53 protein-coding genes (1 of these 53 running past the window's edge) are annotated in these 56,906 nt (G+C 75.6%); 31 read left to right on the top strand and 22 right to left on the bottom strand.

What is annotated here, in order from left to right; translation table 11 throughout:
• Window positions 1-986, top strand: the 3' portion of a protein-coding gene (locus tag FN207_RS09130) for an alpha-amylase family protein (RefSeq protein WP_142458218.1). Its footprint begins 688 nt before the window's first position; 986 of the gene's 1,674 nt are visible here — the last part of the coding sequence; its start codon lies beyond the left edge, outside the window; the stop codon is at window positions 984-986.
• 134 nt (window positions 987-1,120) lie between these two features.
• Complete coding sequence (locus FN207_RS26220) at window positions 1,121-1,765, top strand: hypothetical protein (RefSeq protein ID WP_185938264.1); 645 nt, start codon at window positions 1,121-1,123, stop codon at window positions 1,763-1,765.
• 21 nt (window positions 1,766-1,786) lie between these two features.
• Here FN207_RS26220 and FN207_RS09120 read toward each other — a convergent pair whose 3' ends face one another.
• The 4 genes from FN207_RS09120 to FN207_RS09105 form a co-directional block, all read right to left on the bottom strand.
• The gene (locus FN207_RS09120; RefSeq protein WP_142458217.1) at window positions 1,787-2,527 is read right to left on the bottom strand and encodes a hypothetical protein; all 741 of its coding nucleotides are present in this window, start codon (window positions 2,525-2,527) and stop codon (window positions 1,787-1,789) included.
• 80 nt (window positions 2,528-2,607) lie between these two features.
• Complete coding sequence (locus tag FN207_RS09115; protein WP_142458216.1) at window positions 2,608-3,372, bottom strand: sulfite exporter TauE/SafE family protein; 765 nt, start codon at window positions 3,370-3,372, stop codon at window positions 2,608-2,610.
• Complete coding sequence (locus FN207_RS09110; protein ID WP_142458215.1) at window positions 3,369-4,142, bottom strand: sulfite exporter TauE/SafE family protein; 774 nt, start codon at window positions 4,140-4,142, stop codon at window positions 3,369-3,371. The genes FN207_RS09115 and FN207_RS09110 overlap by 4 nt, the downstream gene beginning before the upstream one ends.
• Window positions 4,139-6,721: a DEAD/DEAH box helicase gene (locus tag FN207_RS09105; RefSeq protein WP_142458214.1), complete on the bottom strand. Its 2,583-nt coding sequence runs from the start codon at window positions 6,719-6,721 to the stop codon at window positions 4,139-4,141. The genes FN207_RS09110 and FN207_RS09105 overlap by 4 nt, the downstream gene beginning before the upstream one ends.
• A gap of 134 nt (window positions 6,722-6,855) precedes the next feature.
• Here FN207_RS09105 and FN207_RS26215 point away from each other — a divergent pair, with 134 nt between their 5' ends.
• Both FN207_RS26215 and FN207_RS09100 read left to right on the top strand, forming a co-directional pair.
• Complete coding sequence (locus FN207_RS26215) at window positions 6,856-6,993, top strand: hypothetical protein (RefSeq protein ID WP_185938263.1); 138 nt, start codon at window positions 6,856-6,858, stop codon at window positions 6,991-6,993.
• A 121-nt stretch (window positions 6,994-7,114) separates the two neighbouring features.
• Window positions 7,115-7,972 (top strand): SDR family oxidoreductase, encoded by an 858-nt coding sequence (locus tag FN207_RS09100; RefSeq protein WP_246065921.1) that lies wholly within the window; start codon window positions 7,115-7,117, stop codon window positions 7,970-7,972.
• A gap of 77 nt (window positions 7,973-8,049) precedes the next feature.
• Here the strand turns inward: FN207_RS09100 and mmuM are convergent, their stop codons facing one another.
• The 3 genes from mmuM to FN207_RS09085 are packed head-to-tail and all read right to left on the bottom strand — an operon-like array spanning window position 8,050 to window position 10,049.
• On the bottom strand, window positions 8,050-8,952 hold the full coding sequence (gene mmuM, locus FN207_RS09095) for a homocysteine S-methyltransferase (protein ID WP_142458213.1): 903 nt from the start codon (window positions 8,950-8,952) through the stop codon (window positions 8,050-8,052).
• Between the two features lie 13 nt (window positions 8,953-8,965).
• On the bottom strand, window positions 8,966-9,427 hold the full coding sequence (locus FN207_RS09090; RefSeq protein WP_142458212.1) for a group II truncated hemoglobin: 462 nt from the start codon (window positions 9,425-9,427) through the stop codon (window positions 8,966-8,968).
• Window positions 9,428-9,467: 40 nt separating this feature from the next.
• Window positions 9,468-10,049 carry a dihydrofolate reductase family protein gene (locus FN207_RS09085; protein ID WP_142458211.1) on the bottom strand — a complete coding sequence of 194 codons (582 nt, stop codon included), beginning with the start codon at window positions 10,047-10,049 and terminating at the stop codon, window positions 9,468-9,470.
• An 80-nt stretch (window positions 10,050-10,129) separates the two neighbouring features.
• On the opposite strand from FN207_RS09085, the gene FN207_RS09080 reads away from it, so the two are divergent.
• Window positions 10,130-10,795: a winged helix-turn-helix transcriptional regulator gene (locus FN207_RS09080; protein ID WP_142458210.1), complete on the top strand. Its 666-nt coding sequence runs from the start codon at window positions 10,130-10,132 to the stop codon at window positions 10,793-10,795.
• A gap of 59 nt (window positions 10,796-10,854) precedes the next feature.
• On the opposite strand, the gene FN207_RS09075 is transcribed toward FN207_RS09080, so the two are convergent.
• Complete coding sequence (locus FN207_RS09075) at window positions 10,855-13,119, bottom strand: immune inhibitor A domain-containing protein (RefSeq protein WP_246065919.1); 2,265 nt, start codon at window positions 13,117-13,119, stop codon at window positions 10,855-10,857.
• 280 nt (window positions 13,120-13,399) lie between these two features.
• Here FN207_RS09075 and arfB point away from each other — a divergent pair, with 280 nt between their 5' ends.
• The gene (gene arfB, locus FN207_RS09070; RefSeq protein WP_142458209.1) at window positions 13,400-13,840 is read left to right on the top strand and encodes an alternative ribosome rescue aminoacyl-tRNA hydrolase ArfB; all 441 of its coding nucleotides are present in this window, start codon (window positions 13,400-13,402) and stop codon (window positions 13,838-13,840) included.
• A gap of 8 nt (window positions 13,841-13,848) precedes the next feature.
• Here arfB and FN207_RS09065 read toward each other — a convergent pair whose 3' ends face one another.
• The 4 genes from FN207_RS09065 to FN207_RS09050 form a co-directional block, all read right to left on the bottom strand.
• On the bottom strand, window positions 13,849-14,496 hold the full coding sequence (locus tag FN207_RS09065; RefSeq protein ID WP_142458208.1) for an N-acetyltransferase: 648 nt from the start codon (window positions 14,494-14,496) through the stop codon (window positions 13,849-13,851).
• Window positions 14,497-14,590: 94 nt separating this feature from the next.
• Window positions 14,591-15,226: a hypothetical protein gene (locus FN207_RS09060; RefSeq protein WP_142458207.1), complete on the bottom strand. Its 636-nt coding sequence runs from the start codon at window positions 15,224-15,226 to the stop codon at window positions 14,591-14,593.
• A gap of 66 nt (window positions 15,227-15,292) precedes the next feature.
• Window positions 15,293-16,309 carry a DUF2382 domain-containing protein gene (locus tag FN207_RS09055; protein ID WP_142458206.1) on the bottom strand — a complete coding sequence of 339 codons (1,017 nt, stop codon included), beginning with the start codon at window positions 16,307-16,309 and terminating at the stop codon, window positions 15,293-15,295.
• Between the two features lie 117 nt (window positions 16,310-16,426).
• The gene (locus FN207_RS09050) at window positions 16,427-17,215 is read right to left on the bottom strand and encodes a TetR/AcrR family transcriptional regulator C-terminal domain-containing protein (protein WP_246065918.1); all 789 of its coding nucleotides are present in this window, start codon (window positions 17,213-17,215) and stop codon (window positions 16,427-16,429) included.
• 134 nt (window positions 17,216-17,349) lie between these two features.
• On the opposite strand from FN207_RS09050, the gene FN207_RS09045 reads away from it, so the two are divergent.
• The 3 genes from FN207_RS09045 to FN207_RS09035 are packed head-to-tail and all read left to right on the top strand — an operon-like array spanning window position 17,350 to window position 22,888.
• The gene (locus FN207_RS09045) at window positions 17,350-19,950 is read left to right on the top strand and encodes a molybdopterin oxidoreductase family protein (RefSeq protein ID WP_246065917.1); all 2,601 of its coding nucleotides are present in this window, start codon (window positions 17,350-17,352) and stop codon (window positions 19,948-19,950) included.
• Window positions 19,950-22,481 carry a nitrite reductase large subunit NirB gene (gene nirB / locus FN207_RS09040; RefSeq protein WP_246065916.1) on the top strand — a complete coding sequence of 844 codons (2,532 nt, stop codon included), beginning with the start codon at window positions 19,950-19,952 and terminating at the stop codon, window positions 22,479-22,481. The genes FN207_RS09045 and nirB overlap by 1 nt, the downstream gene beginning before the upstream one ends.
• Window positions 22,478-22,888, top strand: coding sequence for a Rieske (2Fe-2S) protein (locus FN207_RS09035; protein WP_142458205.1), 411 nt, complete (start codon window positions 22,478-22,480; stop codon window positions 22,886-22,888). The genes nirB and FN207_RS09035 overlap by 4 nt, the downstream gene beginning before the upstream one ends.
• A 51-nt stretch (window positions 22,889-22,939) precedes the next feature.
• Here FN207_RS09035 and arr read toward each other — a convergent pair whose 3' ends face one another.
• Window positions 22,940-23,398: an NAD(+)--rifampin ADP-ribosyltransferase gene (arr, locus tag FN207_RS09030; protein WP_142458204.1), complete on the bottom strand. Its 459-nt coding sequence runs from the start codon at window positions 23,396-23,398 to the stop codon at window positions 22,940-22,942.
• Between the two features lie 91 nt (window positions 23,399-23,489).
• The gene (locus FN207_RS09025) at window positions 23,490-23,939 is read right to left on the bottom strand and encodes a DUF2000 domain-containing protein (RefSeq protein WP_142458203.1); all 450 of its coding nucleotides are present in this window, start codon (window positions 23,937-23,939) and stop codon (window positions 23,490-23,492) included.
• Between the two features lie 50 nt (window positions 23,940-23,989).
• Here FN207_RS09025 and FN207_RS09020 point away from each other — a divergent pair, with 50 nt between their 5' ends.
• Together FN207_RS09020 and FN207_RS09015 are read left to right on the top strand one after the other, a co-directional pair.
• Entirely contained in the window at window positions 23,990-24,778 is a 789-nt protein-coding gene (locus tag FN207_RS09020) for an AraC family transcriptional regulator (protein ID WP_221888124.1), read from the top strand.
• Between the two features lie 73 nt (window positions 24,779-24,851).
• Window positions 24,852-26,366, top strand: coding sequence for an HAL/PAL/TAL family ammonia-lyase (locus FN207_RS09015; RefSeq protein ID WP_142458201.1), 1,515 nt, complete (start codon window positions 24,852-24,854; stop codon window positions 26,364-26,366).
• Window positions 26,367-26,378: 12 nt separating this feature from the next.
• Here the strand turns inward: FN207_RS09015 and FN207_RS09010 are convergent, their stop codons facing one another.
• The gene (locus FN207_RS09010) at window positions 26,379-27,170 is read right to left on the bottom strand and encodes a hypothetical protein (RefSeq protein ID WP_246065915.1); all 792 of its coding nucleotides are present in this window, start codon (window positions 27,168-27,170) and stop codon (window positions 26,379-26,381) included.
• A 148-nt stretch (window positions 27,171-27,318) separates the two neighbouring features.
• On the opposite strand from FN207_RS09010, the gene FN207_RS09005 reads away from it, so the two are divergent.
• Window positions 27,319-28,707: a nitrate/nitrite transporter gene (locus tag FN207_RS09005; RefSeq protein WP_142458199.1), complete on the top strand. Its 1,389-nt coding sequence runs from the start codon at window positions 27,319-27,321 to the stop codon at window positions 28,705-28,707.
• 51 nt (window positions 28,708-28,758) lie between these two features.
• On the opposite strand, the gene FN207_RS09000 is transcribed toward FN207_RS09005, so the two are convergent.
• From FN207_RS09000 to FN207_RS08985, 4 genes are all read right to left on the bottom strand, one after another.
• A complete protein-coding gene (locus tag FN207_RS09000; RefSeq protein WP_142458198.1) occupies window positions 28,759-29,889 on the bottom strand; it encodes a uroporphyrinogen-III synthase in 1,131 nt (376 codons plus the stop codon).
• A gap of 83 nt (window positions 29,890-29,972) precedes the next feature.
• Window positions 29,973-31,418, bottom strand: a complete 1,446-nt coding sequence (locus FN207_RS08995) for a PP2C family protein-serine/threonine phosphatase (RefSeq protein ID WP_246065914.1) — start codon at window positions 31,416-31,418, stop codon at window positions 29,973-29,975.
• Window positions 31,419-31,423: 5 nt separating this feature from the next.
• Window positions 31,424-32,161 carry a GAF and ANTAR domain-containing protein gene (locus FN207_RS08990; RefSeq protein ID WP_142458196.1) on the bottom strand — a complete coding sequence of 246 codons (738 nt, stop codon included), beginning with the start codon at window positions 32,159-32,161 and terminating at the stop codon, window positions 31,424-31,426.
• 78 nt (window positions 32,162-32,239) lie between these two features.
• Complete coding sequence (locus FN207_RS08985) at window positions 32,240-33,304, bottom strand: MBL fold metallo-hydrolase (RefSeq protein WP_221888123.1); 1,065 nt, start codon at window positions 33,302-33,304, stop codon at window positions 32,240-32,242.
• A 34-nt stretch (window positions 33,305-33,338) separates the two neighbouring features.
• Between FN207_RS08985 and FN207_RS08980 the strand changes: the two genes are divergently transcribed.
• The 6 genes from FN207_RS08980 to FN207_RS08955 all read left to right on the top strand — a co-directional run bounded on the left by FN207_RS08980 (window position 33,339) and on the right by FN207_RS08955 (window position 37,096).
• On the top strand, window positions 33,339-33,839 hold the full coding sequence (locus FN207_RS08980; protein WP_142458194.1) for a PH domain-containing protein: 501 nt from the start codon (window positions 33,339-33,341) through the stop codon (window positions 33,837-33,839).
• A 441-nt stretch (window positions 33,840-34,280) separates the two neighbouring features.
• Window positions 34,281-34,811: a translation initiation factor IF-3 gene (gene infC, locus FN207_RS08975; protein WP_246065912.1), complete on the top strand. Its 531-nt coding sequence runs from the start codon at window positions 34,281-34,283 to the stop codon at window positions 34,809-34,811.
• A 110-nt stretch (window positions 34,812-34,921) separates the two neighbouring features.
• On the top strand, window positions 34,922-35,116 hold the full coding sequence (gene rpmI, locus FN207_RS08970; RefSeq protein ID WP_110007835.1) for a 50S ribosomal protein L35: 195 nt from the start codon (window positions 34,922-34,924) through the stop codon (window positions 35,114-35,116).
• A 34-nt stretch (window positions 35,117-35,150) separates the two neighbouring features.
• A complete protein-coding gene (gene rplT / locus FN207_RS08965; RefSeq protein ID WP_093579784.1) occupies window positions 35,151-35,537 on the top strand; it encodes a 50S ribosomal protein L20 in 387 nt (128 codons plus the stop codon).
• A gap of 154 nt (window positions 35,538-35,691) precedes the next feature.
• A complete protein-coding gene (locus FN207_RS08960) occupies window positions 35,692-36,483 on the top strand; it encodes a TrmH family RNA methyltransferase (protein ID WP_142458192.1) in 792 nt (263 codons plus the stop codon).
• A 28-nt stretch (window positions 36,484-36,511) separates the two neighbouring features.
• Complete coding sequence (locus FN207_RS08955; protein WP_142458191.1) at window positions 36,512-37,096, top strand: DinB family protein; 585 nt, start codon at window positions 36,512-36,514, stop codon at window positions 37,094-37,096.
• A 31-nt stretch (window positions 37,097-37,127) separates the two neighbouring features.
• Here FN207_RS08955 and FN207_RS08950 read toward each other — a convergent pair whose 3' ends face one another.
• Together FN207_RS08950 and FN207_RS08945 are read right to left on the bottom strand one after the other, a co-directional pair.
• Window positions 37,128-39,449 (bottom strand): diguanylate cyclase, encoded by a 2,322-nt coding sequence (locus tag FN207_RS08950; protein WP_142458190.1) that lies wholly within the window; start codon window positions 39,447-39,449, stop codon window positions 37,128-37,130.
• A gap of 144 nt (window positions 39,450-39,593) precedes the next feature.
• Window positions 39,594-40,436, bottom strand: a complete 843-nt coding sequence (locus tag FN207_RS08945) for an EamA family transporter (protein WP_142458189.1) — start codon at window positions 40,434-40,436, stop codon at window positions 39,594-39,596.
• Window positions 40,437-40,638: 202 nt separating this feature from the next.
• Here FN207_RS08945 and pheS point away from each other — a divergent pair, with 202 nt between their 5' ends.
• The 3 genes from pheS to FN207_RS08930 are packed head-to-tail and all read left to right on the top strand — an operon-like array spanning window position 40,639 to window position 44,975.
• Window positions 40,639-41,706, top strand: a complete 1,068-nt coding sequence (gene pheS, locus FN207_RS08940; RefSeq protein WP_142458188.1) for a phenylalanine--tRNA ligase subunit alpha — start codon at window positions 40,639-40,641, stop codon at window positions 41,704-41,706.
• Window positions 41,707-44,169: a phenylalanine--tRNA ligase subunit beta gene (gene pheT / locus FN207_RS08935; RefSeq protein ID WP_142458187.1), complete on the top strand. Its 2,463-nt coding sequence runs from the start codon at window positions 41,707-41,709 to the stop codon at window positions 44,167-44,169.
• Window positions 44,169-44,975, top strand: coding sequence for an SDR family NAD(P)-dependent oxidoreductase (locus tag FN207_RS08930; protein ID WP_142458186.1), 807 nt, complete (start codon window positions 44,169-44,171; stop codon window positions 44,973-44,975). Before pheT ends, FN207_RS08930 begins: the two co-directional genes overlap by 1 nt.
• Before the next feature lie 46 nt (window positions 44,976-45,021).
• Here FN207_RS08930 and FN207_RS08925 read toward each other — a convergent pair whose 3' ends face one another.
• Complete coding sequence (locus FN207_RS08925; protein WP_142458185.1) at window positions 45,022-46,263, bottom strand: vanadium-dependent haloperoxidase; 1,242 nt, start codon at window positions 46,261-46,263, stop codon at window positions 45,022-45,024.
• Window positions 46,264-46,388: 125 nt separating this feature from the next.
• Between FN207_RS08925 and FN207_RS08920 the strand changes: the two genes are divergently transcribed.
• From FN207_RS08920 to tyrS, 10 genes are all read left to right on the top strand, one after another.
• On the top strand, window positions 46,389-47,075 hold the full coding sequence (locus tag FN207_RS08920) for a winged helix-turn-helix transcriptional regulator (protein ID WP_142458184.1): 687 nt from the start codon (window positions 46,389-46,391) through the stop codon (window positions 47,073-47,075).
• Between the two features lie 153 nt (window positions 47,076-47,228).
• Window positions 47,229-48,269: an N-acetyl-gamma-glutamyl-phosphate reductase gene (argC, locus tag FN207_RS08915; protein WP_221888122.1), complete on the top strand. Its 1,041-nt coding sequence runs from the start codon at window positions 47,229-47,231 to the stop codon at window positions 48,267-48,269.
• Window positions 48,266-49,417 (top strand): bifunctional glutamate N-acetyltransferase/amino-acid acetyltransferase ArgJ, encoded by a 1,152-nt coding sequence (gene argJ, locus FN207_RS08910; protein ID WP_142458182.1) that lies wholly within the window; start codon window positions 48,266-48,268, stop codon window positions 49,415-49,417. Before argC ends, argJ begins: the two co-directional genes overlap by 4 nt.
• Window positions 49,414-50,433 carry an acetylglutamate kinase gene (gene argB / locus FN207_RS08905; RefSeq protein WP_221888121.1) on the top strand — a complete coding sequence of 340 codons (1,020 nt, stop codon included), beginning with the start codon at window positions 49,414-49,416 and terminating at the stop codon, window positions 50,431-50,433. The genes argJ and argB overlap by 4 nt, the downstream gene beginning before the upstream one ends.
• The gene (locus tag FN207_RS08900) at window positions 50,430-51,617 is read left to right on the top strand and encodes an acetylornithine transaminase (RefSeq protein WP_142458181.1); all 1,188 of its coding nucleotides are present in this window, start codon (window positions 50,430-50,432) and stop codon (window positions 51,615-51,617) included. Before argB ends, FN207_RS08900 begins: the two co-directional genes overlap by 4 nt.
• Complete coding sequence (argF, locus tag FN207_RS08895; protein ID WP_142458180.1) at window positions 51,614-52,561, top strand: ornithine carbamoyltransferase; 948 nt, start codon at window positions 51,614-51,616, stop codon at window positions 52,559-52,561. Before FN207_RS08900 ends, argF begins: the two co-directional genes overlap by 4 nt.
• Window positions 52,558-53,124: an arginine repressor gene (locus FN207_RS08890; RefSeq protein ID WP_142458179.1), complete on the top strand. Its 567-nt coding sequence runs from the start codon at window positions 52,558-52,560 to the stop codon at window positions 53,122-53,124. Before argF ends, FN207_RS08890 begins: the two co-directional genes overlap by 4 nt.
• Entirely contained in the window at window positions 53,121-54,566 is a 1,446-nt protein-coding gene (argH, locus tag FN207_RS08885; RefSeq protein ID WP_142458178.1) for an argininosuccinate lyase, read from the top strand. Before FN207_RS08890 ends, argH begins: the two co-directional genes overlap by 4 nt.
• The gene (locus FN207_RS08880) at window positions 54,530-55,210 is read left to right on the top strand and encodes a DNA-3-methyladenine glycosylase (RefSeq protein ID WP_281282137.1); all 681 of its coding nucleotides are present in this window, start codon (window positions 54,530-54,532) and stop codon (window positions 55,208-55,210) included. Before argH ends, FN207_RS08880 begins: the two co-directional genes overlap by 37 nt.
• Window positions 55,207-56,496 (top strand): tyrosine--tRNA ligase, encoded by a 1,290-nt coding sequence (gene tyrS / locus FN207_RS08875; RefSeq protein ID WP_142458177.1) that lies wholly within the window; start codon window positions 55,207-55,209, stop codon window positions 56,494-56,496. The genes FN207_RS08880 and tyrS overlap by 4 nt, the downstream gene beginning before the upstream one ends.
• Window positions 56,497-56,906: the final 410 nt, after the last annotated feature.

Here is a 56,906-nt window from a genome sequence, read left to right as displayed (position 1 = left end):
GCGCGCTGCGGTCCTTCCTCGGCCGGCGCACCGGCAGCGGCGTCCTGCTCGGCGAGGTCAACCTGCCGCACGACCAGCAGCGCGACTTCTTCGGCGGCGACGACGGCGACGAGCTGACCATGCTCTTCGACTTCGTCGGCATGCAGGCCATGTACCTGTCGCTGGCCCGCAACGACGCCGCCCCGCTGGTCAAGGCGCTCACCGAGCGGCCGTTCGTCGACCCCGACAGCCAGTGGGCGACCTTCGTCCGCAACCACGACGAGCTCACCCTCGACAAGCTCTCCGAGGACGAGCGCAAGGAGGTCTTCGCCGCCTTCGGTCCCGAGGAGCGCATGCAGGTCTACGGCCGCGGCCTGCGCCGGCGGCTGCCACCGATGCTCGACGGCGACCCGCGTCGGGTGCGCATGGTCTACAGCCTGCTGTTCTCGCTGCCCGGCACGCCGGTGCTCTTCTACGGCGAGGAGATCGGGATGGGCGAGGACCTCTCCGCCGAGGGCCGGCTGGCCGTGCGCACCCCGATGCAGTGGACCTCGGGCGTCAACGGCGGCTTCTCCACCGCCGACGCCGACCGGCTGCCCGGCCCGGTGGTCAGCGGCGGCTTCGCGCCGGAGTTCGTCAACGTCGCCGACCAGCGCCGCGACGAGGACTCGATTCTGTCGTTCGTGAAGCTGCTCGTCCGCCGCTACCGGGAGTCGCCGGAGCTCGGGTGGGGATCGTTCCGGGTGGTCGACCAGCCGCACGCGGAGGTCCTGGCGCACGTGTGCGAGTGGGACGACGGCACGCTGCTCGCGGTCCACAACCTGGGCCCCGAGCCGCGCACCGTGCCGCTGAGCCTGGACGGCTGCGACGCCTCGCACCGGCTGGAGGACCTGCTGGTCACCCAGTCGACGGCGATCGGGGAGGACGGCGCGGTGGAGCTCACCCTCGACGGCTACGGGTACCGGTGGCTGCGGGTCGTGTCGGAGGACAGCCGCCGGCTGCTCTGACCACGACGCGCGGTCACGCCCGTTCGACGGGCCGTGGCCGCGCGCCGCGGCGGCCCGGGGCGTCGCCGCGGGGTCCCGCCGCGCCCGGCCGACCTGCCGGAGCCTGTCGGGGGTTCGTCCTAGCGTCGCGGGTGATGACCGAGCCCGCCGTCCCCGCACCCGTCCCCACGCACACCGCCCCGCCGAACACCCCGCCCACCGCCCCGGCTCCCGCCGCGGGGGTGTCCACCGCGCCGCCGACCGCCCCCGTGACGGTCCCGGGCAGCGGTCCGGGCGGAGCCGGTGCCACGGCCACCGGCGCGGGCCCGGCGTCCCCCGGTACCGCCGCCCCTGCCCCCGGCGGCTCCCCGGGCACGCCGTCCGCGGCCGTCGTCGAGAGCGGCCAGCACCCGACCGGACCCGTGGCCGGGCGGCCGCCGGTGGTGCGCCCGCGCCGGACCGACCCGCTGACCCGCATGGGCCCGTGGGCGCCGGTCGCCGGTGCGGTCGTGGGTCTGGTGGCCGGGCTGGTCGCCCTGTTCCTGCTGCGGAGCCGGGCCGACGCGTTCGCCGAGGGCCTCGCGCTGGTGTTCCTCGTCGTCGGGCTGACCATGCTCGGCGCGGCGGGGGCGCTGCTGGCCGACGAGGTCCGCCTGGTCCGCCGCGGCGCGCGGGAGGCCGCCGTCCGCCCCGCCTGGGTGGAGGCCACCGCGGGGCTGATCAACGGGCTCACCCCGGCGCGGCTGCTGCTCGGCTCGAGCGCCTTCGTGCTGTTCCTCGCCGCCTACGTCTCCCGCTGAGTCACCTCTGACCGCTTCGGCTCAGCGGTTGCTCTCGTCGCGCAGCTCGGCGGGGTCCAGCCGGCCCTCGACGATGTCCTCGGCGACGTCGTCGACCACGCGGCCGGTGGCGAAGGCGTGCGCGCGCAGCACGGTGAGCGTGTCGACGACGTCGAGGCCGAGCGCCACCGTGGCCTGGCCCGTCGCCTGCCACACCCGGCTGCGGCGGCGGGCGGCGGGGGAGTCCCACCACCGGGCGCCGCCCTCGTCCGCGGACGCGCCGCCCGAGGTGCGCACCAGCTCCTCGGTCAGGCACAGGACGACCGCCTCGACGTCGTCGCGCGGGACCTTCGTGAGCGTGTCGAGGTCCCGCGCGTAGAGGTCGACGATGACCGTGGGCCCCAGCGGCGGGGCCAGGGGCACCGAGAACACCGCCCGGAAGGGCGTCTCGCCGAGCAGCGCGGTGTGCAGGTCGGGCCAGTTGCGCTCGATGTCCTCGAGGTCGAAGACGATCGCGCTGCCGGTGTCGTGGGCGCGCAGGCAGGGACCGTCACCGGTGGTGAACTGCAGCTGCTCGGCGTGCGAGGTGGTGTGGTCGCTGGCGCCGATCGGCGTCCGCAGCCCCGCCCCCTCGTGGATGCTCAGCGCCGCGCCGTCGACACCGACCGCCTCCGCGGCCGCGCGGGCCAGCCGGGAGGGCACCATCTCCAGGCCGCCCTCGTCCGGCTCTGCCGGCTCGCTCAGTGCCTGCAGGAACCGCCCTGCCGCGTCCGTCTCCGCCACCGTCTGCCTCCTGTCGTCCCGATCGCCCGCACAGCCTGCCCGCAACGGGGACCCGGGAACCACCCCGGGTCCTCCAGGTCTCACCGGTAGGCGTCGACCGCCAGCACGACGGCCAGGCCCAGCCCCGCCAGCCCGATCAGCCGGCGCAGCGCGGCCTGCGGCGCGCGGCGCACCACCCGGGGGCCGAGCCGGCCGCCGACCAGACACCCGAGCGCGAGCGGGAGGGCGGCGCTCCAGGCCACCGGCGACAGCACGACGAACCCGACGGCGGCCGTGGCGTTGGCCGCGCCCAGGACGACGTTCTTCACCGCGTTGCTGCGCGGCAGGCCCTCGCCGGTGCCCAGCAGCACCAGGGCGAGCAGCAGGACGCCGGCCGCGGCGCCGAAGTACCCGCCGTAGACGGCGACCGCGGCGGTGCCGGCGACCAGCCACCACGGGTCGCGCTCGCCGTGCACCCGCCGTCCCTCCTCGGCCAGCTCCCGCGGCGGGCGCTGCAGCAGGATCGCCAGCGCCGCGGCGGCGATGAGCACCGGCACCAGCCGCTCGAACGCCTCCGGCGGGGTGAGCAGCAGCAGCGCGGCGCCCGCCGTCCCGCCGACGACTCCCGCGACGGCCAGCGGCACCAGCCGGCGGCCCTGCCCGGCCAGCTCGGGCCGCGACGCGCTCACCGACCCCACGCTGGTGAGCACCAGCGCGACGGTGTTGGTGACGTTGGCGGTCACCGGCGGCAGCCCGGTCGCCAGCAGCGCCGGGTAGCTCACCAGGGAGGCCAGCCCGGCGATGCTGCCGCACAGGCCCGCGCCGACCCCGGCGAGCACCAGCAGCAGCGCCTCGACGACGTTCACCGGGCCACCAGCACGCCGATGGCCACGCAGCCCAGCACGACGATCGCCGTCCGCAGGACCGCCGCGGGCAGCCGCCGGCCGTAGCGGGCGCCCACGACGCCGCCCACCACCGAGCCGCCGGCGACCAGCCCGGCGGCGGCCCAGTCGACCCGGTGGGTGGCGACGACGACGTAGGCCAGCGCCGCGACGGCGTTCACCACGGCGCTGAGCACGTTCTTGAGCGCGTTGAGGCGCTGCAGCGGCTCGGCGAGCAGCAGGCCGAACACCCCGATCTGCAGCACGCCCTGGCTGGCGGCGAAGTAGCCGCCGTAGCTGCCGGTGGCGTACGCGCCGGCGACCAGCCCGGTCAGCCGCCAGCCGTGCGGGGTCGTCCCCGGCTCGGCGTGCCGGGCGGCCAGCCGCCGGGTCAGCAGCGGCTGGGTGGCCACCAGCACGACCGCCAGCCCCACCAGGACGGGGACCACCGCCTCGAAGGCCGCGGCGGGCAGGTGCAGGAGCAGGAAGGCGCCGGTCAGCGCACCCAGCGCCGAGGCCGGCAGCAGCCGCAGCACCAGGCCGCGCTGCCCGGCCAGCTCCCGGCGGTAGCCGACCGCCCCGCTGACGTTGCCCGGGACCAGGCCCAGGGTGTTCGACACGCTCGCCGTCACCGGGGGCAGCCCGGTGGCCAGCAGCACCGGGAAGGTCACCAGCGTCCCCGATCCGACGACGGCGTTGATCGCGCCCGCCGCGCACCCGGCCACGAGCACGGCGAGCGCCTCGGCGACACTCACGCGTCCTTGCGGCCGGCGTCGACGACGCGCAGCACCAGCTCGCCGGCCTCGTCGGAGGCGGCCAGGTCGACCTCGGCGTCGATGCCCCAGTCGTGGTCGCCGGCGGGGTCGTCGAGGATCTGCCGCACCCGCCACACGCCGGGCGTCTCCCGGTCCCACACCAGCAGTGCCGGGCCGCGGGCGTCGGCGCCGGTGCGCACCTCGTCGTGCTCGGCGAAGTAGCCGCGGACCACCTCGCCCCACCGCTCGGCGTCCCACCCGGAGCCGGCGTCGAGCTCGCCGAGGTCGTACCAGCGCCGCCGCGCCCACAGCTGCACGCGGGCGAACAGCGCGTTGCGCACCATCGCGGTGAACGCCCGCTCGTTGCCGGTGAGCGGCCGGGCCCGGGCCGGGACGGCGACCGGCGCCTCCAGCGGTGAGTCCGGGCTGGTCAGCTGCTCCCACTCGTCGAGCAGGCTGGAGTCGACCTGCCGCACCAGCTCGCCCAGCCACTCGACGACGTCGGTGACCTCCTCGGTGCGCGCCGCCGCCGGCACCCCCGACCGCAGCGCCTTGACCGCGTCGGACAGGTAGCGCAGCACCGCGCCCTCCGCCCGGGTCAGGCCGTAGGTGTTGACCAGCTCCTTGAACGTGAAGGCCCGCTCCCACGTCTCGCGGACCACGGACTTGGGCGAGGGGTGCGCGTCGGCGGCCCAGGGGTTGCTGCGCACGTAGACCTCGAAGGCGTGCTCGAGCAGCTCCTCCAGCGGCTTGGGGTAGGTGACGTCGTCGAGCAGCTCGATGCGCTCGTCGTACTCGATGCCCTCGGCCTTCATCTGCGCCACGGCCTCACCGCGCGCCCTGTTCAGCTGCGCGGCCAGGATCTGCCGGGGGTCGTCGAGGGTGGCCTCGACGACGCTGACGACGTCCATGGCGAACTGATACGGATTCTGGGCGGACGACGCCGGGTCGAGCAGCTCGATCGCGGCCAGCGCGAAGGTCGACAGCGGCTGGTTGAGGGCGAAGTCCGGCGGCAGGTCGACCGTCAGCCGGTACCGGCGGCCGTCGGGATCGGGCTCCGGCAGCCGCTCGAGCACCCCGGCCTGCAGCAGCGAGCGCGCGATGCCGATCGCGTCGCGGATGAGCCGCAGCTGCCGCCGGCGCGGCTCGTGGTTGTCGGTGAGCAGGTGCCGCAGCGCTGCGACCGGGTCGCCGGGCCGGTCGACGACGTCGAGCAGCATCGCCGTCGTCACCCGCATGTGGCTCGACAGCGGCTCGGGCTCGGCGGCCACCAGGCGGTCCATGGTCGCCTGCGACCACGGCACCATCCCCTCGGGCGCCTTCCTGCGCACCAGCTTGCGGCGCTTCTTCGGGTCGTCGGCGACCTTGGCGAACTGCCGGAGGTTCTCCACCTCGTGCTCGGGCGCCTGGACGACGACGGTGCCGGCCGTGTCGTAACCCGCGCGCCCGGCCCGCCCGGCGATCTGGTGGAACTCGCGGGCGTTGAGCAGCCGGGTGCGGGTGCCGTCGTACTTGCTCAGCGCAGAGAACACCACGGTGCGGATCGGCACGTTGATGCCGACGCCGAGGGTGTCGGTCCCGCAGATGACCTTGAGCAGGCCGGCCTGGGCCAGCTGCTCGACCAGCCGCCGGTACTTGGGCAGCATCCCGGCGTGGTGGACGCCGATGCCGTGGCGCACCAGCCGCGACAGCGTCGACCCGAAGGCCGAGGTGAACCGGAACCCGCCGATGGCCTCGGCGATCGCGGCCTTCTCCTCCTTGCTGCACACGTTGACGCTCATCAGCGCCTGCGCCCGCTCCAGCGCCTGGGCCTGGGTGAAGTGGACGACGTAGACCGGCGCCTGCCGGGTGTCGAGCAGCTCCTGGATCGTCTCGTGCGCCGGCGTCGTCGCGTAGTAGTGGTGCAGCGGGACCGGGCGCTCGGCGCCGGCCACCAGCGCCGTCGGACGGCCGGTGCGGCGGGTGAGGTCCTCGCGCAGCCGGTCGGTGTTGCCGAGGGTGGCGCTCATCAGCAGGAACTGCGCCCGGGGGAGCTCCAGCAGCGGCACCTGCCAGGCCCAGCCGCGGTCGGGGTCGCCGTAGAAGTGGAACTCGTCCATGACGACCAGGCCGACGTCGGCGTCGGCGCCCTCGCGCAGCGCCACGTTGGCGAGGATCTCGGCGGTGCAGGCGATGACCGGCGCGCCGGCGTTGACGCTCGCGTCGCCGGTGAGCATGCCGACGTTGGCCGCGCCGAAGACCCCGCACAGCGCGAAGAACTTCTCGCTCACCAGCGCCTTGATCGGCGCCGTGTAGTAGCTGCGCCGCCCGGCCGCCAGCGCGGCGTACTGCGCACCGGTGGCAACCAGTGACTTGCCGGAGCCGGTCGGCGTCGCGAGGACGACGTTCGCCCCGCTGACCAGCTCGATCAGCGCCTCCTCCTGGTGCGCGTACAGCGGCGTGCCGCTCTCCTCGGCCCAGGCGGCGAAGGCGGTGAACAGCTCGTCGGGGTCGCTGCCGCGTGCCCGCAGGGCGGAGAGGTCGCCGGGGTCGTCGAGCAGGGGGAGGGGCGCGGTCCCCGCCGTCGTGGAGGTCGTCATCGTGCACACCAGCGTGCCCGACGGCGCCGCGCTTCCCGCGGACGCCCGCCCGGGTCACGGAACGGCAACGACTCGTACATCCCCGCATGCCCGGCGCCGATCAGGTAAGAAGGTGAACAACAGGTGAACGAGAGGTGGATGAGAGCATGCGCGTGGAGGAACGACCGTTGGTCCGCTGGGTCCCCGTCGTCGGCCGGGACGGCCGCCGGCACATGGAGATGCGCTGGGAGATGGCTCCCGGGACGCCGCTGCAGGCGGTCCGCGCGGCCTGAGGCCGCCGCCCCGTCCGGGCGGGTTCGGACGCGGGCGCGCGGGTAGGCGGGACGGCGGCGCGACGTGGGGGAGACGACCCCGCCGTCGCGCGCCGTCCGCCCCGCGCACCGAGGAGACCCCGTGTCGTCACCCCGTCCCGAGTCCCAGCCCGAGCAGCAGCAGACCCCGCCCGGGACGCTGGGCGAGATGGACCCCAAGCCCGACCACGGCGAGGAGAGCTACCAGGGGTCGGGCAGGCTCACCGGCAAGGCCGCCGTCATCACCGGCGGTGACAGCGGCATCGGCCGCGCGGTCGCGATCGCCTTCGCCCGCGAGGGTGCCGACGTCCTGATCTCCTACCTCGACGAGCACGAGGACGCCGAGGACACCGCGAAGTACGTACGTGAGGCCGGCCGCACGTGCGTGCTCGTGCCCGGCGACATCTCCGACCGCGCGCACGCCAGGACGATTGTCCCGAAGGCCGTGGAGGAGTTCGGCCGAGTCGACGTCCTGGTGAACAACGCCGCGTTCCAGATGACCCACGAGTCGCTGGAGGAGATCCCGGACGACGAGTGGGACCACACCCTCGCCACCAACCTCACCGCGATGTTCGTCCTCTGCAAGGACGCCATCCCGCACATGCAGCCCGGCGCGTCGATCATCAACTCGTCGTCGGTGAACTCCGACATGCCGAGCCCCACGCTGGCGCCCTACGCGATGACCAAGGCGGCCATCGCCAACTTCACCGCCAGCCTCGCCCAGCTGTACGCGGAGAAGGGCATCCGGGCCAACAGCGTCGCCCCCGGGCCGGTGTGGACGCCGCTGATCCCCTCGACGATGCCCGAGGAGAAGGTGGCCAGCTTCGGCCAGCAGGTGCCGCTGGGCCGCGCCGCGCAGCCCGCCGAGCTCGCGCCGGTGTACGTGCTGCTCGCCAGCGACGAGGCGTCCTACGTGTCGGGCGCCCGGGTCGCGGTGACCGGCGGCAACCCCATCCTCTGACCGGCCTCGCGCCGTGGTGCCCGACCTCACCCTGCAGCGCGAGGTCGGGCACCACGCGGCGCGGTTGGACGTGACCCTCAGCCGCCGAGGGGCGTCGCCAGCGCGGCGATGCCGGCCGGGCCGACCCGGCAGCAGCCGCCCACCAGCCGGGCGCCGGCGAGCACCCATGCGGCGGCGTCGTCGGCGGGGACCTGCCCGGTGCCGGTCCAGCGGCGGGCGGCGGCGTCCCAGCCCTCGCCGCTGTTCGGATAGGCCACCAGCGGCACGCCCGCGGCGGTCGCGGCCTCCAGCGCCGGCAGCACCCCGGCCGGGTCGGTGCAGTTGACGCCGACCGCGACCACCTCGGGCACGCCGCGCGCCATCGCGAACACCTCTGCCGCCGGCTCGCCCCGCCGCGTGCGCGCCACACCGCCGGCGTCCACGACGGTGGTCAGCGACAGCCACACCGGCACGCCGAGCGACGTCGCCTCGGCCAGCACCGCCTCGACCTCGGCGGCGGCCGGCAGCGTCTCGCAGGCCAGCACGTCGGCGCCGGCGTCGGCCAGCGCCGCCATCCGCGGCCGGTGGAAGGCGCGCAGCGCGTCGACGCCGACCTCGGCCACGTAGGCGCCGGTGTACTCCGACCCGTCGGCCAGCGCGGCGCCGTAGGGCCCGACCGACCCGGCGACCCACGCGCCCGGCGCGCCCTCGCGGGCCAGGTGAACCGAGCGGGCCACGAGCGCCAGCGCCTCGTCCCGCTCCACGCCCACGGCGGCGAAGCCCTCGACGGTCGCCTGGTAGCTGGCCGTCGTCGCCACCTGCGCACCCGCGGCGGCGTAGGCCGCGTGCGCGGCGACGACGGCGCCCGGGTCGTCGCGCAGCAGCCGCGCCGACCACAGCACCGAGGTGACGTCGTGCCCGCGGGCCTCCAGCTCGGTGGACAGGCCGCCGTCGAGCACGACGGGGCCGGTGGCGAGCGCGGCGGGCAGCGGGGAGGTCACCGCCCCATCGTCCTCAGCCCGGCTGGTAGGGCGGCGCCACGCCCCAGCCCCACCGCGGCACGGGGGCGTGCTCGGCGACGGCGGCGTCCGGCTGGGAGTTGGCCAGCGCCAGGCGGGTGCCCCACTCGACGTAGCCGACGAAGGCCGCGCGGAACTCGGGGTCGTCGGGCAGGCCGGCGTCGTCGGCGGCGCGGCTCATGAGCGTGGCGAAGCGGAAGCGCTGCTCGGGCACCAACCCCAGCCGGCGGTGGTGGGCCAGCATCCGCTCGTAGCCGCCGAGCTCCTCGGTGTAGCCCGCCGGCCCGCCGAACACCTCGCACCACCACAGCGTCACGTGCGCGCGGTGCGCCTCGTGCACCCCGCCGGGGAACAGCGGGCCGAGCAGGTCGTCGCGCTCGACCCGGTCGTAGAAGGCGTCGATCAGGCGCCGGAAGGCCGGAGCGCCGCCGGCCCACTCGTACAGCGTGGGGGGCATGCGGGCCACCGCACCACGGTCCTCGCCGGCGGGGAAGGGTTCAGCGCGCGAGCCGGTAGTGGGTGAGGACCACGCCGGTGGTCGTGGGCACCGACTCGACGAGCTCCCAGCGCAGCTGCGCGCCGGCGGGGAACAGGGTCCGGCCGACGCCGAGGACGACCGGCGCGACGGCGAGCCACGCGTCGTCGACCAGGCCCGCCGGGAGCAGGGTGGCCAGCAGGTCCGGGCTGCCGAGCACGGTGAGGTCGACGTCGACCGAGCCCTTGAGGTCGGCGACGGTCGTGGCGGCGTCCCCGGCGAGCACCGTGGTGTTCGCCCAGGTGGGTGAGAAGCCGGCGTCCCGGGTGACGACGTACTTCTGCTTGGCGTCGAGCACCGGGCCGAACGGGTTGTCGGTGGTGCCGGCCCACGCCGACTGCATCGACTCGAAGGTCCGCCGGCCGAAGAGCATCGCGCCCTCGGCGGCCATCCCACGGCCCATCACCTGGCCGAGGACCTCGTCGGGATAGGGGGCGAACCAGCCGCCCTGGCTGAACCCGCCGCGGGTGTCCTCGTCGGGCGACCCCGGCGCCTGCGCGACGCCGTCCAGGCTGACGTTCTCGACGATCGTGATGCTGCCCATCGCTCCTCCTCGGCCCGACTGCTACGGAAGTAGTAGTAGTCGCTAGCAGGAACGTAGCGCAAGCGGGTACCGTCGTCGCCGTGCCCGACCGCCGCAGCTACGACGACCCGTGCGGGGTCGCGCGCGCCCTCGACGCCGTGGGGGAGCGGTGGGCGCTGCTGGTCGTGCGCGAGCTCCTGCTCGGGCCCAAGCGCTACACCGACCTCGCCCGCGGCCTGACCGGCAGCAGCCCCACCGTGCTCAGCCAGCGGCTGCGCGACCTGGAGGCCGCCGGGATCGTCACCCGCTCGGTGGCCGGGCCGCCGGTGGGCGGTCGCGTCTACGCGCTCACGCCGCGCGGCCGGGAGCTCGAGGACGTGCTGGTCGCTCTCGGCCGCTGGGGCTCGCGCACCGTGCAGACCTCGACCGGCGACCTGACGACCGACGCCTTCGTCCTGGCGCTGCGCACGGTCGCCGACCCCGGCCGGCTGGCCGGCTGGTCGGCGCGGGTGGAACTGCTCGTCGAGGACCCCGGCACCCCGGACCGGGTGACCCTCACCGTCGCCGGCGGGCGGCTGGCCGCCGTCCGCGGCGCCGACGGGCGGCCCGACGCCGTGCTCGCCGGCCCGCCGGCGGTGCTGCGCCCGGTCGCCTTCGGCCGCCGGCCGCTCGACGACGCCCTGGCCGCCGGGGACCTGCGCGTGGAGGGCGACGCCGACGTCGTGCGCCGGCTGCTGGGCGTCCTCGTCCCGCCCGTCCCCGCCTGAGCCCGGACGCAGAACGGCCCCCCGGCGGGTGCCGGGGGGCCGTCCTTGCGCGCTGCGGGTCAGTTCACCCGCACCTGCATGAAGGTGTCCTGCGCGCTGCTGCTGACCACGGTGATCCGGGTGCCCGTGTTCGGCACCTGGACGCCGGTCCAGCCGTTGGCGTCCGGCAGCTCACCGGGGGCCACGTACCAGTCCTGCGTGTCGTCGAAGGTCGGCACGGCGGGCAGGCCGCCGAAGGTGCCGGCCACGCCGGTGTCCGGGTCGTGCAGCGTGATCCGGTCCGTCGCCTGCCGCCCGAAGGTGGAGTCGTAGGACTGGACCCGCGGCCGCCAGCTCTCGCCGTCGGTGCGGTCGGTGCCCTCGTCGTCCGTGGGCTCGTAGAGCAGCCCGGGGTGGGCGTCGACCGGCAGGATCAGGCCCGCGCCGGGGTGGGCGCCGACGTTGTTGTCGGTGTACTGCTCGTTCCAGTAGCTGATGAGCAGGCCGTCCTGGTAGGGCAGCCGCTCGGCCCAGTCCGGACGGGCCGGGTCGCCGAAGTTGTACGGGCCGGTGCGCAGACCGGCGTCGTACCCGGTGTAGGCCCGGTTCTCGGCGATGTAGGCGTTGAAGAACGACTCCGTCGCCGTGCCCGGGGTGACGGTGAACCCGTCGAGCGTCCAGGCCGTCGCCGGGGCGCCTCCGAGCTTCACGTCGTCCACCAGCAGGCCGGGCTCGCTGGCGGCACCGTCGGTCCAGTACCGGAAGCCCACCTGGGCACCGTCCGGGACGGCGCTGAGGTCGGCGGTCAGGTCGACCCACTCGCCACCGGTCGTGCCGGTGATCCCGTTGCCGAAGTTCTGGCCGTTGGGGTCGGTGGTCGTCGACCGGTTGGTCGGCAGCGGCGTGAAGCTGCCGTCCGCCGCCACGTAGCCGGCGTAGGCGTAGTCCCAGTCCTGCTCGATCTGGTAGCTCACCTTGGCCGTCAGCGTGGTCGCGCCGGCCGGCTTGGCGGTCAGCATCGTGTGGTCGAGGTCGTCACCCGAGCCCGAGTACCAGAAGTCCGGACCCTCGAACGGCGTGCCGACGGTCGTGGTCACCTCGCGGTCGGGCAGGAGGACGACGAGCGCCTGGGCCTGCCTGGTGTTCGCCGACGCCGGGCCGAGCCGGGTGTTGGCGCGGGCACCGGGCTGGACCACCTCGTAGTTCAGCCAGCCCAGCTGCAGCTTCTCCCACGCGCCCATGTGGGTCGGCCGGGTGCCTATGCCGTCGGCGGGCTCGCCGCTGTTGCCGTAGGAGCCCGACGACATGAGCGACCAGAAGGCGGTGCTGTTCTCCGCGCCGCCGCTGTTGCCGGAGGTGTCGTAGAGGTCGGGCAGGCCGAGGTCGTGCCCGAACTCGTGGGCGAAGACGCCGACGCCGCCGTTCTCCGGCTCGACGGTGTAGTCGCCGATCCAGTACCGCGAGCCGCCGACCCGCGTACCGCCGAGCGGGTTGACCGTGCCGTCGCCGAGGGTCGGGCCGCCGGCGCCGATGCGGGTCTGCTGGTTGTACCAGCGGTGGCTCCAGATGGCGTCCTCGCCGAGGACGCCGCCGCCGACCTCCTCGCCCATGCCGGAGTGCACGGCCTGGAAGTGGTCGATGTAGCCGTCGGCCTCGTCGAAGTTCCCGTCGCCGTCGTGGTCGTAGCGGTCCCAGACGTCGAACTGCGAGAGGTACTGGTCGATCTCCGCCGGGGTCTTGCCGGCCGCCAGCTGCTTCACGTACCAGGTGTCGACGGTGTCGTTCACGAACGCCCACGGGCGCTGGCCGTCGTCGCCCTCGCCGTAGGACGCGCCCGCGCCGGGGACCTGCACCCAGTCCTCGACCTCGCCGGTGACGGTGTAGCGGCCCGAGGAGAGCTCCTCGTAGAAGTTGGCGACCGAGTTGACCCCGTCGGCCGACGAGTAGAGCAGCTGGTCGAAGTAGGGCTGGGAGAAGTCCTCGGCCCAGATGGTGGTGTTGTCCACCGTCCGGTCCGGCTGCTCGATCTGGTTGTGCGGCAGGTCGCTGAACTCGCCGAGGACGGTCCAGATCGCGTCGCTGTCCTCCTGGGCCAACTCGACGTACTGACCCCGCGCCACCTCGACGACCCGGTTGGCCCCCTGCGGTGTCGACTCACCCTGCAGGACCTGCTCGAGGGCCTGCTGGCGCAGCTCGCGCTGCTTGTCGCCGAGCGGGTTGGGCAGGTCGTGCGCCCGCGCCGGGGCCGCGGCGGCGTCCTCCGGGGGTGGTGCCGCGTTCGCCGTCGCGGGCACCGCCATCACCAGCGCAGCGCCCACGACGAGGGGAAGAGCTCTCTTCTTCAAGGATCGTCTCCCGGTTGTCGGACCAGGACCGCCGGCCACGGTGGGGGATCCACCGGGGTCACTCTGAGGCAGCCCGGGCTGACGTTAGGTAGCCGAAGTAACGACGTCCAGCCTCGATCCCGGAGCTCTCGGAGAAACGATACGGGCCGGTCCACGTTGTCCCAGGTCACACGCCGGGTGGGCGTCCGGCGGCGTCCCGGATCGCTCGGCGTGTCGACACGCCGACGGGCGCTGTCGACCCGTGACTGCGGCGGCCGTGCCGGTCGGCGAGACTGCACCGGTGCCCGCCAGTGACGACGCCTCCGGTGACCTCCCGGTCACCGGCTCCCTCGTCGTCCCGTCCGCGGCGCTGTCGTGGCGGTTCTCCCGGTCGTCGGGCCCGGGGGGACAGGGCGTCAACACCGCCGACTCCCGCGTGGAGCTGTCGCTGGCGCCGCTGGAGCTGCGCGGGCTCACCGACGTCCAGCGGCAGCGGCTGGCCGAGCGGCTCGCCGGGCGGCTGGTCGACGGCGTCCTGACCGTCACGGCCAGTGAGCACCGCCAGCAGCTGCGCAACCGGGGTGCCGCCCGCGAGCGGATGGCCGCGGTCCTGCGCGCGGCGCTGGCCGCCCCGCCCGCGGCCCGGCGGCGCACGAAGCCGACCCGCGGCTCGCAGGAGCGGCGGATCGCGGAGAAGAAGCGGCGCGGGGAGATCAAGCGCCGCCGCGGCAGCTGGGACTGACGGCCGGGCTACAGCTCCGGCATCGGCACGCCGGGCGGCCGGACGGCGACCCAGAGCGGCAGCTGCCCGTCGGCCGAGCGGGTCGCCTCGGTCACCTCGAAGCCCAGGCCGCGGGCGAAGCGCACGATCGCCCAGGCGGGGGCGACCAGCGCGGCGGGGACGCCCTCGGCGTCGCAGCGGGCCAGCGCCGGCGCGAGCACCGCCCCGCCCAGCCCGCGGCGGCGGGACCGCGGCCGGGTGCCCAGCGCCCGCAGCCGCCAGTGCGGTCCCTGGGGGAGTGCGGCGGCGAGCGCGGCCTCGGTCCGGGCGACGGCGTCGGCGCGGTCGGCGTGCAGCCGCGGGACCTCGCGGTCGAGCGCGGCGCGGACGTCGGCGGGCACGGGCGTCGCCGCACCCGCGGGCGCGTCCCAGGAGGCGACGGCGTCGACGTCCTCGCTGACCCACGTGGTCCCGGTGGTGACGCCGCGGTGCCCGGCGTCGAGCTCGGCGAGGCGGGTGAGCCGCTGCGTGCGCCCGTCGAGCGGCAGCGCCCAGCGCACCCACCGCGACTCGGCCAGCGCCACGGTCAGGGTGGCGGCGATCCGCGGCACGTCACGCGCCTCGGCCTGGCGGATCAGCGGGACGCCGATGTGCACCGTCCGGCCGGGTTCGCTCATGCCGCCATGACACCACGGCCGCCGGGGACGGGCCCGGACACGGCAGCGGGGCCGGCCCCCGGTGGGGGACCGGCCCCGCGGGGGCCGTGCCGGCTCAGACGTCGAAGCCGGCGCGGTCGACCTTGCGGTGGTACCGGGTGCCCAGCGTGCCGCCCAGGACGGCGTCGAGCAGCGTGACCAGCAGCGCGGCGATGCCGGCGATGATCCCGGCCGTCGTCAGGGTGTCCCCGCTGATCGGGATGCTGGGCAGGTTCAACTGCGAGAGCACGTTGTACTCGTGGCCGAGCACCGCGCCGAGCACGGCCAGGACGACGACGACCAGCAGGCCGATCACCCACACGGCCACGCCCTGGCGGACCCCGTCGAAGCGGGCCATGCGCCCGGCGACGTAGCCGCCGGCGAGGTAGGCCAGGAAGAGCACGACCAGCAGTGCGATGCCGCCGGCGACGCCGATGGTGTCGGCCTGGGCGGTCGCCTGGTCGGCGGCCTGGCCGACGCTGGAGACCTGCGTGAGGCCGAGGGCGACGCCGGCGGCGGAGAGCAGGGCCAGCAGGATGACGGCCAGGCCGTTGGCGGAGAGCCAGCCGAAGAAGGCCGCCCCCCACTTGATGCCGCCGAAGCGCTCGTGCTGGGCGTCGACCGCGTCGCGCGCCCTGCCGCGGGTCGCCGACGCCCCGACCGAGCCGGAGCCGGCGTCGGAGCCGGGCGGGCCACCGAGTGAGGAGCTCATGGTGCCTTCCTGAGGGGAGGAGAGGGGTGCGGACCGGCCGGCGGGGCCGACCGGTCCGCGGCGGGGTCAGCGACGACGGGTGCTCGGGTCGTCGTCGACCTCGATCTGCTCCTTGCGGACCTGGTCGGAGACCTGCTGCTGCTCGGTCACCGTCTGCGTGTCGAGGCGGACGCGCTCGACCGGCGTGGCCTCCTTGGACACCACGGGCTGCTCGGCGTGCAGGACGACCTCGTGCTCCTCCTCGGAGATGGCCGGCCCGTCCATGGCGTTGCCCACGTTGGCGTCGGTGATCGGCTCGCGCTCGACCCGGACCTCCTCGCGGGAGACCGGCACGGTCTCGGTCACGTTCTCCGAGACGACGTACTTGCGCAGCCGCGCCCGGCCGGCCTCGACCCGCTGCGTGCCCACGTTGAGGTGCTCCTCGGAGCGGGTCATCGCGTTGTCGGTCGTCGGGCCGGAGGTGTCGTGGCCGACGGCGCCGCGGGTCTCGAGGTCGTCACGTACGCCGTCACGGTCGCGGTCTGTGTGGCCCGCGGTGCCCGTGGTCCCAGCGGTGCCGGCGCCGGCCGTCGTCAGGTCCTGGTCGGTCCGCGTCCGGTCGGACGCGTAGGTGCCCGCCTGACCGGTGTCGGTCGTACCCGTCGCCTGACCCGTGGCGTAGTTCCCCGTCTGCCGGGTGTCGGTCGCCTCCGACGACTGACCCGTGCCGTAGTTCTCCATCCGACCGGTGTCGGTCGTCCCCGTCGTCTGGCCGGCGGTCCCCCCGGAGCCGTGACCGAGGCCGTAATACCGGTAGAGCTCCTGCTCCTCCTGCGGCGACAGGTGGCCGGTGGAGACGTCGACGTGCGGGGCACCCTTGACCTTCGCCTTGTCGTAGGGCAGGCGCAGCTCGCCGCCGGAGACGGTGGCGTCGGCCAGCGGCACGAAGGCCTCCTTGGTGCCGAACAGGCCGGTGCGGACGGTCGCCCACTCGGGACGGCCGGTCTCGTCGTCGAGGAAGACCTCGCCGACGCTGCCGTGCTTGCCGTCGGGGCCGACGGCGGTGCTGCCGATGACGTCGTTGATCTGCTGGTCGGTGATCATCGTGTTCTCCTCGCGGAGGGTTCGGGGTTCGGCCCGCTCCCGCACGCGGCGGAGTGCCGGGGGTCAGCGGGCCACTCCGGGGGTGCCCCGTCGTTTACGTCGTAAACCCACACCGCCCTACTCGCCGGGGACGCGGCCCTCCCGACGGACGGTCTCCAGCCGGCCCAGCAGGTTCTCCAGGGCCTCCTCGAACTCGGCGGCCGACTCGTCGCGGGACAGCAGCTCCTCCAGCTCGACCACGAGCGGGTACTGCGACAGGTCGGTGCCGGTGTCGGGCACGCCCTCCGGAGCGTCCTCGGGGCTGATCTGCACGCCCTTCTGCGACACCTCGAGCAGCAGGTGGCCGAGCAGGAAGCTCGAGTAGGCGCGGTAGGCCGCGACCGCCGCCTCGGCGGTGAAGCCGCTGTCCACGAGCGCGGTGAGCAGGGACTCCACCCAGCGCAGACTGCGCAGCGGCGGGCGGACCCAGGGGGCCGCGGGCGGCCGGGTGGCCACCAGCGGGAAGACCTCGGGGTGGGCCAGGGCGATCCGCCGCACGCCGTGGGCCAGCCGCTGCAGGAAGTCCTGCCAGCCACCGGCGGCGCGCAGGTGCACGTCGGGATCGCCGTAGAGCTCGTCGACGACGGTCTCGACCACGCCGTCGAGGAGCTGCTCGCGGCCGGGCACGTAGCGGTAGAGGGCCATCGCCTCCACTCCGAGGGAGGCGCCGAGCCGGCGCATCGTCAGGGCGGCCAGGCCGTTGCGGTCGATGAACTCCACGGCCGCCCCGAGGATGCGGCGGCGGTCCAGCGGTGCCCGGCCCGTCCCGGGCGGCCCCGCCGGCAGCACGGCGGCCGAGCTCCCCCGTGCCTCGGGGGAGTCGGGGTCGGGACGGCGCATGGGGACGGTGTCCTCGTTCCTGACCACGTGCCCTCCCTCGTCCTCGCCGATCCTGCCTCCCCGCGCCGCACGGGACGCTCCCGCGGGTCGTGAGGTCCCCGGAACGCAGCCTTGACGTCGTCGTGGCCGCGGGGAAACCGCCGCCCCCGACGCTCGTGGCCGTGCCCGCAACCCTCGTCCCCGGTGCTGCTGCGCCGGCCGGACCCCGCACGCGGACCACCGAGACCCACTGCCCGTACTGCTCGCTGCAGTGCGGCATGGCGGTCACCGCGGGGGACCGTCCTGCGACCCTGGTACCCCTCGACTTCCCGACCAACCGGGGCGGCCTGTGCTCGAAGGGCTGGTCGGCCGCGGAACTGCTCGACCACCCCGAGCGGCTGACCCGCCCGCTGGTGCGCGCGGTGCCCGGCGACCGGACCAGCCCGCTGGTCGAGTCGACCTGGGACGAGGCGCTGGGCCGGGTGGTCGCGGCGATCGGGCGGACGCAGGCCGAGCACGGCCGCGACGCCGTCGGCTGCTTCGGCGGCGGGTCGCTGACCAACGAGCAGGCCTACCAGTTCGGGAAGTTCGCCCGGGTCGCGCTGCGCACCAGCGCCATCGACTACAACGGCCGCTTCTGCATGTCCTCGGCGGTCGGGGCCGCGATCCGCGCGTTCGGCATCGACCGCGGGCTGCCGTTCCCGCTGGCCGACGTCGCCGAGGCCGACGTCGTGGTGCTGGTGGGCAGCAACCCGGCCGACACCATGCCGCCGGCGATGCAGTACCTCGACGCCGGCCGGGCGCGCGGCGCGCTGCACGTCGTCGTCGACCCCCGGAGGACGGCGACGGCGCGCAACGCCGGGCTGCACCTGCAGCCGCTGCCGGGCACCGATCTCGCGCTGGCCAACGGGCTGCTGCACATCGCGATCACCGAGGGGCTGGTCGACGAGGCCTACGTCGCCGCGCGGACCACCGGCTTCGAGGCCGTCCGCGACGCGGTGCGCAGCTACTGGACCGACCGCGTCGAGCGGATCACCGGGGTGCCGGTCGAGCAGCAGCGGCGCGCCGTGTTCGCCCTCGCCCACGCCCGGAACGCCATGGTGCTGACCGCCCGCGGCGCCGAGCAGCACAGCTCGGGCACCGACACCGCCACCGCGTGGCTCAACCTGGCGCTCGCCCTCGGCCTGCCCGGCCGGCCCGGCAGCGGCTGGGGCACGCTCACCGGGCAGGGCAACGGGCAGGGCGGGCGCGAGCACGGACAGAAGGCCGACCAGCTGCCCGGCTACCGGAAGCTCGCCGACCCGGCCGACCGCGCGCACGTCGCGGCCGTCTGGGGCGTGGACCCCGACGACCTGCCCCAACCCGGCCGCAGCGCCTTCGAGCTGCTGGACGCGCTCGGTACCGACGGCGGCGTCCGCACGCTGCTGGTGCTCGCGTCCAACGTCGCCGTCTCCGCACCCGACGCCCGGCGGGTGATCAGCCGGCTCGGCGACCTCGACTTCCTCGCCGTCAGCGACTTCTTCCTCTCCGAGACCGCGGCGCTGGCCGACGTCGTGCTGCCCAGCGCGATGTGGGCCGAGGAGTCCGGGACGATGACCAACCTCGAGGGCCGGGTGATCCGCCGGCGCCGCGCGATGGACCCGCCCGAAGGCGTCCGCGACGACCTCGCGCTGCTCGCCGAGCTGGCCGGCCGGCTCGGGACCGGGCACCTGTTCTCCGCCGACCCCGAGACCGTCTTCGCCGAGCTCGGCCGGGCCAGCGCCGGGGGCGCGGCCGACTACTCCGGCATCACCTACGCGCGCATCGACGACGAGCAGGGCGTCTTCTGGCCCTGCCCTGCCGCTGAGGACGGGGCTCCGGGCCACCCCGGCACGCCGCGGCTGTTCGCCGACCGGTTCGCCACCGCCGACGGCCGCGCGCGGTTCGTACCCGTCCAGCACGCCGGCGCGCACGAGCAGCCCGACGACGAGTACCCGTACGTGCTCACCACCGGCCGGGTGCTCGCCCAGTACCAGTCGGGTACGCAGACCCGCCGGTCGAGGAGCCTGCAGATGGTCGCGCCGGTGCCGCGCGCGGAGCTGCACCCCGACCTCGCCGCGCGGCTCGGCATCACCCACGACGACGTCGTCGAGCTGGCCACCCGCCGCGGCCGGGCGCGCTTCGCCGCCCAGGTCACCGACACCATCCGCCCCGACACGGTCTTCGTGCCCTTCCACTGGGGCGGCGGGTCCAGCGCCAACGCGCTCACCGACCCCGCGCTCGACCCGGTCAGCCGGATGCCGGCCTTCAAGGTCTGCGCCGTCGCGGTCACCCGCGTCGGCGGCCCCGAGGAGCGCGTCCCCCCGCCCGAGGCCGCCGGCCAGCCCGCGCCGCGACCGCACGCCCTCGCCGCACCGCCCGCACCACGCCCCCCGACCCGGAGGAGGACCTCCCGCGTGAAGAGCACCCCGAAGTTCCTGCAAGGCGTCTTCCCGCTGACCGGGGAGGGACTGGCCAAGCCGGGCCCTGTCGACCCGGCGCTGCGCTACCAGGTGCCGGCCGGCGCCACCGCCCAGGCGCTGTACTTCCGCGGCGGCAACTCCACCGGCGAGCTGGTCTACGTCCTCCTGCTGCGCGACGGCGAGCCGATGCGGTGGTTCCCCATCGGCGCGAAGGGCGACGTGCACGTGCCGCTGCGGGTGGTCGAGGACCTGCCCGGCGGCTGCGTGGTCGAGCTGCACGCCGCCGCGCCCGAGGGCGTCAGCGGCGAGCTCGTCGTCGACCTGGGTCTGGTGGAGGTGTGATGACGGCCGTGCTGGGCGGTCGGCCCGAGGGGCTGACCACGATCGCGATGGACGACGACGACCTCGACACCCGCGGGCGGCTCGTCGTCGTGGGCAACGGCATGGCCGGCGCCCGCCTCGTCGAGGAGGTCCTCGAGCGCGGGGGCGGCGAGCAGTTCCGGATCACCGTGTTCGGCGACGAGCCGCACGGCAACTACAACCGGATCATGCTCAGCCCCGTCCTGGCCGGGGAGACGTCCGAGGACGACATCGTCCTCAACAGCCACGACTGGTACGCCGACAACGGGATCACCCTGCGCGCCGGCGTCCGGGTGGAGCGGATCGACACCGCGGCCAAGGTCGTGTACGGCTCCGACGGGACGTCCACCGCCTACGACCACCTGGTGCTCGCCACCGGCAGCTACAGCTTCATCCCGCCGATGACCGGCGTCCGCCGCGACGACGGCAGCCTGCTGCCGGGCGTGTACGGCTTCCGCACCATCGACGAGACCCGCGACCTGCTCGCCGCCACCACGCGCTGCACCCGGGCCGTCGTCATGGGCGGCGGGCTGCTGGGCCTGGAGGCCGCCCGCGCGCTGCAGGGCCACGGGATGCAGGTCGACCTGGTGCACGCCATGCCGCACCTGATGAACGCCCAGCTCGACGCCGAGGCCGGCGCCATCCTCGAGCGCAGCGTCGAGGCGCTCGGCATCACCGTGCACCTCGACGTGCTGGCCACCGAGGTCCTCGGCGACGGGCACGTCGAGGGCGTGCTGCTCAAGGACGGGCGGCGGCTGGACTGCGACCTGCTCGTCGTCGCCGCCGGGGTGCGGCCGCACACCGACGTCGCCGTCCGCTCGGGGCTGGAGGTGGAGCGCGGGATCGTCGTCGACGACCAGCTGCGCACCGACGACCCCGACGTCTACGCCATCGGCGAGTGCGCCCAGCACCGCGGCTCGGTGTACGGCCTGGTCGCGCCGGCGTGGGAGCACGCGCGGGTGCTCGCCGACGTCCTCACCGGCACCGACCCGACGGCCGAGTACCACGGCAGCCGGACGGCGACGAAGCTCAAGGTCGCCGGGGTCGACGTCGCCACGATGGGCGTGAGCACCCCCGAGCGGGACTCCGACGAGTTCCTCGTCATCTCCGAGCCGCGGCGCGGCGTGCACCTGTCGGTGGTGATCCGCGACGACCGGCTGGTGGGCGCCACGCTGCTCGGCGACACCCGCAAGGTCGCCGCGCTCACCCAGGCGTTCGACCGCGGCAGCGCGCTGCCCGAGGAGCGCATCCGGCTGCTGGTCGACCTCACCGACGGGAAGGAGGAGGTTGGCGTCGCCGAGATGCCGGCCGACTCGCAGGTCTGCAACTGCAACGGCGTCACCAAGGGCGCGCTCTGCGGCGCGGTCGCCGACGGCTGCGGCAGCGTGGGCGCCGTCATGGACCGCACCCGCGCCGGCAAGGGCTGCGGCTCCTGCAAGTCGCTGGTCAAGCAGATCGTGGAGTGGGCCGCCGACGGCGACGTGACCGAGGACCCGGCCGCCTCGTACTACGTGCCGGGCGTCCCGCTGGCCAAGCCCGCGCTGATCGCGGCGATCCGCGAGCGGGACCTGCGCAGCGTGTCGGCCGTGTTCGCCGCGCTCGCCCCCGGCGGCAAGGAGGACGCCCGCTCGAAGATGGGCCTGACCTCGCTGCTCAAGACGGTCTGGGGCACCGAGTTCGTCCGGGAGAAGGACGCCGAGTTCGTCAACGACCGGGTGCACGCCAACATCCAGCGCGACGGGACCTTCTCCGTCGTCCCCCAGATGAAGGGCGGGGTGACGACGCCGGCCCAGCTGCGGCGGATCGCCGACGTCGCCGAGAAGTACGAGGTGCCGATGGTCAAGGTGACCGGCGGCCAGCGGATCGACCTGCTCGGCGTCCGCAAGGAGGACCTGCCCGCGATGTGGGAGGACCTCGGGATGCCCTCGGGCTACGCCTACGGCAAGAGCATGCGCACCGTGAAGACCTGCGTGGGCAGCGACTTCTGCCGCTTCGGCCTCGGCGACTCCACCCAGCTCGGCATCGACCTGGAGACCCGCTTCCAGGGCATCGAGAGCCCGGCGAAGATCAAGATGGCCGTCGTCGGCTGCCCGCGGAACTGCGCCGAGGCCTACGTGAAGGACGTCGGCGTGGTGGCGGTGGGCAACGGGCGCTGGGAGGTCCACGTCGGCGGCGCGGCCGGGGCCACGGTGCGCAAGGGCGACCTGCTGGCCACCGTCGACTCCCCGGAGGCGGTGATCGCGCTGGCCGGCCGGTTCGTGCAGTACTACCGCGAGAACGCCAACTGGCTGGAGCGGACCTACGACTTCGTGCCGCGCGTGGGCCTCGAGCACCTGCAGCGCGTGGTGGTCGAGGACGCCGAGGGCCTCGGCGCCGACCTCGACGCGGCGCTGCAGCGCTCGGTCGACGCCTACACCGACCCGTGGGGCCAGGACGGGCGGGAACCGGCGACGCCGGGCCAGTTCCGCCCGGCGCTGCCGCTGGTCGCGCTGCCGCAGGTGCCGGTCCGATGACCGCGCCGCACCTGGAGGTCGCCGAGGCCCCGACCACGCCGGGGACGGAGCTCGGCTCGCCGGCCACCGGGGTCGCCGTCCCCGGCACCGCGGCACCGCCGACCGGCCGGGCGTACGCCGTCGCGCGGGTCGGTGACGTGCCGCCGGGGGAGGGGCGGGCGTTCGTGGCCGGCGACGTGCAGGTCGCCGTCTTCCGGCTGCGCGACGGGTCGCTGCACGCCACCCAGGCCGCCTGCCCGCACGCCGGCGGCCCGCTCGCCGACGGGCAGACCGACCCCGACGTGCTGGTCTGCCCGCTGCACCTCTACGGGTTCCGGTGGACCGACGGCTCGTCGACCGGCGGGGTCGGCCCGGTGCGCGTCTACCCGGTGCGCGAGGTGGACGGGATGCTCGTCGTCGACGTCTGACGTGCATCTCCGCGGAGATGCCCGGTGCACCTCCGCGGAAGTGCACACGTCCTAGTCCTCGATGACGTCCAGGCCCTGCTCGCGGAGCCGCGCCAGGCTGTCGAGCATCCCCTGGAGCACCTCGGGGGCGTGGCCCTCCCAGTCGTCCACCTCGCCGACGACGCGCAGCGGGGAGCGGGTGCGGTAGGACTGCGTGGGGTTGCCCGGGAACCGCTTGTCGGTCACGTTCGGGTCGTCCTCGAAGGAGCCCAGCGGCTCGACGACGTAGACGTGTCCCCGCTCCTCGTCCCCGGCCAGCGCGGTCGCCAGTTCCGCTCCCCAGACGGCCGTCTCCAGCACCGCGGTGAAGTAGACGTTGTTCGACACCCGGCCCTCCTGGAAGGTGGAGCCGTGGCCGGGGGCCAGCTCGTCGCCGACCGCGAACGCCGTCCGCGTCCCGTGGAAGAAGGGCCCCGTGACGTGGTCGCAGTGCTCGTGGGTCACGGGTACGCGGGTGCCGGGCTCCTCCATCCCGGCGATGATGCCCGCGGTGTGCACGCAGCGCGGTAGCGAGCCGCTCCGGGCCGCGCTGTGTGCACACGTGGGCCCGGCGCCGGCGCCCTCACGGGTGCATGTGGGCGCCCTTGGTGACCTTGTCGACGACGTTCTTCGGCCCGTGCACCGCGATCCCGACCAGGTCGAGGTCGGCGCCGCGCACCGCCCGGACGGCGGCCCGGTTCTCGGCGTCCCCGCCGGTGGCGAACAGGTCGGCGGTGAACACCGACGTCGGCAGGCCCCGCTCCAGCGCCCGCGTGCGGGCCCGGGCGAGCACCTCGGCGGAGCCGGTGAGCACCAGCACCGGCTGGCGGATCATCGCCAGGTAGCGCGTGCCGTCGCCGTCCTCGTAGGGCCGGCCGATCAGCTCGGGCACCGCCGCGGCCACGGCACTGGCGAGGAAGGCGGTCACGTTGAGCTCCTGCCACGGCAGCAGGTCCTCGCGGAGCACGACGGCGATCTTCGTGGGCCACGGCGGGCCGACGTCGGTGGTGTCCTCGGCGAAGAGCGTCTCCATGGGCCCCAGCGTCGGCCGGGGCGGGCCGCCGGTTCTTGTACGTTCCTGACGTGGCAGCCGACGTGGTCGCCTGGCGCCCCGCGGTGCCCGGCCTGACCGAGGTGTTCCACGCCCGGTTCACCGACCACGTCTACCCGCCGCACACCCACGACGCGTGGACGCTGCTGCTGATCGACGACGGTGCGGTCCGCTACGACCTCGACCGGCACGCCCACGGCGCCTCCCCGGCCGCGGTCACGCTGCTGCCGCCGGGGGTGCCGCACGACGGGCGCTCGCAGTTCCCCGGCGGCTTCCGCAAGCGGGTCCTCTACCTGGAGCCGGCGACCCTGGGGGAGCAGCGGGTCGGTCTCGCCGTCGACCGGCCCGCCTTCGCCGACCGCGTGCTGCGCGACCGCGTGTCCCGGCTGCACGCCGCGCTCGCGCCGCACCCCGACGGGCTGGAGGCCGAGAGCCGGCTGGCGTTCGTCCTCGAGCGGCTGCGCCAGCACCTCGACCGCGCCGTCGCCCCGGCTCCCGCCGTGCGCGACGACCCCCTCGCCGACCGGCTGCGCGACCTGCTCGACGCCCGGCTGACCGAGGGCGTCTCCCTCGAGGCGACGGCGGCCGCGTGGGCCGTGCACCCCACCCACCTGGTCCGCGCCTTCACCCGCCGGCACGGGTTGCCACCGCACCGCTACCTCACCGGGCGGCGGGTGGACCGGGCCCGGCGGCTGCTGCTCGACGGGCTGCCCCCGGCGGAGGTGGCGACGGCGGTCGGCTTCTTCGACCAGGCCCACCTGACCCGGCACTTCCGCCGGATGCTGGCGACGACCCCGGCCGCGTACGCCCGCTCGGCCTGAGCCTCCCGGGCGGGCGCGCGGACGGCCCGCGGACGAGGAGCGCGTCGTACCCTCCCGGCCCTGGAGGCACGCCATGACGACCGTCCGGATCGGCGCCGCGCCGATGTCGGTCGACGACCTGCTCGCCGTCGTCGACGGCGCCCGCGTGGAGCTGGACGGCCCGGCACGCGACCGCATCGTCGCCGCGCGGGCGATCGTCGACGAGGCCCTCGCCGCCGGCTCCGCGGTGTACGGCCTGACGACCCAGGTCGGCCACCTGAGGAACACCCGCCTGAACGCGGAGGACGTCCACCGCGAGCAGGAGTTCCTCGTCCGGTCGCACGCCGGCGGGATCGGTCCGCCGCTCCCGGTGCCGGTCGTGCGTGCCGCCCTCGCCGTTCGGCTGGCCGGGGTCGCCCGGGGCGGCTCCGGCGCCTCGCCGGCGGTCGCGGACACCCTGGTGGCGATGCTCAACGCGAGGATCCACCCGCTGGTGCCGGGGACCGGCTCGGTGGGCGCGGCCGACATCGGGCAGATGGCCGGCATGGCGCAGGTCGCCGTCGGGCTGGGCCGAGCCGAGTACCGAGGGCAGGTGCTCGCCGGCGGGGAGGCGCTGCGGCGGGCCGGGATCGCGCCCCTGGTCCTGGCCGGCAAGGACGGGCTCGCCCTGATCTCGGCCAACGGGGTGTCGGTGGGCCAGGCGGCGCTGGTCGTGGCCCGGGCGGCACGAGCCGCGGAGGCGGCCGACGTCGCCGCCGCGGTGTCGATGGAGGCCATGCGGGCCAACCCGTCGGTCCTGCACCCCGCCGTGGGCCGGGCGAAAGGTGTCCCCGGTCAGGTCGCGGCCGCCGACCACCTCCGCGAGCTGCTGGCCGGCAGCGCCCTGCTGACGCCCGGCAGCGCCGTGTCGGTGCAGGACGCCCTGTCGTTCCGGGTGGTCCCGCAGGTCCACGGGGCGCTCCGGGAGTACGTCGCCGCGGCGCGTGCGGCGGTCGAGACCGAACTGGCCGCCGCGGCGGACAACCCCCTGGTGTCGGTCGAGGACCGGACGCTGGTGAGCAACGGGAACTTCCACCCGATGGTGCTCGCCATCGCGGCCGACGCGCTGCGGATCGCCGTCGCCCAGGTCGGGCAGCTCGGCGAGCGCCGTATGGCCCACCTCTGGGAGGCGTTCTTCCGGCAGCTCGCCGGTCCGCCTCCCGCGGCCGCCTACGGCCTGGCGCTGCGCTACCCGGCCGCCGCGGTCGTCGCCGAGCTGAAACAGCTGGCCGCGCCGGCGACCCTGGACGTCCCGCCGCTCGACCTCGGGGTCGAGGACCACGCCACGGGTGCCCCGCTGAGCGTCCGGAAGGCCGACGCGGCGGTGGGGCTGCTCGAGGACCTCCTGGCCGTCGAGCTCCTGCTGGCCTCCGACGTCCTCGCCACGGCGTCGGCCGCGGTCGCCCTGGGCGCCGGGACCGCTGCGGCGCTCGACCTGGTCCGCGAGGCGGTGACGGCAGCGGAGCCGTACCCCGACGCCGTCCACCGGGCCCTGCGCGCCCGCTTCCCGGGCCCCGCGCACCCGGGCGCCGGGCACCCGACCGGCCTGGACGCCGCACCCCCGTGGTGATGCGGCGGGCTGTCAGGCGAGCTCTGCCAGCGCGGCCGCGACGGCGGCGTCCCGGACGAAGTCCAGCGCGAGCAGCCGGTGCACGAGCACGCCGCGGCGGGTCAGCCGCAGGTCGGCCGGGCGCAGCCGGGGGAGCGCCGCGCCGCCGGGGCGGGGCGTGGCCGGCGGGGGGTCGAGCAGGCCGCGGCGCTGCAGGTCGGAGAGGTCCTCGAGCGCGCCCCACGCCGTCCAGCCGCGCGGGTCCTGCGGCACCGGCGTCATGGGCAGCGGCGTGCGCTCCCGCCGGCCCACCGCGGCCAGCAGCACCCACTGGCGGCCGGTCAGGTCGGTGGCCGACCGGAGGCCGCGGAGGACGACGGCGGCGTCGAGGTCGGGGGAGACGGCGGCCTCGGCGAGCAGGTAGCCGAGGTGGCGCACCCGCCACTCCTCGGTGGTGCCGCGCGCGGCGAGGACGGTGGCCTCGGCGACCTCGTCGGCGGGCGCGCGCTCGCCGGGCCCGGGGGTGAGGAAGCCGTCGGTGCGCACCGCGCGGCCCTGGTGGGCGCGGGTCACCGACAGTTCGGCGGCGAAGGCCAGCGCGGCGCCGGCGCGGCAGCGGGCGCGCGAGGAGACCGGGGCGCCCGGGTCGGCGTCGGCGGTGGTCGCGGCGCGGCGCAGCCACCGCGCCAACCCGTCGTCCAGGCGCACCTTCGCCGACCCGTCGTCGAACAGCAGACCGGCGGCCGTGCGCGCCATCGACCCGGCCACCAGCTCACCGGACTCGACGAGCGTGCGCCCCGGTGCCGCCTCCGTGTACTCCGCCACGACGTCGATCATGGCCCGGCGCGCCGCCCGCCGTCGGCCGGGGAGCGGCGCCCTCACCACAGCGGGGCAGGGCCGGTGAGCAGATCGGAACACGAGTTCAGCCCGACGGCGACGGCGGGGAAACGGCGGCCCGCGACGCTCCTCGACCATGGCCGCCCCCACCCGCACCGCGCCGTCCACCCGCCCCGCCGCACCCCCGGGCCTCCCCCGCGGCGGGCGGTGGATCGAGGACTGGCGCCCCGAGGACCCGGCGTTCTGGGAGTCCACCGGCAAGCGCGTTGCCCGCCGCAACTTGTTCTTCTCGGTGTTCTCCGAGCACGTCGGCTTCTCGGTGTGGAGCCTGTGGTCGGTCGTCGTCCTCTTCTTGCCCGAGCCGGTCTTCGGCATCGACCCGGCCGGGAAGTTCCTGCTCACCACGCTGCCGACCGCGCTCGGCGCCTTCGTGCGGCTGCCCTACACCTTCGCCGTCGCGAAGTTCGGCGGCCGCAACTGGACGATCGTCAGCGCCGCCCTGCTGCTGGTCCCGACCATCGCCACCGCGGTCGTGCTCGAGCCCGGCGTCTCCTACACGACCCTGCTCGTCGTCTCCTGCCTCGCCGGCGTCGGCGGCGGCAACTTCGCCAGCTCGATGGCCAACATCAACGCCTTCTACCCCGACCGGCTCAAGGGCTGGGCGCTGGGCCTCAACGCCGGCGGCGGCAACCTCGGCGTCCCGGTCATCCAGCTCGTCGGCCTGCTCGTGCTAGCCACCGCCGGCGTCGAGCACCCGCGGATCGTGCTGGTCGTCTACATCCCGCTCGTCGTCGTGGCGGCCGTCGGCGCGGCGCTGCTCATGGACAACCTGACGACGGCGCGCAACCAGCCGCGGGCCATGCGCGAGGCGACCCGCGAGCCGCACACCTGGATCATGTCGTTCCTCTACATCGGCACGTTCGGCTCGTTCATCGGCTTCGGGTTCGCCTTCGGCCAGGTGCTGCAGAACCAGTTCGCGGCCGACTTCGCCACCCCGCTGGCCGCCGCGTCGCTGACCTGGCTCGGCCCGCTGCTCGGCAGCCTCATCCGCCCGCTCGGCGGCTCGCTGGCCGACCGCTTCGGCGGCGCCCGGATCACGTTCTGGAACTTCGTCGCGATGGCGCTGGGCGCCGCGGTCGTGTTCACCGCCAGCCAGGTGGGGTCGCTGCCGCTGTTCGTCGTCGGGTTCGTGCTGCTGTTCGTGTTCAGCGGCATCGGCAACGGCTCGACCTACAAGATGATCCCGGCGATCTTCCGCACCCAGGCCCAGCAGCAGGTGGCCGCCGGCGGGGACCCCGCCGCGGCCGACCGGCACGCGCTGCGCATGTCCGGGGCGCTCATCGGCATCGCCGGCGCGGTCGGCGCCTTCGGCGGCGTGCTGGTCAACCTGGCCTTCCGCCAGTCGTTCCTGACCACCGGCAGCGGCGACGCCGCCTACCTGGTGTTCATCGCCTTCTACGCCGTCTGCGTCGCGGTCACCTGGACGGTCTACCTGCGCCCGACCGCCCGCATGGCCGGCGTCTAGGGACGTGCACTTCCGCGGAGATGCACCGTGCATCTCCGCGGAAGTGCGCCCTCACACCGCGAGGCGGTAGCCGCGCTTGACGACGGTCTCGACCAGGCCGGGGCCGAGCGCGGCGCGCAGCCGGGTCACGGCCATCTCGACCGCGTGACCGTCCCCGCCGCCGGGCAGCCCGCGCACCAGGTCGGTCTTGGCGACGACGGCCCCCGGGCGCACCGCGAGCGCGCGGAGCACGGCCATCGGCCCCGGCGGCAGCTCCACCAGGCGGCCGTCGAGGACCGCGGCGAACCCGCGCACCTGCAGCTCCGCCGCCCCGATCCGCAGCACCGGGTCGCGCTCGGGCAGCCGGGCGACCACCTCGCGGGCGAGGGCGCCCAGCCGCGAGCGCTCCGGCTGCAGGGTCTCGATCCCCGCCGCGGTCAGGGGGCCGGCGGTCACCGGGCCGACGGCGATCGGCAGCACCCCGCCGCGCAGCGCGGCCACCAGGTCGTCGTGCTGGCCGAGCTCGGCGGCCACCGAGAGCAGGCTGGCCGCCGCCGGGGCGCTGGTGAAGGTGACCGCGTCGACGGTGCGGGCCACGACCATGCCGACCAGCCGGCGCAGCGGCGCGACGTCCTCGGGCAGCACCCAGCGGTACACCGGCACGGTCAGCACCTCGGCGCCGGCGGCGCGCAGCGCGTCGACGAAGTCCGGCAGCGGGTCCCCGTGGAGCTGGACGGCGACCCGGCGGCCCTCCAGCGGGCCCTCCGCCCCCGACAGCAGGTGCTCGAGCACCTCGGCCGAGGACTCCGAGGCCGGCGACCACGCGTCGACCAGCCCGCCGCCGCGGATCGCGCCGCGCGCCTTGGGCCCGCGCGCGAGCACCCGCGCGGTGCGCAGGTGCTCGACCAGGGGCAGGTCCCAGGCGTCGGCGGCCTCCAGCCACCCGCGGAAGCCCACGCCGGTGGTGGCGACGACGAGGTCGACCGGGGCGGCCAGCACCTGCTCGGTGGCGGCGACCAGCTCGGCGTCGTCGGACAGCGGCACGATCCGGATGGCCGGCGCGTACACGACGCGGGCGCCGCGGCGGTCGAGCAGCGCGCCGAGTTCCTCGCGGCGGCGGGCGGCGGTGACGGCCACCGTGTACCCGGCCAGCGGCGCCGGGGCGGTCAGCGGCTCCGGGGCGGTGTCGGGTGGGGAGGTCACCGCCCCATGGTGGCCGGTGGGCGTTGCGGGCGTGTGTCGGCCCCTGCACCGCCCGGCGTCGCCGCGCGTGCGTCAGCCTCGCCTCAGCGCGTCTTCCAGCAGGCCATGAGGATGCTGGCGTCGTCCTGCAGCAGCCCGCCCTGGTGCTCGAGGACGGCGCGCATCAGCCGGCGGACGGTCTCCGGCGGGGGCTGCCCGGCCGCGGCGGCCCGGGCGAGGAACTCCGCCAGGCGGTGCTCGCCGAACCACCGGCCCGCGGCGTCCCGGGCCTCGGTGACGCCGTCGGTGTAGAGCACCAGCCAGTCCCCGGGCTCGAGCACCTCCTCGGCCACGGCGAACCCCGCCGTCTCGATGCCGAAGGGCACCCGCCGGGTCCCGACCAGCTCCTTGACCACCCGGCCGTCGCGCAGCAGCAGCGGCGGGGGGTGCCCGGCCCGGACGTAGCGCAGCCGCCCCGAGGCGACGTCGAGCTCGGCGAGCACGCCGGTGACGAAGGCGCTGTCGGCGAACGTCGCGGAGACCACGTCGTCGACCGCGCGGGCCTGGTCGTGGATGCCGCGCCCGTCGCGCCGGGCGCTGCGGGCGGCGGCGAGGGCCGCGGCGACCATCAGCCCCGCGCCCAGGCCGTGCCCCATCGCGTCGAACACCGACATCGAGACGGTGTCCTCGGAGAGCGCGTAGTCGAACGCGTCGCCGCCGACGTCGGCGCTGGGCTCGAGCAGCCCGGCCAGGACGAAGCCGTCGGTGGCGGCGGTGAGCGGGGGCAGCTGCTCCCAGACCAGCTCGGCCGCCGGCGTCCGCGGGACGCTCCGCCGGGTGCGCTCGAGCACGTCGCCGTAGACGCCGAGGGAGGCCAGCAGGTGCGCGACCAGGGAGGCCAGCCACCCGCACTGCTCCCGCAGGGCGGGGTCCTCCAGGTCGTGCACGGTGGGCACCCGCGCCTCCAGCACCCCGAGCCGGTCGGCGCCGTCGACCAGCGGCACCCACAGGCGCGGTACGCCCCCGGCCTCCGAGGGGAGCGGCTCGGTCGTCTGGAAGACGCGGCCGGGCAGCGTCCCGTCGACGGCGACCGGCTCGGTGGGCGGCAGGCCGTCGCCCGGCAGCCGGATAAGCCGGCGCTGCTCGTGGTCGACGACGTGCACCGCGATCTCCACGCCGAGCACGCGGGCGGCCCGCGCGGCGAGCGGGACGAGCCGGTCCGGCGGGGCGGTCCGGGCGGCGTCGAGCAGCTGCAGGATCGCGGCCAGCGGGCCGGCCGTGGGGCGCGGAGGTCGCAGCGGCCGCGAGTAGGGCACCCGGCGGGCCACGACCAGCTCGTCGAGGCGCTCGTTGACCGCCACCGCGAGCAGGTCGCCGTCGATGTCGGGCAGCCGCAGCAGCCCGTCCAGGTGCGCCTCGACGTCGAGCAGGTCGGCGTTGCCGCCGAGCTGGAAGTACCGCAACCAGAGCTCCTCGAGGGTGAGGTCGGCGTGCCGGAACGCCGCCCGCAGCCCGGCCGTCTGCCCGTCGCCCGGCACGCGGGTGGACACGGCCGTCACCGGAGCCGCCGGACGGCGGAGTCGACCACCGCCCGGGCTGCCTGCCGCAGGGTGCCGCCCTCCCCGCCCGACCGGGACAGCAGCATGGCCAGCGCGGTCTCCTCGCCGATGCCGTGGCGGCCCATGAGCACGCCCTTGGCGGTGCTCACCACGTCCCGGGCGGCCATCGCCTGCCGCAGCTCGTCGCTGGCGCGGCGCGCCCGCTCCCGGGCCGTCACGTGGGCGACCAGGAGGGCCGCCTGCGCCGCGGACAGGCTGAGCACTTGGGCGTCGCGGACGGTGAACGCCCCGGCCTCGGCGCCGTAGACCTTCAGCGCGCCCAGCGTCCGGTCCCCGGCCACCAGCGGCGCGCTCATCACCGACAGCAGCCCCAGGTCCCGGGCCGCCGCCGCCCAGCGCGGCCAGCGCGGGTCGGCACCCAGGTCGTCGACGGTCACGAGGGTGCGCCCGGCGGCCGCGGCCAGGCACGGGCCCTCGTCCAGCTCGTACTGCAGCTCGTCGGCCCGCTCCACCCGCGGGTCGGTCGATCCCGACGAGCGCCGGCCGGCGGCGTCGACGATCGAGACGCCGGCACCCACCGCTCCCGGCACGGTCTCGTGGACCAGCGAGCCGACCAGGCCGAGGGCCGTGGCGACGGTCTCCTCGGACAGCAGGAGGCCCGACATGCGGGCGAAGACGACCGACAGCTCGTCGGCCAGGGGGAGGGAGCGGGCGGCGTCGCGATGCACGGGCACCTCGCAGGACCAGCCGCGGCTCTCCCGGGAGCTCGAGATGCCGCGGTCCGGCGATCCAACGCTAGTCCTGCTCTCCCATCAGCGGAGGGTCGCTGCCGCGAACCGCGGGACGGCCGTCCCGTCGCGGACCACGAGCCGCCGGGTCGCCAGCAGCCGCAGGTGGGCGTCGGTCTCGGTGACGGCGAAGATCCGCATCCGCCGCTCGTACTGCGACCACGGCCGCGACCAGGTCAGGTGGGCGGCCAGCTCCCACGGCGTGCCGCCCGGGTGCTCCCGGACGGCGGCCAGCAGCTCGGCCAGGCGGTGCTCGTGGTGGGCGCGCAGCTCGGCGGTCCGCGCGGCCAGGCCGCGGAAGCGCCACTCGTGCCCGGGCAGCACCTCGTCGGCCACCTGCCCGGCGACGGACCCGAGGGCGCCCAGGTAGTCGCGCAGCGGGTCGGCCGCGCCGCCGGCGTGCGTGGAGATGTTGGGGCTGATCCGCGGCAGCACGTGGTCGCCGGAGAAGAACAGGCCGGTGGCCTCGTCGGCGAAGCACAGGTGGCCCTCGGTGTGGCCGGGGGTGTGCACGGCGCGCAGCGACCAGCCGGGCAGGTCCGCGCGGTCGCCGTCCTCCAGCAGCCGGTCGGGGCGGGCGACCCGCAGCAGGCCGGCCCGCTGCTCGGGGGTGCCGGCGTCGGCGCGCGCGTCCTCCGGGGGAGCGCCCAGGGAGACCAGGAAGGCGACCTCCTCCTCGACCATCTCCTCCGGGGTGCGGCCGGTGAAGGACGTGATGCCGGCCGCGTCCGCCGGGTGCATCGCCACCCACGCACCGGAGGCCTCGCGCACCCGTGCCGCGAGCCCGACGTGGTCCAGGTGCAGGTGGGTGACCAGCACGCCGCGGACGTCGGCGACGTCGCCGCCGAGCTCGGTCAGGCCCGCGCACAGCGCCGCCCAGCTGTCGTCGGCGTCCCAGCCGGTGTCGACCAGCCCCAGCCCGCCACCGGCCAGCTCGAGGACGTAGGCGTTCACCCACCGCAGCGGGCCGCCCATCGGCACCGGCACCGACCACAGGCCCGGCCGCACCCGCTCGACCGCGGGCACCGAGCGCTCGCGCCAGGCGCTGCGCTGGGCGTGCCCGGTCACCTCGACGGCGGTCGCCTCCACGTCCCGGCACTCTGCCAGCCGGGGGACTGGGACGATGGGGGACGTGCCCGCGCCGTCCGCCGCCCCCGCCCGCGTGTCCGCCGTCCCCCGCCTGCTGCGCGGAGTCTGCGCGCTGCTCGCCGCCGCGGTGGTCGCCGTCATGGTCGTGGTCGCGCTGCGCACGCAGCCCTCGGACGCGCTGAACCCCTTCGACGCCGCCGACCGCGTGGCGATCGGCGGGGTGGGCGTCTTCGTCGGGGCGGCCATCCTGGCGCTGGGCCGCTCACGGGTCGACGGCGACGCCTCCGGGATCCGGGTGCGCAACGTCGTCGGCGGCCGGACGCTGCCGTGGGAGGCCGTCCGCGCGGTGCGCTTCGACCGCAAGGCGTGGTGGGCCACGCTGGAGCTGGCCAACGGCGACGCGATCTCGATCACGGCACTGCAGGCCGTCGACGGCGAGCGGGCGGCCACCACCGTCGAGGGGCTCCGGGCCCTGCTGGAGGCCGACCGCGCCGCCCGGCCGGCGCCGGCGCGGGGCCCGCTCCTGTGGGAGTGAGCAAGGACCTCCGTGCCCCCACCACTCGCACGCTCGCGGCGGGTCCCTGCACGCGGGCCGCGCCGACCGGAATGTTCCATCCCGTCCCGACGCTGTAGCATGAGCGTGCCTCCCCGCTACACGAGGCGCGTGAACCACTCCAGCGGCCCCACCCCGGGCCGCTGAACCAAGAGGAGCCCGCTCCCACCTGGCGCCGTCGAGGCGCCCAGGTCCCCGGTTCGCGGGAGCCCGGCCTGCCCCGGCCGGCTCCCACGACGTGTCCGGCCCGGCGACGGGCCGGCACCGTACCGGTGAGACGGGCCCTGTGAGCACCTGCTCACGGGGCCTTCGTCGTCTCCGGTGCCCGGGTGGGCGCGGCCTCCTCCCGTGTGACAGAGCAGAGGAGAGGCCATCACCGAGCCCCGTATCAACGACCGTATCCGCGTCCCCGAGGTCCGCCTGGTGGGCCCGGAGGGCGAGCAGGTCGGCATCGTGCCGATCGGCGAGGCGCTGCGCCTGGCGCAGGACTCCGAGCTCGACCTCGTCGAGGTCGCGCCCATGGCCCGGCCGCCGGTCGTCAAGCTGATGGACTACGGGAAGTTCAAGTACGAGTCCGCCCAGAAGGCCCGCGAGGCCCGGCGGAACCAGGCGCTCACCGTCATCAAGGAGATGCGGCTGCGCCTCAAGATCGACCCGCACGACTACGAGACCAAGAAGGGCCACGTCGAGCGCTTCCTCAAGAGCGGCGACAAGGTCAAGATCACGGTCATGTTCCGCGGTCGCGAGCAGTCGCGGCCCGAGATGGGCTACCGCCTGCTGCAGCGGCTGGCCGCTGACGTCTCCGAACTGGGCGTCATCGAGTCCAACCCCAAGCAGGACGGCCGGAACATGGTCATGGTGATCGCCCCGCACCGGAACCAGGCCGCGACCGACGGCGCCCGCCGTCAGGCGAAGGCCGACCGGGCCGCGGAGGGCACCGCCCCTCCCGCCTGACCGGGCACCGCAGGACCGCACCACCACAGACCGACGGTGCTGTGCGGCAGCTCCGTGCTGCCGCACGGCACCGCGCCGGACGAGCGACGGACGAACAGGACGACGAGGACATGCCGAAGCAGAAGACCCACAAGGGCACCGCGAAGCGGGTGCGCGTGACGGGCACCGGCAAGCTCATGCGCGAGCAGGCCGGCAACCAGCACAAGTTCGAGCACAAGAGCTCGCGGCAGAAGCGCCGGCTGGAGAAGGACCAGGTCATGTCCCCGGGCGACACCAAGACCCTCAAGAAGCTGCTGGGCATCTGAGCCCCCGCCTCCCGAACGAGCAAGGAGTTCTCACGTGGCACGCGTGAAGCGGGCGGTCAACGCCCAGAAGAAGCGCCGGACGACCCTCGAGGCCGCCAGCGGGTACCGCGGTCAGCGTTCGCGCCTGTACCGCAAGGCCAAGGAGCAGATCCTCCACTCGGCCACCTACAACTACCGCGACCGCAAGGTGCGCAAGGGTGACTTCCGCAAGCTGTGGATCACCCGCATCAACGCCGCGGCGCGCCAGAACGACATGACCTACAACCGGTTCATGCAGGGCCTCAAGCTGGCCGGCATCGAGCTCGACCGCCGCGTGCTGGCCGAGCTGGCGGTCAACGAGCCCGCCGCCTTCGCCGCGCTGGTGGAGACCGCCCGGGCCGCCGTCGCCGCGGCCCCGGCCGGCGGCGAGCAGGCCGCCTGAGCCACCCGCTCCCGACGCCGCCGGTGTCCGGCCCACCAGGGCCGGCACCGGCGGCGTCGGCGTGTGTGGGGTCCGCCCCGGCCCGAGTCCTGCGCACTCGTGGTCGTGAGCGCCCGATGACCACGACGTCGCAGGTCTCGACGGGAGGAACGGCGTGAGCGAGCTGCTGACCGAGCGCTCGGGGCGGGTGGCCGCCGCCCGCAAGCTGACCCGCCGCGCCGGCCGCGACGCGGCGGGCGCCTTCCTCGCCGAGGGCCGCCAGGCGGTGTCGGAGGCACTGGCCACCGCGCCCGACGACGTCCGCGAGGTCTTCGCCACCGAGGCCGCCGCCGCGGCGCACTCCGACCTGCTGGTCAACACTCCCGTCCCCCTCCGGCTGGTCACCGAGAAGGCCGCCGCCTCGCTGTCGGAGACGGTCACGCCGCAGGGCCTGGTCGCCGTCTGCGCGCTGCGCGACCTGCCCGCCGCCCGGCTGACCGCCGAGCCGCCGCGGCTCGCCGTCGGGCTGGCCGGCCTGGCCGACCCCGGCAACGCCGGCACCGTGCTGCGCACCGCCGACGCGTGCGGCGCGGGCGCGGTCGTCTTCGGCGCCGGGTCGGCCGACCCCTACGGCGGCAAGGCCGTGCGGGCCAGCGCCGGCAGCCTGTTCCACGTCGACGTCGTCCGCGGGGCGCCGCTGGGCCCGCTGGTCGGGGAGCTGCAGGCCCGCGGGGTGACCGTGCTGGCCGCCGACGGCGGCGGCGAGACCGCGCTCGACGCGCTGGGGTCCGCGCTGGCCGGGCCGGTGCTGTGGCTGTTCGGCAACGAGGCGCGCGGCGTCCCGCCGGAGCTGGCCGGCGCCGCCGACGCCCGCGTGCGGATCCCGATGCGCGGCCGCGCGGAGAGCCTCAACCTGGCCGCGGCCGCGGCGATCTGCCTCTACGCCACCCAGCTCGCCCAGGGCTGAGCGGCAGGTGGCTGGCAGGGTGGCCGGCGTGGACGACGACGCCGCGAAGGCCGTGCTGCTGCGCTACCTCACCACCGCCCGCGAGGCGCTGCTGTGGAAGCTCGAGGGCCTGCCGGAGTACGACGCCCGCCGCCCGCTGACACCCACGGGCACCAACCTGCTCGGCCTGGTCAAGCACCTGGCCTGCGTCGAGGCCGGCTACCTCGGCAACTGCCTCGGCCGGCCGTTCCCCGAGCCGATGCTGTGGGACGACCCCGACGCGGGCGACGACGACGACCTGTGGGTCCGCGCCGACGAGTCCCGCGAGGACGTCCTGGGGCTCTACGAGCGGGTCGTCGCGCACGCCGAGGCGACGGTCGCGGCGCTGCCGCTGGACGCCGTCGGCGAGGTGGCGTGGTGGCCGGAGGAGCGGCGGCACCCCACCCTGCACACGCTGCTGGTGCACGTCCTGGCCGAGGTGGCCCGGCACGCCGGGCACGCCGACGTGCTGCGCGAGGGCCTCGACGGCGTCGCCGGCCTGCGGCGGGACAACGACAACCTCACCCGCGACGGCGAGGACGACCGCGCGGCTTACCGCGCGCAGGTGGAGCGGGCCGCGGCTCCCTTCCGGTGAGCCGCGGCGCCGCTCCCTGTCCGCGCCCCGCTCAGGGGAGGACCGGCTCCCGCCGCGGCACCGGCGCCGAGCCGGCCGCCGCGCGGGCGGTGGCCGCCCGGACGGCGACGCCGCGGGTGGCCGCCTTGCGGTCGTACATGCGCAGGTCGGCGCGGTGCAGCAGGTCGGCGAACACGACGCCGTCCTCCGGGCAGACGCTGACGCCGATGCTGGCGCCCACGTGCACCTCGGTGCCGAACAGCGGCACCGCGCGGCGGATCGAGGCGGTCAGCTCGTCGGCGACCCGCGTGGCCTCCGCCAGCGCCGTCTCGGGGTGGAGGTCGGGCAGCGCCACCAGGAACTCGTCGCCGCCGAGGCGGGCCAGCAGGTCGCGGCGGCGGACCCGCTCGCGCAGCCGGCGGGCCACCACCTGCAGCAGCTCGTCGCCGGCGGCGTGCCCGAGCCGGTCGTTGACCGCCTTGAACCCGTCGAGGTCGACGAACAGCAGGCCCAGGGCGTCGCCGCGGGCGCGGGCCTCCCAGATGGCGGCCTCCACCTGCTCCTCCAGCCGGCGCCGGTTGAGCAGCCCTGTCAGCGGGTCGGTGTAGGCGAGCTCCTGGATGCGGGCCAGCGCCGCCGACGTGCGGTCGCGCTCGCGGACCAGCGCCCGCTCGGCCTCGACCCGCGCGGTCACGTCCACCTGCACGCCGATGTACTGCACGACCGTGCCGTCGGCGTCGTGCACCGGCGCGAGGTGCAGCTCGTTCCACCACGGCGTCTGGTCGGGGCCGCGCAGGTTGAGCACCGTCTCGCGGCAGGACTGCCCGGCCGCGACGGCCGCGCGGATCCGCGCGACGGCGCCGGGGTCGGTGTCGGGGTGCTGCAGCAGCCGGCAGTTGCGGCCGAGGATCTCCTCCGAGGGCAGGCCGGCGAGCTCCCGGAAGGCCTCGTTGGCGTACACGATCGGCTGGTCGGGCAGCCGCATGTCCACGATCGTCACGCCGCTCGGCGTGGCCTCCAGCGCCCGCCGCAGCAGCACCTCCGCCGTCGTCGTCCCCACGGCCAGGCCGGTGGCCGGGCGGCTCGCGGACACGACGGGGCGCGGTGCGGCGGCGGTCGGCGTCTCCTGGGCGGTCCGCGGGGCCACCCGGGACAGCAGGGACTGCGCGGCGCGCGACACCGTCGTCCGCTCGTAGGTCAGTGCGTACTCGAAGGTGCGCTCGAGGTCGGGGCCCTCGTCGCCGAGGTCGCGGGCCAGCAGCGCGGCGCTGAAGTGCGGGGAGAGGACGGCGACGTCCCACTCGCCGCGGACCGGGTCGTCGGCGTCGAGGTGCGCGCCGCGCAGGCCCGGCAGCGGCTCCACCGGCAGGTCCTCACCGAGCGCGCAGACGAAGCCGGTGCGCTCGACCAGGTCGCGGTAGCGCTGGGTGGTGGAGACGGTGAAGTGGCGGGCCTCCTGGAACGTCGCGGCCACCACACAGGTCTCGCCGAGGCGCATCGCCTCCCGCTCCAGCTGCTTGGACAGCTCGATGAGCAGCGCCTTGGGGGCGCGGCGCAGCGGGACGTCGTCGGGCAGGCAGGCGAAGGGCGACACCGCGCCGACCGCGCCGCTGGGCCGGCCGGCGCCGGGCAGCAGGAGCTCGCCGACGGGCAGGCGCGGGTCGGCGCCCGGGCCGGGGCGGCCGAACAGCCAGCCCTGGCCGAGCGTGGCGCCCAGCCCGCGGGCGTAGGCCAGGTGCTCCTCGGTCTCGATGCCCTCGGCGAGCACGACGGCGCCGCTGCGCTCGGCGTAGGCGTTGACCGCGTTCATGATCTCGGCGATGGCGGGGCCGGGCCGCTCCTGCACCAGGCGCAGGTCGAGCTTGACGACGTCGGGGGACAGCAGCGGCAGGAAGGCCAGCGACATCGACTCCGCGCCGACGTCGTCCACGGCGATGGCCCAGCCGAGCTCGCGGACCCGCTCGACGGTGCGCAGCAGCTCCGCCGGGCGCGCGGCGATGGCCCGCTCGGTGATCTCCATGACCACCCGCAGGTCCCCGGGGGCGCCCTCGGCGATGGCGACGAGATCGGCCAGCGGAGCGGTGTCGAGCACCTCGGGCTCGACGTTGACGAACACGGTCAGCGGCGAGACGAGGCCGGCGTCGGAAGCACCGCGGAAGGCGGCGGCGCGGCAGGCCTCGTCGAGCTCGGCGAGGCGGCTGGCGGCGCGGGCGGCGGCGAACAGCGCGTCGGGCCGCTCCAGCGGGCCGACCGGGCCACGGGCGAGCGCCTCGTAGGCCACCACCCGTCCGGTGTCGATCTCGACGATGGGCTGGAAGGCGCTGCGCACGCCGCGCAGGGCCTGCTCGAGGACGGGGTCGGCTCCGGGCTGCACCGGTGCCTCCTGGGGACGGGCGGTCACCCCGGAGTTGTCGGCAGCGACGACCCCGATCCCACCCGTGCCCGGTCGGCGGTCACCCGGACGGGGCAGCGGTCAGGGAGGCAGGGCTCAGGACGGCAGGGCTCAGGACGGGAGGGCTCAGGACGGGAGGGCGATGAGGACGACGGCGGCGGCCGCCACGGCCAGCCCCGCACGCTGGGCGCCGGCCAGCCGCTCGCGCAGCACCACCTGCGCCAGGAGCACCGTGCTCGCCGGGTACAGCGAGGCCAGCACCCCGGTGATCGCCAGCTGCCCGCCGACCTGTGTGGCGACCAGGAACAGCGCGTTGGCCGTCATGTCGCCGACCCCGGCCAGCACCACGACCGGGAGCACCCGGCGGGAGATCCGCAGCGAGCGGCCGGTGGCCAGCGCCAGCCCGCCGACCATCAGCACCGACACCACGCGCGCGGCCACCAGTGGGCTCAGTCCCGAGTCCTCGCCGGTGCGGTCGAGGACGACGAAGAACAGCCCGAACCCCGCACCCGCGGCGAGCGCCGGGGCGACGGTGCCGAGCCGGGCGTTGCGCAGCGAGGCCAGCCCGTCCTCGGCCGCCACGAGCACCACCGCGGCCAGGGCGAGGACGATGCCGCCGGCGGCCACCGGCCCGATGCGCTCACCGAGCAGCAGGCCGCCCAGCACCGGCAGCGCCGCGGCCGACACCGCCGTCACCGGGGCGACCACGCTCATCACTCCGGCGGCCAGGGCGCGGTAGAAGAGCAGCAGCCCCAGGCCGCCCGCGACGCCGGCCGCCGCGCCCCACGCGAGGTCGGCCGGCGTCGGGTCCCCGCCGAGCCACGGCAGCAGCAGCACGACGGCGACCAGCCCCGCGGCCTGCGAGAGCGCGACGACGGCGGCCGCCGTGGCGCGCCGGCTGGCCAGGCCGCCGGCGAAGTCGGCCATCCCGTAGACGACGGCCGAGGCCAGCGCCAGCACCATCGCCATGCGGTGCGCCCTCCCGAGTCCGTGCCGCCGTCCCGGGCGATCCTGGCAGCCGGTGCCGACGCGCCCCCGCCTCGGGCGAGATCACGCGATCTCGCACCGCAGCGCGGGCCGGGGCGTGCGAGATCGCGCGATCTCGCCCTAGAGGCAGCCGGCCGAGAACCCGGGGGCGGGGGAGACGGGGCGGCGGGCAGAATGGCCTCCCGTGTCCGGCGCCAACGACCCCTACGACCCCAAGCAGGTCGCGGCCCTCTCCGCCGAGGCCCTCGACGCCGCCGTCGCCGCGGCCCGCGAGGCCTTCGCGGGTGCCGCCGACCTCGAGGCGCTGGCCGCCGTCCGCCCGGCGCACCTCGGTGACCGCGCGCCCGTGCCGCTGGCCCGCCGCGAGCTCGGCGCGCTGCCCCCCGCCGCCCGCGCCGACGCCGGCAAGCGGGTCAACGCCGCGCGGGTCGCCGTCACCGAGGCGTTCGAGGCGCGCAAGGCCGAGCTGGAGGCCGAGCGCGACGCCCGCGTGCTGGCCGAGGAGCGGGTCGACGTCACGCTGCCGTGGGACCGCACGCCGCGCGGCGCCCGGCACCCGCTGACCACGCTCACCGAGCGGATCGCCGACGCGTTCGTCGGCATGGGCTACGAGGTCGCCGACGGCCCGGAACTCGAGGCCGAGTGGCTGAACTTCGACGCCCTCAACATCGGCCGCGACCACCCGGCGCGCACGATGATGGACACCTTCTTCGTGGCGCCGGAGGACTCGGGTCTGGTGCTGCGCACCCACACCAGCCCGGTGCAGGCCCGCACGCTGCTGTCGCGGACGCCGCCGGTCTACGTCGTCGCGCCGGGGCGGGTGTACCGCACCGACGAGCTCGACGCGACGCACACCCCGGTGTTCCACCAGGTCGAGGGCCTGGCCGTCGACCGCGGGCTGACGATGGCCCATCTGCGCGGCACGCTCGACCACCTCGCCCGGGCGCTGTTCGGCCCCGAGGCGGTCACCCGCTGGCGGCCGTCGTACTTCCCGTTCACCGAGCCCTCGGCGGAGTTCGACGTCTGGTTCGCCGAGCACCGCGACGGCCCGCGCTGGGTCGAGTGGGGCGGATGCGGGATGGTCAACCCGCGGGTGCTCGTCGCCTGCGGGGTCGACCCCGAGGAGTTCAGCGGCTTCGCCTTCGGCGTCGGCATCGAGCGGGCGCTGCAGTTCCGCTCCGGCGTCGGCGACATGCGCGACATCGTCGAGGGCGACGTCCGGTTCACGCGCGCGTTCGGAGTGGAGCTGTAGATGCGGGTCCCCGTCGGCTGGCTGGCCGAGTACGTCGACGTCCCCGCCGGGACCACGGTCGAGGACCTCGACGCCGCCTTCGTGCGCCTGGGCCTGGAGGTCGAGGAGGTCCACCGCCCGGCCGAGGTCACCGGCCCGCTCGTGGTCGGCCGGGTGCTGGAGATCGAGGAGCTCACCGGCTTCAAGAAGCCGATCCGGTACTGCCGGGTCGACGTCGGTGAGGCCGAGCCCCGCGGCATCGTCTGCGGCGCCCGGAACTTCGTCGTCGGCGACACCGTCGTCGTCGCGCTGCCCGGCGCCGTGCTGCCCGGCGGCTTCGAGATCGCCGCCCGCACGACCTACGACCACGTGTCCGACGGGATGATCTGCTCGGTCCGCGAGCTGGGCATCGGCGAGGACCACGCCGGGATCCTCGTGCTCGGCGACGGCGTCGAGCCCGGTGCCGAGGCCCGCCCGGTCGTGGGGCTCGACGACGTCGTCATCGAGCTCGCCGTCACCCCCGACCGCGGCTACTGCCTGTCGATGCGCGGCATCGCCCGCGAGATGGGCACCGGCCTGGCCGCCGGCTGGCGCGACCCCGGCGCGGCGGAGGTCCCCGCCTGGTCCGGTGAGCCGGCGTGGGAGGTCACGGTCGCCGACGCCGACCGCTGCGACCGGTTCTCCATGGTCGCGCTGGAGGGCCTGGACCCGACCGCGCCGAGCCCGTGGTGGATGCGCCGCCGCCTGGCCCAGTCCGGCGTCCGGTCGATCTCGCTGGCGGTCGACGTCACCAACTACGTGATGCTCGAGCTCGGCCAGCCGATGCACGCCTTCGACCGCGACGCGGTGACCGGGCCGATCGTCGTCCGCCGCGCCCGTGAGGGGGAGCGGCTGACCACCCTCGACGGGACCGTCCGCACCCTCGACGCCGACGACCTGCTCATCACCGACGACACCGGGCCGATCGGCCTGGCCGCGGTCATGGGCGGCGCCTCCACCGAGATCGGCGACGGCACGACCGCCGTGCTGCTCGAGGCCGCGCACTGGGAGCCCACCGGCGTCGCTCGCACCGCGCGCCGCCACCGGCTGCCCAGCGAGGCCGCCAAGCGCTTCGAGCGCGGCGTCGACCCCGAGATGACCGTGGTCGCGCTCGCCCGCGCGGCGGAGCTGCTGGCGCGGTACGGCGGCGCCCGCGTCGTCGGCGCGCCGGTCGACGTCGACACCCGACGTCCGCGGCCGTCGATCCCGCTCGACGCCGACCGGCCCGGCCGGGTCTCCGGCGTCCCGTACCCGGCGGCGCAGGTCGTCGAGCTGCTCGGCGCGGTCGGCTGCGCCGTCGAGGGCGAGGGCGGCGTGCTGACCGTCACCCCGCCGTCGTGGCGCCCGGACCTCACCGACCCCGCCGACCTGGTGGAGGAGGTCGTCCGGCTCGCCGGCTACGACGACGTCCCCTCGGTGCTGCCCACCGCCCCGCCCGGGCGCGGGCTCACCGAGACCCAGCGCCGCCGCCGCGCGATCGGCCGGGCGCTGGCCGAGGCCGGCTACGTCGAGGCGCCGTCGTACCCCTTCGTCGGCACGCCGGCGCTGGACGCCCTGGGCCTGCCCGAGGACGACGAGCGCCGCCGTGTGGTCGTCGTGCGCAACCCGCTGTCGGAGGAGGAGCCGGCCCTGCGCACCACGCTGGTGCCCGGCCTGCTGGCCTCGCTGGCCCGCAACCTCGCCCGTGGCCAGCGCGACGTCGCCCTCTTCGAGCACGGCGCGGTCTTCCTCGGCGGCGTGGGCACCCCGGCGCCGCTGCCCGGGGTCGACGGCCGTCCCGACGACGACGTCCTCGCCGCGCTGCTCGGCGCGGTGCCCGCCCAGCCGTGGCACGTGGCGGTCGCCCTGACCGGCCAGCGCGAGCCGCGCGGCTGGTGGGGTCCGGGCCGCGCGGCGGGCTGGGCCGACGCCGTGCAGGCCGCCCGCGTGGTGGCCGCCGCGGCGGGCGTGCAGCTGTTCGTCCGCCCCGGCGAGGCCGCGCCCTGGCACCCCGGCCGCTGCGCCGAGCTGGTCGTGGACGACCGGGTGGTCGGGTACGCCGGCGAGCTGCACCCGCGGGTGTGCGCCGCGCTCGACCTGCCGGCGCGCACCTCGGTCATGGAGCTCGACGCCGACGCGCTCCCGGCGGCCGCCGTGCCGGTCGGGCCGCGGATCTCCACCTTCCCGCCGGTGTTCCTCGACCTGGCGTTCGTCGTGCCGGACGAGATCACCGCGTCGCACGTCGAGTCGCTGGTGCGCGGGGGCGCGGGGGAGCTGTTCGAGGCGGTGCGCCTCTTCGACGTGTACTCCGGCCCGCCGGTCCCGGCCGGGTCGCGGTCGCTGGCGTACTCGCTGGTGCTGCGGGCGCCGGACCGCACGCTCACCGCCACCGATGTCGCGCAGGTCCGTGAGGGCATCCTCGCCGTCGTCGAGCTGCAGGGCATCACCCTGCGCAGCGGCGACTGATGGCCGACCTCACCGGCACCGTCGCGCTGGTCACCGGGGCGTCGGCGGGCATCGGCCGGCACGTCGCCGAGGGGCTGGCCGCCCGCGGTGCCGCCGTCGCCGGGATCGCGCGCGGCGGGGACCGGCTGCGGACGGCGATGGACGGGATCGCCGCGGCCACCGGCGCCCGCACCCTCGCCTTGGCCGCCGACGTCACCGACCGGGTCGCGGTCGACGCCGCCGTCGCCGAGGTCGTCCGCGAGCTCGGGCCGGTCGGGCTGCTGGTCAACAACGCCGGCCTCATCGACGCCGCCGAGGTGCCGCTGTGGGAGGCCGACCCCGACCAGTGGTGGCAGGTGGTGGAGAGCCAGGTCCGCGGGCCGTTCCTGCTCGCCCGCGCCGTGCTGCCCGGCATGGTGGCTGTCGGCAGCGGGCGGGTGGTCGGGCTGGCCAGCGGGATCGGCACCCGCGCCAACCCGCACTACAGCGCCTACTCGGTCGGCAAGACCGCGCAGATGCGCATCACCGAGTCGATCGACCTGGCCGGCGCTCCGCACGGCGTCCGGGCGTTCGACCTGGCGCCGGGCGTCGTCGACACCGCCATGACGCGCGCGATGCCGATGCACGAGGGACGGACCGACTGGACCCGCCCCGAGGACGTCGTCGACCTGGTGGTGGCCATCGCCGCCGGCGAGCTGGACCAGTGGTCGGGTCGGTTCTTCCGCGCCGGCGTCGACTCGCTCGACACCCTGCGGGCCACGTCGCCGTCCGGCGACGCCCGGAGGCTGCGGCTCGTCCCCTACGGCGACGGCGACCCGCTCGCCTGACCCCGCTCCGCCGGAGTGACGGCTCGGGGTCGGGCGGGCCGGGCGGTCACCAGTCGGAGCACAGCACCCGCTCGCCGACCGCGCGGCCGATGGCCGTGCCGTCCTCGACGGAGAACCGGTAGTGGATCCCGGCCCAGATCCGCGCGTTGCCGACCTCCTCGATCAGCTGCTCCGCGGAGGTGAACGTGGTCGGGTACTCGACGGGCGGGGTGCCCCGGACGCTGCTCACCGTCAGCGAGAACGGGCGGTCCCCGCGCAGTGCGTCGACCACCGTGGCGAGGGCGGTCGTCGCGCAGGCGTGGTTGCTCGGGTAGTCGGGGAAGTTCGGCGCCGGCACGAGCGGGCTCCACGCGGGGTCGGGCACGGTCGCGGGGTTGCCGTCGGTGTCCGCGCGCCGGATGGCGCCGACCGGCCGCCAGAAGTCGTAGTGGAACTTGGCGTCGGCGCAGGCGATGAGCGCGTCGGTGCTCGCGGTGTTCACGAGGGCGAACAACCGCGCCGTCTCCCTCGCGTCCAGTGACTCCTGCACGCTCCAGCCGCGCAGGGCGCGGTGGCTCTGCACGGCCGGCGGGTCGGCCCAGAAGAGCGCCGCGGCGGTCTGTGCCGCTGTCCGCACCGTCGACGTGGCCGATCCGAGCGTCTTGACCTCCTCGAAGTCACGGGCCCAGCGGTCGCTGGTGAGCGCGGGCGGCCCGCCCGGCCGCAGCTCCGACGGGGACCGGAGCACGAAGGGCTCCACCGTGCCCAGCCAGGACGCCGCGGCGGCCGTCGTCGGTGGCTCGGTCGGGAGGGGTTCCCACACCCCGGGTCCCGGGGTCGGGAGGGGCAGCGCCGGTCCGTTCAGGCCGTCGTCGCGCCGGTCCTCGATCAGCGTCTGCGCGGCCTGGGCGCCGGCGGCGATCCCCCGGTCCTCCGCCTCGCCGTCCGGGACCGCCGCCAGCTCGGCCGCGTACCTCTCGTCGAGCGTCCCGCGCTGGCCCGGGAAGTAGTGCACCAGGACCCCGTGGGCCGCCGCGGCGACCGCTGCCGGGACGGAGGCGTGGTGGGGGAGGTCCTGCACGGCGTCGTGGACGGCGCGGTGCACGTAGGCGAGGTAGAGGGGTCCGACCGGTCCCGGCGTCGGCGGGGTCGTCGACACGATGGCGGTGACCGCGATCTCATTCCACGTCCGGACGCTCGCGCCGTCGACCTCGGTGGAGGCGGCGGCGGGCGAGACGGACGAGAACGTGGCCGCCAGGACGGCGGCGGCCACGACGGGGGTGGCGACGGGCGTGCGGGACCGGCGCATGGCGACTCCTCGGCCGAGAACTGGCCCGTCGAGTGGAGACCTCCCCGGCCCGCGGCGTCAGTCCTGGAAACGAACCGCGCCGGCGGGGACACCACGTCCGCCGCCGCGGGTGGAGCCTGTCCCGCATGGGTGGCTACGGGCAGTACTGCCCGATCGCGCTCGCCGCTGAGGTGTTCGCCCAGCGCTGGACGCCGATCATCATCAGGAACCTGGCCCTGGGCTGCGTCCACTTCGGGGACATCCTCGAGGGTGCTCCCGGTCTCTCCCGCAGCGTCCTCGCCCAGCGGTTGCACACGCTCCAGCGCGACGGCGTGGTCGAGCGCAGGAGTTCCGGGCGGACCACGGAGTACGCGCTCACCGAGATGGGGCGGGAGCTGGGCGACATCTGCTTCACGCTGGGCGCGTGGGGTGCGCGGTGGCGCGAGGTGGCGCCGGGTGACCAGGACCCCTACCTCGCCCTCTGGACGCTGTCCCGGCTCATCGACCCGGCGTCCCTGCCGCGGCCGCGCGTCGTCGTGCGCTTCGACGTCCGGCGGTCCCGGGCACCGCACCACCTGTGGCTGCTGCTCGACCGCACCGGCAACGAGGTCTGCGTCGAGACCCCCGGCTTCCCCGACGACGGCGTCGTCACCACCGACGTGAGCTCCCTCGTGCGCTGGTGCGCCGGCCGGCTCGGGCTCGCCGCCGCCCGGGAGTCCCGCGAGATGGCGCTGGCGGCACCCCCGTGGCTGGAGCGGGAGCTGGCCCGGTGGGGACGGCTGAGCCCCTACGCCGGCGTCGAGCCCGCGCGGTCGCCGCAGCCGGTGTCCTGAGTCCGCCGCCGGGCGCGCGGACAGCACCCGGCCACCCTGTCCCCGCCGTCGCTCGTGCTCTGCCCCGTCCGTGTGGGCAGAGCACGAGCGACCGCGGGTGCAGTCCGACCCCGACGATGAAAGGTCATGCACGGGCCTGTATGGTCATGCATCGTGAGTACAGGGCAGACGTGGACGGTCGGGGTCACCGGCGCCACCGGCTACGCGGGGGGAGAGGTGTGCCGGCTGCTGGCCGGGCACCCGCACCTCCGCCTGGCCGGGGTGCACGCCAACAGCAGCGCCGGTCGACGCCTGGGTGAGCTGCAGCCGCACCTGCTGCCCTTCGCCGACCTCGAGGTCCGGCCGAGCGCGCCGGAGGACCTGTCCGGCTACGACGTCGTCGTCCTCGCGCTGCCGCACGGCGAGTCCGCCGCGATCGCCGCGCAGCTGTCCCAGGACACGCTGGTCATCGACTGCGGCGCCGACCACCGGCTCGAGGACCCGGCGGCCTGGGCGCGCTGGTACGGCGGCGAGCACGCCGGCGCCTGGCCCTACGGCCTGCCCGAGCTGCCCGGCCAGCGGGAGAAGCTGGCCGGCGCGCGGCGGATCGCCGTCCCCGGCTGCTACCCGACGTCGGTCACCCTCGCAATGGCGCCGGCCCTGGCCGCCGGCCTGGTGGAGCCCGACGTCGTCGTGGTCGCCGCCTCCGGCACCTCCGGCGCGGGCAAGGCGGCCAAGCCGCACCTGCTCGGCAGCGAGGTCATGGGCTCGGTGAGCGCCTACGGCGTCGGCGGCGGGCACCGGCACACCCCCGAGATGGCGCAGACCCTCGGCGCGGCCGCGGGCGGGCCGGTCAAGGTCAGCTTCACGCCCACGCTGGTGCCGATGAGCCGGGGCATCCTCGCCACCTGCTCGGCCCCGCTGAAGGCCGGCACGGACGCGGCGGAGGCCCGGGACGCCTACGCGCAGGCCTACGCCGACGAGGCGTTCGTGCACCTGCTGCCCGAGGGCCAGTGGCCCACCACGGCACAGGTGCTCGGCGCCAACACCGTCGCGGTGCAGGTGGCCGTCGACCCCGACGCCGGCCGGCTGGTCGTCGTCGCCGCGGTCGACAACCTCACCAAGGGCACCGCGGGCGGCGCGATCCAGAGCGCCAACATCGCCCTCGGCCTGCCCGAGACCGCGGGCCTGCCGCTGGTGGGGGTGGCCCCGTGAGCGTCACCGCACCGCAGGGCTTCCGGGCCGCCGGCGTCGCCGCCGGGCTCAAGAGCAGCGGCGCCCCCGACGTCGCGCTGGTCGTCAACGACGGCCCGCAGGACAGCGCCGCCGCCGTCTTCACCACCAACCGCTTCCCGGCCGCGCCGGTGCAGTGGAGCCGCCAGGTGCTCGCCACCCGCCGGCTGCGGGCGGTGGTCCTCAACTCCGGCGGCGCCAACGCGTGCACCGGCGCCGAGGGCTTCCAGGACACCCACGCCACCGCCGAGCACACCGCTGCCGAGCTGGGGCTGGGCGCCGTCGACGTCGCGGTGGCCTCCACCGGGCTGATCGGGGTCCGGCTGCCCATGGACCGGCTGCTGCCCGGCGTCACCGACGCGGCCAAGGCGCTCGCCGCCGACGGTGGTCCCGACGCCGCCCGGGCGATCATGACCACCGACAGCGTCCCCAAGACGACGGTCGTGCAGCGCGACGGGTGGAGCGTCGGCGGGATGGCCAAGGGCGCCGGCATGCTCGCGCCGAGCCTGGCCACGATGCTCGTCGTCCTCACCACCGACGCCTCCGTGCCGGCCGACGTGCTGCAGGCCGCGCTCAAGGGGGCCACCGGCGTCAGCCTCGAGCGGGTCGACTCCGACGGCTGCCTGTCCACCAACGACACCGTCATCGCGATGGCCAACGGCGCCGCCGGGGTCACGCCGACCGCGGAGGAGGTCGCCGCGGCGCTCACCGAGGCGGCCACCGACCTGGCGATGCAGCTGCTCGCCGATGCGGAGGGCTCCACCAAGGACATCGCGATCACCGTGCGGAACGCGGCGAGCGTCGCCGACGCGCTCACCGCCGGCCGGGCCTGTGCTCGCAACAACCTGCTCAAGACGGCGCTGTTCGGCAACGACCCCAACTGGGGCCGGGTGCTCGCGGCGATCGGCACCACCGACGCCGCCTTCGAGCCCGACCGGGTCGACGTCACCATCAACGGCGTCACCGTCTGCCGGGGCGGCGCGATCGGCGACCCGCGCGAGGACGTCGACCTCACCGGCCGGGCCGTCACCATCGACGTCGACCTGGCCGCCGGCACCGAGCAGGCCACGATCTGGACCAACGACCTGTCCATCGCCTACGTGCACGAGAACTCGGCGTACTCGACGTGAGCACCCACGAGAACACGCACGAGAACACCCACGAGGACCCCACCCCGCCCGACGTCCGCGTCGACGAGCCGGCCCCGCGCCGCCGGATCGGCACCACCCGGGTCATGCGCACCTACGACCCCGAGGGCGACGCCCGCAAGGTCGCCGTCCTCACCGGCGCGCTGCCGTGGCTGCGCGAGTTCCACGGCAACGTCGTGGTGATCAAGTACGGCGGGCACGCCATGGTCGACGAGGAGTGCCGCCGCGCCTTCGCCGAGGACATGGTGTTCCTCCGGACCTGCGGCATCCTGCCCGTCGTCGTCCACGGCGGCGGCCCGCAGATCACCGAGATGCTCGGCCGCCTCGGCATCGAGAGCGAGTTCCGCGGCGGCCTGCGGGTGACCACCGACGAGACCGTCGAGGTGGTCCGCATGGTCCTCACCGGCCAGGTCACGCCGGAGGTGGTCGGGCTGGTCAACCAGCACGGGCCGCTCGCCGTGGGCCTGTCCGGGGAGGACGGCGGCCTGTTCACCGCCGAGCGGACGACGGCGCTCGTCGACGGCGAGCCGGTCGACGTCGGCCGGGTGGGCGACGTCGTCGCCGTCGACCCCGAGCCGGTCACCGCGCTCCTGGCCGCCGGCAAGATCCCCGTGGTCGCCACCGTGGCGCCGGACCGCGACGGCGTGGTGCACAACGTCAACGCCGACACCGCCGCGGCCGCGCTCGCCGTGGCGCTGGGCGCGGTCAAGCTCGTCGTCCTCACCGACGTCGAGGGCCTCTACGCCGACTGGCCCGACCGCGACTCGCTCGTGCAGCAGATCGACGCCGCCGAGCTGGCCGAGATCCTGCCCACGCTCGACGCCGGGATGATCCCGAAGATGGCCGCCTGCCTGCGGGCGGTCGAGGGCGGGGTGAAGCGGGCGACCGTCGTCGACGGCCGGACCCCGCACGCCCTGCTGCTGGAGATGTTCACCACCGAGGGCACCGGGACGATGGTCGTCCCGGCGCACGCACTGGACGGGAAGGAGCCGGCATGACCCACACGGAGGAGCTGGCCACCCGCTGGTCGGCCGTGATGATGGGCAACTACAGGACGCCGCCGGTCGCGCTCGCGCGCGGCGAGGGCTCAGTCGTCTGGGACGTCGACGGCCGTGAGTTCACCGACCTGCTCGGCGGCATCGCGACGACGATCCTCGGCCACGCGCACCCGAGGGTGGTCGAGGCGATCACCCGGCAGGCGCAGACCCTCGGGCACGTCTCCAACCTGGCGATGCACGAGCCCGGCGTCACCCTCGCCGAGCGGCTGCTGGAGCTGGCCGGCCGGCCCGGGCGGGTGTTCTTCTGCAACTCCGGCGCCGAGGCCAACGAGGCCGCGTTCAAGATCAGCCGGCTGACCGGGCGGCCCGAGGTGGTCACCGCCGAGGGCGCCTTCCACGGCCGCACGATGGGCGCGCTCGCACTCACCGGGCAGCCGTCGAAGGCCGCCGCGTTCGCCCCGCTCCCCGGTGGCGTGCGGTACGTGCCCTACGGCGACGCCGGCGCGCTGGCCGGCGTGGTGGGCGGGCAGACCGCGATGGTGCTGCTCGAGCCGATGCTCGGCGAGGGCGGCGTGCAGCCCCCGCCGCCGGGCTACCTGGCCACCGCGGCGCGCACCGCCGCCGACGCCGGCGCGCTGTTCGCCGTCGACGAGGTGCAGACCGGCACCGGCCGCACCGGGCACTGGTTCGCCCACCAGGCCGACGGGCTGCAGCCGGACCTCGTCACCATGGCCAAGGCCCTCGGCGGCGGCCTGCCGATCGGCGCCACGCTGGCCTTCGGCGACGCCGCGGAGCTCATGACCGCCGGGTCGCACGGGTCGACGTTCGGCGGCAACCCGATCGCCTGCGCCGCCGCGCTCGCCGTCCTCGACACGATGCGCGACGAGGGCCTGCTCGAGCGCGCCAAGGAGCTCGAGCACCGGTTCACCGCCGGCATCGAGGGTCTCGGGCACGCCGGGGTCGCCGGGGTGCGGGGGAGGGGTGCGCTGCTCGGCGTCGTCCTCACCGCGCCCGTCGCCGGCGCGCTGGAGGCCGCCCTCCGCGAGACCGGCTTCCTCGCCAACGCCGTCGCCCCCGACGTGCTGCGGCTCGCGCCGTCCCTGGTGCTCACCGACGCCCAGGTCGACGCCTTCGTCGCCGCCCTCCCGGCGGCCCTCGACACCGCTCTGGAGACGGCCCCGTGACCCGGCACCTCACCCGCGACGACGACCTGACTCCCGACGAGCAGGCCGAGGTCCTCGCCCTGGCCGCCGAGCTCAAGCGCACCCGGCACACCGACGCCGCGCCCACCCCGCTGCGGGCGGCCAACGGCGTGCCCCGGGCGGTCGCTGTGCTGTTCGACAAGCCCTCGACCCGCACCCGGGTGTCCTTCTCCGTCGGCGTCGCCGAGCTCGGCGGGTACCCGCTGGTCATCGACGCCGGCGCCAGCCAGCTCGGCCGCGGCGAGCCGGTCGAGGACACCACCCGGGTGCTCGACCGGCAGGTCGCGGCGATCGTGTGGCGCACCTTCGGCCAGGACCGGCTGGAGACCATGGCCGCCACCAGCCGGGTGCCGGTGGTCAACGCGCTGACCGACGACTTCCACCCGTGCCAGATCCTCGCCGACCTGCAGACGGTCGTCGAGCACAAGGGGTCGCTCGCCGGCCGGTCGCTGACCTACCTCGGCGACGGCGCCAACAACATGGCGCACTCCTACCTGCTGGGGGGCGCCACCGCCGGGATGCACGTGCGGATCGGCTCGCCGGAGGAGTACCAACCGTCCAAGGAGGTGCTCGAGCGGGCAGCGGAGATCGCCGCGGAGACCGGCGGCTCGGTGCTGTGGACGCCCGACGCCGCGGCCGCCGCCGACGGTGCCGACGTCCTCGCCACCGACACCTGGGTCTCCATGGGCCAGGAGGACGAGTACGACACCCGGGTTGCGCCGTTCCTGCCCTACGCCGTCGACGAGGCCGCGCTGGAGCGGGCCGCCGACGACGCCGTCGTCCTGCACTGCCTGCCGGCCTACCGCGGCAAGGAGATCGCCGCCGAGGTCATCGACGGGCCGCAGAGCGTGGTCTGGGACGAGGCGGAGAACCGGCTGCACGCCCAGAAGGCCCTGCTCACCTGGCTCCTGGAGCGATCGGCGTGACCTCTGCGCTGACCCGCTCGGCGCGGCAGGCCCGCATCGCCGAGCTGATCACCGCCCAGCCGGTGACCTCGCAGACCCAGCTGGCGGCACTGCTGGCCGCCGGCGGCATCGAGGTCACCCAGGCCACGCTCTCGCGCGACCTCGAGGAGCTCGGCGCGGTCAAGCTGCGCGGCACCGACGGCGCACCGGCGTCCTACGTGCTGCCGCCGGAGAACGCCCCGCTCCGCCCCGCGCAGACCGCGCCCGCCCGCCTCACCCGGCTCCTGGCCGACCTGCTCACCGGCGCCGACGGCAGCGCCAACCTCGCCGTCCTGCGCACTCCGCCGGGTGCAGCGCAGTTCCTCGCCTCGGCGCTGGACAAGGTCGGCCTGCCCGACGTGCTGGGCACCATCGCCGGCGACGACACTCTGCTCGTCGTCTCCCGCGACCCCGACGGCGGACCGGCGCTGGCCGAGCGGCTGCGCGCCCTGGCCGCCCGCACGCCGGCGGTCTACCCGGAGCTGCACGCCGACCTGTCCGACGACGCACCCGTTCCCGAGCCCCCTGGAGGAAGCACCCCGTGACCGACCCGACCGCCCCCGCCTCGCAGACCCGGCTCTGGGGTGGCCGCTTCGGCGGCGGGCCGTCGCCGGCGATGGCGGCGCTGTCGAAGTCGACCGACGTCGACTGGCGGCTGGCCCCCTACGACCTGGCCGGCTCCCGTGCGCACGCCCGGGTGCTGCACCGCGCCGGCCTGCTCACCGACGACGAGCTGGCGCAGATGCTGGGCGCGCTGACCGAGCTGTCGGCCGAGGTCGCCGCGGGCACCTTCGCCCCGATCGAGGCCGACGAGGACGTGCACGAGGCCCTCGAGCGGGGCCTGCTCGGCAAGCTCGGCGCCCTCGGCGGCAAGCTGCGCGCCGGCCGTTCCCGCAACGACCAGGTCGCCACCGACCTGCGGCTGTACCTGCGGCACAACGTCCGCCCGCTGGTCGGCGAGCTGTCCTCGCTGGAGTACGCGCTGATGGGCCTGGCCGAGCGGTACCTCGACGTCCCGGCCCCCGGCATGACGCACCTGCAGCACGCCCAGCCGGTGCTCATCAGCCACCAGCTGCTCGCCCACGCCCACGCGATCGCCCGCGACGTCGACCGGCTGCAGGACTGGGACCGCCGCGCCGCCGTCAGCCCGCTGGGCTCCGGCGCCCTGGCCGGCTCCTCGCTGCCGCTGGACCCCGACGCCGTCGCCGCCGAGCTCGGCTTCGACCGCGCCGCGGAGAACTCCATCGACGCCGTGAGCGACCGCGACTTCGCCGCGGAGTTCTGCTTCGCCGCCGCGCTGATCGGCGTCCACCTGTCCCGGCTGGGGGAGGAGGTCGTGCTCTGGACGTCGACGGAGTTCGGCTGGGCCCGCCTCGACGACGCCTGGGCCACCGGGTCGTCGATCATGCCGCAGAAGAAGAACCCCGACATCGCCGAGCTCGCGCGCGGCAAGTCCGGCCGGTTCGTCGGCAACCTCACCGGCCTGCTCACCATGCTCAAGGGCCTGCCGCTGGCCTACGACCGCGACCTGCAGGAGGACAAGGAGCCGGTCTTCGACTCCCTCGAGCAGCTGCTGCTCCTGCTGCCCGCGGTCACCGGGATGGTCGCCACGCTGACGCTGCGCCCCGAGGTCCTCGAGGCCGCCGCTCCGCAGGGCTTCGCCCTGGCCACCGACGTCGCGGAGTGGCTCGTCTCCAACGGCGTCCCGTTCCGCTCGGCGCACGAGATCTCCGGCGCGATGGTGTCCTTCTGCGAGGAGGCCGGGCTCGAGCTCGACCAGCTCGACGACGACCAGCTCGCCGGCATCGACGAGCGGCTCACCCCCGACGTGCGCTCGGTCCTGTCGGTGCCAGGCGCGCTGGCCGCCCGCGACACCCGCGGGGGGACGGCGCCCGAGCGGGTCGCCGCCCAGCTCGCGGCGCTGAAGGACGTCGCCGCCGCCCACGGCCGCTGGTCGGCCGACTCGCCCGTGGCGGCCGCGCTCTGACCCCGCCGGGCCGGCTGCTCGCCGCCGACGAGCTGCTCGGGCCGGTCGACGCCGTCGCCCCGGCCCTGCTGGGCTGCTGGGTGGTGACCGACCGGCCCGAGGGCACCGTCGCCGTGCGCCTGACCGAGGTGGAGGCGTACTCGGGGGAGGGGGAGGACCCCGCCTCGCACGCCCACCGCGGTCCGACCCCGCGCGCGGCGATCATGTTCGGCCCGCCCGGGCGGCTGTACGTGTACTTCAGCTACGGCGTGCACTGGTGCGCCAACGTCGTCGTCGGGCCCGCCGGCCGCGGCTCGGCGGTGCTGCTGCGCGCCGGCGAGGTCGTGGTGGGGGAGGACCTGGCCGCCGTCCGCCGTCCCTCGGCCCGCGTCGCGCGCGACCTGGCCCGGGGACCGGCCCGGCTCACCGCGGCGCTCGGCATCGGCCCGGACGACGGCGGCGCCGACGTCCTGGACCCGTCGTCGTCGGTGCGGCTGCACGCGGGAGCGCCGCCGGCCGCGGTCTCGGCCGGGCCGCGGGTGGGGATCAGCCGCGCCACCGAGCTGCCGTGGCGGTTCTGGGAGACGGGGGCGGCGTCGGTGAGCGCCTTCCGCCCGGGTGGCAAGCCGCGTCGTCGTCCCGCCGGGCAGACTGGGACCTCGTGACCTCCACCGTCCTCGACGAACTGCAGCGCCGCGGCCTCATCGCCCAGACCACCGACGAGGAGGCGCTGCGCGCGCACCTCGCGGCCGGACCGGTCACCTACTACTGCGGGTTCGATCCCACCGCGCCGAGCCTGCACGTCGGCCACCTGGTGCAGGTCATGGTGCTGCGGGCGCTGCAGCGGGCCGGGCACCACCCGGTCGTCCTCGTCGGCGGGGCCACCGGCCTGATCGGCGACCCGCGGCCCACGGCGGAGCGGCAGCTCAACGACCGCGCCACCGTCGCCGGCTGGGTGGACAGCATCCGCCGGCAGCTGGCGCCCTTCCTCGACCGGCCCGCCGAGACCGACGGCCTGCCGGCGCCGGTCTACGTCGACAACCTGACCTGGACAGAGCCGCTGTCGGCCATCGACCTGCTGCGCGACCTCGGCAAGCACTTCCGCGTCGGCCGGATGCTGGCCAAGGAGGCGGTGAGCGCGCGGCTGAACTCGGAAGCCGGCATCAGCTACACCGAGTTCAGCTACCAGATCCTGCAGGCGCACGACTTCCTCCAGCTGTTCCGCCGCAACGGCGTCACGCTGCAGACCGGCGGGTCCGACCAGTGGGGGAACCTGACCGCGGGCATCGACCTGGTCCGCCGGGTGGAGGGCGCCACCGTGCACGCGCTGTCCACGCAGCTGGTCACCAAGTCCGACGGGCAGAAGTTCGGCAAGAGCGAGGGCGGCACCGTCTGGCTCGACCCGAGGCTCACGTCGCCCTACGCCTTCTTCCAGTTCTGGCTCAACGCCGACGACGCCGACGCGCTCACCTGGCTGCCGCAGTTCTCCGAGCGGCCCGCCGAGGAGGTGGCCGCGATCGTCGCCGAGAGCACCGAGCGCCCGGCGTCCCGTGCGGCCCAGCGCGCGCTGGCCGAGGAGCTGACGGCCCTGGTGCACGGACCCGAGGAGCTGCGCCAGGCCGAGGCGGCCGGACGTGCGCTCTTCGGCCGGGAGGACCTCACCGCGCTGGGTGCCGAGACCCTGGGAGCCGCCCTCCGGGAGGCCGGCAGCGTCACCGTCGACGGGGAGCCGCCGACGGTCGCCGCCCTGATGCAGCAGACCGGCCTGGTCTCGAGCCTGTCCGAGGCCCGCCGGACGGTGAAGGAGGGCGGTGCCTACCTCAACAACGAGCGGGTGACCGACGCCGATGCCGTCCCCGGCGAGGACGCCTGGCTGCCCGGCGGGTGGCTCGTCCTGCGGCGCGGGAAGCGCTCGGTGGCGGGGGTGCAGCGGGTGCCCGCCGGCCGCTAAGCGGACACCTCCGCCGTGTGAACGCCATGTGACACGCCGGTTCCGGAACGGTGTCCGGCGTCACGGCCGAACCGGTTTGACACGGTCCCGACAGCCACGTAACTTTCTCTCTGCGCGCCGCACGGCCCGGGAGGGCGAGCGGGAAGGCCCCAGCAGGAGCCGCCCGTTGCGGGTGCAGAGATGGACAACAAAGCCTCCAGCGGAGCCCGAGAGGGTCGAGTTGGTGTGCGTCCGCTCCTTGAGAACTCAACAGCGTGCCGAAAGTCAGTGCCAAGTAATAACCCCGTGGCCTGGCCGCGTGATGTGGTCGGGTCTTGGGTTCCTTTGGTTGATTGATCGAGATCTGTCAGGTCTCGGTTCTCAGCCGGTATCAGATCATCTACGGAGAGTTTGATCCTGGCTCAGGACGA

The organism is Geodermatophilus aquaeductus (assembly GCF_900182545.1).
Classification (GTDB): domain Bacteria; phylum Actinomycetota; class Actinomycetes; order Mycobacteriales; family Geodermatophilaceae; genus Geodermatophilus; species Geodermatophilus aquaeductus.
The sequence above is the reverse complement of the archived record's forward strand: the minus strand, read 5'-3'. Positions and strand labels throughout refer to the sequence as shown.

Bases quoted from the DNA above. Each gene is read 5' to 3' on its own strand.
- FN207_RS26220 (WP_185938264.1), top strand. From the start codon at position 1,121: ATGACCGAGCCCGCCGTCCCCGCACCCGTCCCCACGCACACCGCCCCG.
- FN207_RS09105 (WP_142458214.1), bottom strand. From the start codon at position 6,721: ATGACGACCTCCACGACGGCGGGGACCGCGCCCCTCCCCCTGCTCGAC.
- FN207_RS09090 (WP_142458212.1), bottom strand. From the start codon at position 9,427: ATGCCCCCCACGCTGTACGAGTGGGCCGGCGGCGCTCCGGCCTTCCGG.
- FN207_RS09085 (WP_142458211.1), bottom strand. From the start codon at position 10,049: ATGGGCAGCATCACGATCGTCGAGAACGTCAGCCTGGACGGCGTCGCG.
- FN207_RS09065 (WP_142458208.1), bottom strand. From the start codon at position 14,496: ATGAGCGAACCCGGCCGGACGGTGCACATCGGCGTCCCGCTGATCCGC.
- FN207_RS09060 (WP_142458207.1), bottom strand. From the start codon at position 15,226: ATGAGCTCCTCACTCGGTGGCCCGCCCGGCTCCGACGCCGGCTCCGGC.
- FN207_RS09055 (WP_142458206.1), bottom strand. From the start codon at position 16,309: ATGATCACCGACCAGCAGATCAACGACGTCATCGGCAGCACCGCCGTC.
- nirB (WP_246065916.1), top strand. From the start codon at position 19,950: ATGACGGCCGTGCTGGGCGGTCGGCCCGAGGGGCTGACCACGATCGCG.
- FN207_RS09035 (WP_142458205.1), top strand. From the start codon at position 22,478: ATGACCGCGCCGCACCTGGAGGTCGCCGAGGCCCCGACCACGCCGGGG.
- arr (WP_142458204.1), bottom strand. From the start codon at position 23,398: ATGGAGGAGCCCGGCACCCGCGTACCCGTGACCCACGAGCACTGCGAC.
- FN207_RS09025 (WP_142458203.1), bottom strand. From the start codon at position 23,939: ATGGAGACGCTCTTCGCCGAGGACACCACCGACGTCGGCCCGCCGTGG.
- FN207_RS09015 (WP_142458201.1), top strand. From the start codon at position 24,852: ATGACGACCGTCCGGATCGGCGCCGCGCCGATGTCGGTCGACGACCTG.
- FN207_RS09005 (WP_142458199.1), top strand. From the start codon at position 27,319: ATGGCCGCCCCCACCCGCACCGCGCCGTCCACCCGCCCCGCCGCACCC.
- FN207_RS08980 (WP_142458194.1), top strand. From the start codon at position 33,339: ATGGGGGACGTGCCCGCGCCGTCCGCCGCCCCCGCCCGCGTGTCCGCC.
- rpmI (WP_110007835.1), top strand. From the start codon at position 34,922: ATGCCGAAGCAGAAGACCCACAAGGGCACCGCGAAGCGGGTGCGCGTG.
- FN207_RS08945 (WP_142458189.1), bottom strand. From the start codon at position 40,436: ATGGCGATGGTGCTGGCGCTGGCCTCGGCCGTCGTCTACGGGATGGCC.
- pheT (WP_142458187.1), top strand. From the start codon at position 41,707: ATGCGGGTCCCCGTCGGCTGGCTGGCCGAGTACGTCGACGTCCCCGCC.
- FN207_RS08930 (WP_142458186.1), top strand. From the start codon at position 44,169: ATGGCCGACCTCACCGGCACCGTCGCGCTGGTCACCGGGGCGTCGGCG.
- FN207_RS08925 (WP_142458185.1), bottom strand. From the start codon at position 46,263: ATGCGCCGGTCCCGCACGCCCGTCGCCACCCCCGTCGTGGCCGCCGCC.
- FN207_RS08920 (WP_142458184.1), top strand. From the start codon at position 46,389: ATGGGTGGCTACGGGCAGTACTGCCCGATCGCGCTCGCCGCTGAGGTG.
- FN207_RS08900 (WP_142458181.1), top strand. From the start codon at position 50,430: ATGACCCACACGGAGGAGCTGGCCACCCGCTGGTCGGCCGTGATGATG.